We start from the raw sequence: 57671 nt of genomic DNA on the forward strand, positions 1-57671 counted from the left end.
TAAGAGGAACACGCCGGGGTGTGACGCGCATACAAGAACGCCGCAATACACGCCAACCATCCCCCGGCCCAACGGACTTGACCGAACTTGACGTTTGACCCGCCAGAAGGCCCCCGCCGGGACGATCCGGCGGGGGCCCTTTCGATCATGGAAGACCGGTCTACTTGCCGGTCTCCTTCTCGTACGCCTTGATGACCTCGTCGGTCGGACCGTCCATCAGCAGCTCGCCCTTCTCCAGCCAGAGCACCCGGTCGCAGGTGTCCCTGATCGACTTGTTGCTGTGGCTGACCAGGAAGACCGTGCCCGCCTCCTTGCGCAGCTCGCGGATCCGCTGCTCGGAGCGGATCTGGAACTTGCGGTCGCCGGTGGCCAGCGCCTCGTCGATCATCAGGACGTCGTGGTCCTTGGCGGCGGCGATGGAGAACCGGAGCCTGGCGGCCATGCCGGAGGAGTAGGTCCGCATGGGGAGGGTGATGAAATCGCCCTTCTCGTTGATGCCGGAGAAGTCGACGATGCCCTGGTAGCGCTCCCGGATCTGCTCGCGGGTCATTCCCATGGCGAGACCGCCGAGGATGACATTGCGCTCACCGGTCAGATCGTTCATCAGAGCCGCGTTGACCCCCAGCAGCGACGGCTGGCCGTCGGTGTAGACCTTGCCGCTCTCGGCCGGCAGCAGACCGGCGATCGCACGCAGCAGGGTCGACTTGCCGGAACCGTTGGTGCCGATCAGCCCGATCGCCTCGCCGCGGTACGCGGTGAAGGTGACCCCCCGGACGGCATGGACCTTGCGAACGCCCCGCGACTCCCCCTTGTCGCGGCGGAGTATGCGGCTGAGCGCGGCGGTGGCGCTGCCCTTGCCGCCGCCACCGCCGTTGACGCGGTACACGATGTGCACGTCGTCGGCGATGACCGTGGGGATACGCCCCTGCGTGTTGTCCTCAGCCACGGCCGTAGCGCTCCTCAGCCTTCCAGAAGTAGACGAAGCCGACGACGCCCAGGACCACGGACCACACCAGCGCGACCAGCCAGACGTGCGCGGGCAGGTTCGACGAACCGTAGCCGTCGATCAGCGCGAACCTGACCAGGTCCATGTAGATCGCGGCCGGGTTGTACTGGAGTACGTCGGCGATCCAGGAGGGCTTGTCCTTGAGCATCACCGGGATCGAGAACATCACGCCCGAGGCGTACATCCAGGTGCGCATCACGAACGGCATCAGCTGGGCGAGGTCGGGGGTCTTGCTGCCCAGCCTCGCCATGATCAGCGCGAGCCCGGTGTTGAAGACGAACTGGAGCGCCAGCGCGGGCACGACCAGCAGCCAGCTCAGGGTCGGGTAGCTGCCGAAGGCCACCGCGACGACGACCAGCACGATCATCGAGAAGAGGAGCTGCTGGAGCTGCTGGAGGGAGAAGGAGACCGGCAGCGAGGCCCGGGGGAAGTGCAGGGCCCGGACGAGCCCCAGATTTCCGGAGATGGCACGGACACCGGCCATCACGGAGCTCTGGGTGAAGGTGAAGACGAAGACCCCGGTGACCAGGAAGGGCACGAAGACATCCTGGGGGATGTCCTTCTTGGTCCCCAGGATGAGGCCGAAGATCAAGTAGTAGACAAGGGCGTTCAGCAGGGGGGTCGCCACCTGCCAGAGCTGGCCCAGCTTCGCCTGGCTGTACTGGGCCGTGAGCTTCGCCTGGGAGAAGGCCAGGATGAAATGACGCCGGCCCCACAGCTGCCGGATGTAGTCGCGCAGCCCTGGCCGGGCACCGCTCACCGACAGACCGTACTTGGCGGCGAGATCCGCCGCGGACAGACCGTCGTCGGGCGACGGGGGGGCGCTCACAGCGATCGCACCCTCTTGGGTTGTGTCACTCACAAGTTGAAACTTTCGTGTTCAAGATGCGCAGCCGGTCGGGCGCGGGCGCGGACGGGCCCGGCCCCGGGGGGGCAAGAGGCAGGCGGCCTCTTGTCCGATGCTCTCAGAACCGAGCTTGTCAGATGACAGGCGGTCGGCCCAGCCGGGTCAGCCGCCATACCGTACGCCACTTCATCGGACGGCGCGGCCCGCACGGGGTCGCCCAGCCCTCCCGGAACCCGCCGAACCACGCTTTCAGCGCGCTCAGGGAAGGGCGCCGGACCAGGGTGAGCAGCACCCATACGCCCAGATAGAGCGGGACGACGACGGCCGGCAGATTGCGACGGGCCAGCCAGACCCGGTTGCGGGCCACCATGCGGTGGTAGACGGCGTGCCGGGACGGCGGCATGGCCGGGTGGTTCAGCACCATGTCGGCGCGGTAGTCGATCATCCAGCCGGCGTCGAGCGCCCGCCAGGCGAGATCGGTCTCCTCGTGGGCGTAGAAGAAACCGCCGGGCAGCGCGCCGACCTCCGCGAGAACCTTCGTGCGCACGGCGCTGGCACCGCCGAGGAAGGTCGTCACCCGGGAGGACCGCAGCGGGTCCGAGGCGCGCAGCCGCGGGACGTGGCGGCGCTGGGTGAGACCGGTCTCCGGGTCGGTGATCCGGAAACTGACGATCCCGAGCACGGGATCGGCCGCGAAGGCCCCGCGGATCAGCTCCGCGGTGTCGGTGTGGGGCAGCAGACCGTCGTCGTCCAGGAAGAGCAGGGCGTCCACGTCGGAGCCGGCGGCCCCGAACGCCTCGATCCCCACATTGCGGCCGCCGGGGATACCGAGGTTCTCGGGCAGCTCGACCGTCCGTACGCCGTCGGGGACGGCGCCCACGGGGGCGCCGTTCCCGACCACGACGATCTCGACCGGGTCGCCGTTCTGGCGGAGGACGGAGTCGATCAGCGCACGCAGTTCGCCGGGGCGGTCACCCATCGTGATGATCACCGCGCCGAGCCGCATGTCGCTCACCTCAGCCTGCTGGACGCCAGGATGGAGACCAGGTGCAGCACGGTCTGGACGACGGCGATCCCGGCCAGGACCGCGATCCCGAGGCGGCTGAAGAACAGATCGCCCCTGACCGAGTCCAGGATCGCCAGGAGAAGGATCAGCAGGGACGCCTCGATCCCGAGGATGAGCCGGTGGAACTTCAGCGCCCCGGCGGCCCTGCGGGCCAGCGCCATACCGGACGAGCGCGGCTCGGAGGCCGCCTCCTTGACCGGAGCCAGCCCCTGCTGGTGACGGGCGACGCCGACCAGGTCGGTCTCGGCCTTCACCATGATGGCGCCGAGGGCGGCGAGCGTACCGAGGAAGGCCCACAGCCAGTCGATCCGTCCGGTGCCCCACAGGTCGGCGGCGCGCAGCCCGAAGCCGAGCAGAACGGCGGCGTCGCACAGGTAGGCGGCGACCCGGTCCAGATACACCCCGGTCATCGAGTACTGCTTCTTCCAGCGGGCGATCTCACCGTCGACGCAGTCCAGCAGCAGATAGAGCTGGACCGCCAGCACGCCGAGCACCGCGCCCGTGATGCCCGGCACCAGGAGGGCGGGGGCGGCGAGGGCACCGGCGACGGTCATCACGTACGTCAGCTGGTTGGGCGTGACCCGCGTGTTCACCAGGTACCGGTCGACGCGCAGGGAGATCTCCCGCATGTACAGGCGCCCGGCCCAGTGCTCACCGCTGCGCCGGTCCTTGACACCCGCCGGGTGTACGACCGGGCGGAGTTCAGCTACTGATGGTCTTGGCATAGTCGGCGTACGCGTCCCTGATCTGGTCGGTGGACAGGTCGAGGTGTTCGAGGATGGTGAAGCGGCCCGGACGGGTCTGCGGCGCGTAGGCGACGGCCCGCACGAACTCCTCCACGGTGAAGCCGATCTCCTCGGGCAGCACGGGCAGCCCGTGCCGGTGCAGCACCTCGGTGAACAGATGTGACTCCTCGTGCGCGCCCCGCAGATGCATGGCGAAGGCGGCGCCGATGCCGACCTGTTCGCCGTGGAGCGCGGCGCGCTTGGGGTAGAGCAGGTCGAAGGCGTGGCTGATCTCGTGACAGGCGCCGGACGAGGGACGGGTGTCCCCGCTGATCGACATGGCGATACCGGTGAGTACCAGTGCCTCCGCCAGGACGGTCAGGAACTCGTCGTCGCCGGCCCCGCCGGGGTGGCGCAGCACGGCCTCACCCGCCGTACGGGCCATCGCGGCGGCCAGTCCGTCCACCGGCTCGCCGTTGGTACGGTGCGACAGCTCCCAGTCCGCGATGGCCGAGAGGTTCGAGACGGCGTCGCCGATGCCGGACCGGACGAAGCGGACCGGCGCGTCCCTGATCACGTCGAGGTCGATGACGACGGCGATGGGGGTGGGGACACCGTACGAGCCGCGGCCGTTGTCGTTGTCGAGCGTCGCGACCGGTGAACACAGGCCGTCGTGCGAGAGGTTGGTGGCGACGGCCACCATCGGCAGGCCCACCCGGGCCGCCGCGTACTTCGTCACATCGATGATCTTGCCGCCGCCGACGCCGACCACGGCGTCGTACCGCTTGCCCTTGATGCCGTCCGCGAGCCTGACCGCCGAGTCGATCGTGCCGTCCTCGACGGAGAACCAGTCCGCGCCCGGCAGGTCCGGTGCGAGCCGCTCGCGCAGCAGCTGTCCCGAGCCGCCGCTTATGGCCAGGGCGAGCCGGCCCGCGCTGGAGATCCGCTGGTCGGCCAGGAGGCCGGCGAGATCGTCCAGGGCGCCGGGCCTGATGTCCACGACGACCGGGGACGGAATGAGCCGGGTCAGTACTGGCACGCGATCTCACGGCCCTTCGCCAGGTCGTCGTGGTTGTCGATCTCGACCCAGGGGATGTCGCCGATGGGCGCCACGTCGAGGGTGAAGCCCCGGTTCACCAGCTCCTGGTAGCCGTCCTCGTAGTAGAGGTCGGGGTCGCGCTCGAAGGTGGTCCTGAGGGCGTCGGCGAGGTCCGCGGCGGCCTCGGGCTCGATCAGTGTGACCCCGATGTACTCGCCGGTGGCGGTGGCCGGGTCCATCAGCTTGGTGATCCGGCGCACGCCCTTGGCGCCGTCCGTGATGACCTTCATCTCCTCGTCGGCCAGCCGCTTGACCGTGTCGAGGGCGAGGATGATCCTGCGGTCCCCGCCGCGGGCCGCGAGGAGGGTCTTCTCGACGGAGACCGGGTGCACGGTGTCGCCGTTGGCGAGGATCACGCCCTGGGCCAGCACATCGCGCGCACACCAGAGGGAGTAGGCGTTGTTCCACTCCTCGGCCTTGTCGTTGTCGACGAGCGTGAGCTTCAGCCCGTACGTCCTCTCCAGGGCGGCCTTGCGCTCGTACACGGCCTCCTTGCGGTAGCCGACGACGATCGCGGCCTCGGTGAGGCCGACCTCGGCGAAGTTGCCGAGCGTCAGGTCGAGGACCGTGGTGGTCCCCTCCCCCGCCGGGTCCACCGGCACGAGGGCCTTCGGCAGCGTGTCGGTGTAGGGGCGCAGACGCCTTCCGGCACCGGCGGCGAGTACGAGGCCGATCATGCGGCTTCTCCTTCGTCATGTACGGCGGGGGCTCCGGAGGACATCCAGAACCGGATGGACTCCGTGAGCGCGACCAGCGCCACGGCGGCGGCGAGCACCGTCAGTTCCAGCGGGAAGTCGAACGCGCGCGTGGAGAAGGCGGCGGCCAGGGTGACCAGCAGGGTGCGGCCCTCGTGCCCGCCGAGTGCCCGCACGAGGCGGCGGGGCGGGGCGCCGGCGCCGCCGCGGATGCGGTACACCGTGTCGTAGTGATGGTAGGCGACCGCCGCCACCAGCCCGAAGGCCGCGGGCAGCGCGCCGGGCACATCGACGCGGGCGGCGAACACCAGGACGGTGGTGTACTCGGCCGCCCGGAAGACCGGTGGGATGAGCCAGTCGAGGGCGCCGCCCATCCGGCGCGCGACGGCGAGACCCGAGGTCAGGACGTACACGAGGGCACCGAGGATGAGCACCGGGCCGTCGGAGGGATCCTTCAGCGGCGCGAAGGCCGCCGTGGCCACGACCACGACGCCACCGGCCAGCGCGATCAGGAACGGCAGCACACCGGGCAGCGCGCGGGCCGGGCGCCGCAGCACCCGTGCGACGAGTCCGGCGAGCGGTCCCGAGTCGGCGAGGTCCGCGAGGGCCTGGGCGGCCCGGTCGGTACGGGTGGCCCTGCGGGTCACCGAGCGCAGGACACGGCCGGCCGTGGTGTAGCAGGCGGCGAAGGCGCAGCCGATGAGCAGCGCGTAGAAGACGATCCGCGGCGTGGTGACGGCCGTCAGGACGGCGATCATCGCCCAGCGCTCGCCGATGGGCAGCACGATCATCCGGCGCACCCAGACCGTCCAGCCGACGCTGTCGAGCCTGCTGGACAGGGCGGCGGTGGGGGTGCCCACGACGGCCTTGCCCCCGCTGCTCGCGGCCGTCGCGTCGACGTTCGCCTCGTTGAACGAGAAGTCGACGACATGGCGGCAGGTCTGGAGGACCATCGCGCCGAGGGCGAGCGCCCATACGTCGTCGCCGCCCCGCGCGGCACCGAGCGCCAGACCCGCGTAGTAGGCGTACTCCTTGGCGCGGTCGAACGTGGCGTCCAGCCAGGCGCCCATCGTGGAGTACTGGAGCGAGTAACGGGCGAGCTGCCCGTCGGTGCAGTCCAGGACGAAGGAGAAGATCAGCAGCACGCCGGCGGCGGCATAGCCGCCGCGGGTGCCGGTGGCCGCGCAGGCCGCCGCGATCAGCGCGGTGACCAGCGACGCGGTGGTGACCTGGTTGGGGGTCAGGCCGCGGCGGGCGCACCAGCGGGCGAGATAGCGGGAGTACGGGCTGATGCAGAACGTGGTGAAGAAGCCGTCGCGGGCCTTCACGGCGGAGCGCAACCGTACGGCCTCGTCGTCCACGGCGGCGACGGCGGCCTCGGCCCGCTCCCGGGCGGTGGCGTCGGCCGGTACGGCGGCGACGAGCGAGCCGAGTTCGGGGCGGGTGACGGTGGTGCCCTCGGCGTCGAGCGCGGTGGCGGCCCGGTCCGCGAGCGGTTCACACGGAGCCACGGCGGTGGCGGCCGTCCGCTGGGCTTCCGCCGTGCCGCCGAGCGGCTGGGGTCCGTCCTCGTCCCCGTCCAGGGACGTCAGGGCGCGCAGCAGCGCGGCACGGGCCCCGGGCTGGGCGGTGAGCGCGCCGGGCACGGCGGCGGCCGGGAAGCGGGGGTCGGTCAGGGCCAGCCGCAGGGCGTGGACATGGCCGACGAAACGGGAGTCGACCAGGGCGACGCGCTCGGTCGCGGGGGCGGCGGCCAGCAGGCCCCGGGCCTCTTCCGCGCCCGGCGCGGTACGTACGTCGAAACCCAGCGACCGGAGATCGCCTTCGAGCGACGATCCGGGTACCGGGGGACCGGTGAGGATGGCGGTCGACAGACGAACTCACTCCTTGGCGCTGACAGGGCTGGGTGCGCGGCGAACGCCCCGGGATCCGGGCTGCGGCACGTCGGCAGAGGCTATCGGATGAACGGAAGACCTAGTTCACCGACCGTTTACGCCCCGGACGCCATGATCTGGGCCGGGTACAGCCCGCGTGGAGATCATCATCGTCGATCGACGGCCCGCCCGACAAACCGCGGGTGCCGGGGGCGGGGCCATGACGTGAACACGACCTGAGCGAGGCGGTGCGGACCGGGCGCGGACGGGACTCCGGACTTACGCGGACGGGACTCCGGACTTGCTCGTCCAGGGCCGTCGGGTGCCCGCCGGGGAGGACGGGACAGCCCTTAGGGTGACGGCATGACGTGGCTGATCACAGGTGGAGCGGGTTATATCGGGGCGCACGTGGCGCGGTCCATGGCCGCGGCGGGTGAGCGGGTGGTCGTGCTCGACGATCTGTCGACCGGTGTCGCCGACCGGCTGCCCGCCCAGATCCCGCTCGTGCGGGGCTCCGTGCTGGACCGGGGGCTCCTCGACCGTACGCTCGCGGAGCACGCGGTCACCGGAGTCGTGCATCTGGCGGCGAAGAAGCAGGTCGGGGAGTCCGTCGAGCGGCCGCTGGCGTACTACCGGGAGAATCTGCACGGGCTCACGGTGCTGCTGGAGGCCGTGGTGGCGGCGCGGGTGCGGCGGTTCCTCTTCTCCTCCTCGGCGGCGGTGTACGGCGTGCCGGATGTGGAGTTGATCACGGAGCGGACGCCCGCCGTGCCGATCAATCCGTACGGTGAGACGAAACTCGCGGGTGAGTGGCTGGTACGGGCGACCGGGCGGGCGCACTCCCTCGCCACCGGCTGTCTGCGCTACTTCAATGTGGCGGGCGCCGCGCGGCCCGAGCTCGCGGACACCGGAGTGTTCAACATCATCCCGATGTTCTTCGACCGGATCAGCCGGGGCGAGGCGCCGCGGATCTTCGGCACGGACTATCCGACACCGGACGGCACCTGTATCCGGGACTACATCCATGTCGCGGATCTCGCCGAGGCGCATCTCGCGGCGGCCCGGTGGCTGGCCGGCCAGGAGGGCCCCCGGGATCTCACGGTGAACATCGGCCGCGGCGAGGGAGTCTCGGTCCGGGAACTGGCCGATCTGGTGGCGGAGGTCACCGGCGACCGTACGGAGCCGGTGACCGAGGCGCGCCGTCCCGGCGACGCGGCGCGGGCCGTCGCGGCGGTCGGGCTGATCGCCGAGGAACTGGACTGGACGGCGAGCCGCGGTGTGCGCGAGATGGTCGAGTCGGCCTGGCAGGGCTGGCGGCTGCACCATCCCGCGGCCTCGGTCGGGTGACCGTGCCGCGCTCTGACCTGCGGTCATTTCCGCAGGTCAGAGCATATGACAACGGTGTTCAGTGCCGTGTTGCCGGATACCCCCCACCCGTAGTTCACTGACCTCGTCGGGAGTTTGGCCGGACGACTGGGAGGCGTCTTCATGGGGGCAGGACATAACCACGGGCACACGCACGGAGGACCGCCGGCGGGCACCGCGACCGCCGCGTACCGGGGCCGGCTGCGGATCGCTCTGGCGATCACCGTGTCCGTGATGGTGGTGGAGATCATCGGTGGTATCGCCTCCGACTCCCTGGCCCTGTTCGCGGACGCGGCGCACATGGCGACGGACGCGGTGGGCCTGGGGATGGCCCTGCTGGCCATCCACTTCGCCGCCCGGCCCGCGGACGAGACCCGCACCTTCGGGTTCGCGCGGGCCGAGATCCTCGCCGCGCTGGCCAACTGTCTGCTGCTGCTCGGTGTCGGCGGCTTCCTGCTGTACGAGGCGATTGAGCGCTTCATCGTGCCGCCCGAGACCAAGGGCGGCCTCACGATCATCTTCGCCCTGGTGGGCATGGCCGCCAACATGGTCTCCCTCTCGCTGCTGACGCGGGGGCAGAAGGAGAGCCTCAATGTGCGCGGCGCGTATCTGGAGGTCCTCGCGGACACCCTGGGCTCGCTCGCGGTGCTGGTCTCGGCCGTCGTCATCCTGACCACGGGCTGGCAGACGGCCGACCCGATCGCGGGCCTGCTGATCGGTCTCATGATCGTTCCGCGCACGGTGAAGCTGCTGCGGGAGACGCTGAACGTCCTGCTGGAAGCGGCGCCCAAGAACGTGGACATGAATGAGGTACGCGCACATATGCTCGCCTTGCCAGGTGTGGCGGACGTACACGATCTCCATGTCTGGACGATCACTTCCGGGATGCCGGTGCTCTCCGCGCATGTGGTGGTGGACCAGGACGCGCTGGACGCGGTGGGCCACGAGAAGATGCTCCATGACCTGCAGGGATGCCTGGGACATCACTTCGACGTCGAGCACTGCACCTTCCAGCTGGAGCCCCGCGGCCACGCGGAGCACGAGGCGAAGCTCTGTCACTGACGCGAATCTCTGTCACCGACGCCCCGGGCGAACGGACATGCCCACGCCTCCGGAGTGTGGATACGAGGCTCTTGTGCGGCAGACTTGGGCCCCGAGGCCCGATGAGAAGGATGGTTATGCCGACCACACCAGTCACTGCGGCGAACAGCACGTCGAACGACGCACAAGAAACGATCATGCTGGAGCTGGTCGACGAGCACGGCAACACCATCGGCACCGCCGAGAAGCTCTCCGCCCATCAGCCACCGGGCAGACTGCACCGGGCGTTCTCGGTCTTCCTCTTCGACGAGCAGGGCCGACTGCTGATCCAGCGCCGCGCGCTCGGCAAGTACCACTCCCCCGGAGTCTGGTCGAACACCTGCTGCGGGCATCCGTACCCGGGCGAGGCGCCGTTCGCCGCCGCCGCCCGCCGTACCCATGAGGAGCTGGGCATCTCGCCCTCGCTGCTGGCCGAGGCGGGGACCGTGTGCTACAACCACCCCGACCCGGCTTCGGGGCTGGTGGAGCACGAGTACAACCATCTTTTCGTCGGGCTCGCGCAGTCCGCGCCGCGGCCGGACCCCGAGGAGGTCGGCGAGACGGTGTTCGTCACCCCGGCCGAGCTGACCGAGCGGCATGGCGAGACCGTGTTCTCCGCGTGGTTCATGACCGTCCTGGACGCGGCGCGTCCGGCCATCAGAGAGCTCACCGGGCCTGCCGCGGGCTGGTGACACCTCCCCGCGGCGGCTCCCCGGACGCGGCCGGCGACGGGAAGGGCAGCACCGCCCAGACGATCTTCCCGCCGCCGGCGGTGTGCTCCACCCCGCAGTTCCCGCCGGCCTCCCGCGAGGTCTCCTGTACGAGCAGCAGCCCGCGCCCGCCTGTGCGGGCGTGATCCGTCTCCAGGGCCGTGGGCCGGTACGGATGGTTGTCCTCGACCGACACCCGGATCCACGCCCCGCCGATGGCGACCTCGACGGCGATCTCCGGCGAGAGCAGGGCCGCGTGCTGTACGGCGTTGGTGACCAGCTCGGAGACGATGAGCAGCACCCCCTGGACGACCCCGTCCCTGATCGGTACGCGCTGACGTCTCAGCAGGTCACGTACGGCGTGTCTGGCCTGCGGTACGGAGATGTCGACGGCGGGTGCGGTGAACCGCCAGACCCCCTCGTACGACAGCGGCCGGGCCGGAACACTTCCGCGGCTCTCCATCGTGCGGCACCCACCCTTGCCTCGAACGGCGTCGTCCATCGGTACCGAGTCTTGGGACCGGGACCGTCCGTACCGGAGTACTGAACAGAAGTCAGCCGGAATTGGCGTGTCGCGACCGCATGGGAGCGACACAACGATGGAAACGATCGCCTCTGCTCATCTGCTGGCGATTCCGGAGCGGTTGCCGGTGCCGGGGAGAGCGGGGATAGCATCCGGCGCATGGAGCCCCAACTGCTGCACACCGTCGCCGACGGCATCGCGACCGTGGTGATCCACCATCCCGCCAAGCGCAACGCGATGACCGCGCGGATGTGGCGCGAGCTGCCACCGCTGCTCGGGATGCTGGCGGACGACCCCGCCGTACAGGTGCTGGTACTGACCGGTGAGGGCACGAGCTTCTGCGCGGGCGCCGACATCTCCTCGCTGCGTGAGCCCGGCCGGGATCCGAGCGCGCCGGCGGTGGCCGCGGAAGAAGCGCTGGCCGCCTTCCCCAAGCCGACGCTCGCGGCCGTACGCGGCTCCTGCGTGGGCGGCGGCTGTCAGCTGGCCGTGGCCTGTGATCTGCGGTTCGCCGAGGAGGGCGCGCGGTTCGGGATCACTCCGGCGCGGCTCGGGATCGTCTACTCGGAGTCGTCCACCCGTCGGCTGATCTCGCTGGTGGGCCCTGCCACGGCCAAATACCTGCTGTTTTCCGCCGAGTTGATCGAGGCGGACCGGGCGCTGCGTACCGGACTCGTTGACGAGGTGCTGCCGGAGGGCGAGTTGGGCAAGCGGGTGGCGCAGTTCGCACGAGTGCTGGTCTCGCGTTCGCGGCTGACCCAGACGGCGGCCAAGGAGTTCGCCTCGGGCCGCACGGACCGCGCGGCGTACTGGACGGCGCAGGCACACGGCAGCGGCGACACCGCGGAGGGGGTCGCCGCTTTCCTGGAACGCCGCGAGCCGCGCTTCAGCTGGGCTTACGAACCCGCCGGAGCGGGCGAACCCGTCACTGAAGGATGAAACGGCTCCCGTCCCGCATCTCCGCGACCAGATCGGCGGGCGCCTTGTCGGCCGAGCCCGCGTCGTAGGGCGGCTGCGGGTCGTACTCCGTCAGCAGCTGGACGGACTGGGCGAACCGGTCGCCCGCGAGCCGTCCCGCGAGGGTGAGGCCCATGTCGATCCCCGCGGAGACTCCGGCGGCCGTCATGTACTTGCCGTCGGTGACGACACGTTCGCCGGTGGGCTCGGCGCCGTACGCAGGCAGCGCCTCCATGGCCAGCCAGTGGGACGTGGCCCGGCGTCCCCGCAGCAGCCCGGCGGCGGCGAGCAGCAGGGAGCCGGTGCAGACGGAGGTGGTCCAGGTGGTGGCGGTGTCGGCCGCGCGCAGCCAGCCGAGGAGCGTCTCGTTCTCCATCTGCCTCTCCTGGCCGGGCCCACCGGGCACCACCAGGATGTCCGGCGCGGGGACCTCGGCGAGCGTCTTCCCGGCGACGAGCGAGAGGATGCCGGAGTCGTCGGCCACGGGCCCGGCCTTCTCGGCGACGAAGAACGTCTCGAAGCCGGGGGTGTGGCTGAGCATCTGATAGGGACCGACGGCGTCGAGTGCGGTGAAGCCTTCGAAGAGGACGATCGCGATCTTCATAACGGGCCTTTCGTTGGGGTCGCTGAGAAGCTGCTTCTCCGGGTGACCGGGGAGCTGGTCAATGGGTGGCGGCGGCCGCGGGCGCGAGGGCCGGGCCGGGACGGAAGCGGCGGCGGTACTCGGCCGGCGCCGTGCCGAGGACTCTGGTGAAGGCGCGGCGCATGGCCTCGGGCGTGCCGTAGCCGCATACGCGGGAGATCTCCTCGATGCCGTCGGCGCTGTCCTCCAGCAGCCTTCTGGCGTGTTCGACGCGTACACGCTCCACATAGCGGCCCGGGGTCATTCCGGTCTCCGCACGGAAGGCGCGCGCGAAGTGACGCGGCGAGAGGCTGGCCCGCGCCGCCAGTGTCTCGACCGAGAGATCGCCGCCGGGATGGTCGCTGATCCAGCTCTGCACGTCGCGCAGCGGCTCACGCTGGGCGGTCTGAGCGGCGAGCTGGACGCTGAACTGCGCCTGATTGCCGGGGCGGCGCAGGAAGACCACGAGATGGCGGGCCACCGTGAGCGCCGCCTCGCGGCCGAGGTCCTCCTCGACGAGGGCGAGCGCGAGATCGATCCCCGAGGTGACACCGGCGGACGTGGCGATCTTCCCGTCCCGTACGAAGATCGGGTCCGGGTCGACCTCGACGGCGGGGTAGTCCGTGGCGAGCAGACGGGCCGCGCTCCAGTGGGTGGTGGCGCGACGGCCGTCGAGCACTCCCGCCGCGGCGAGCAGCAGGGCCCCGGTGCAGATCGAGACCAGTCGGCCGGCGCGGGGCGCGCGCTCGCGCAGCCATGCGATCAGCAGCGGGTCGGGACCGCGGGTGCCGTTTCCGCCGGGCACGACGAGCGTGTGCGGGTCGGAGGCCTCGGTGAGCGCGAGGTCGGGGACGAGTGTCAGTCCGCTGGAGGTCCGTACGGGCGCGCCGTCCAGCGAGGCCGTACGGATCCGGTACGCGCCGCGGTCGCCGGTGGCGAGCCCGGCTCCGTTGAACACCTCCACGGGGCCGGTCACGTCAAGGCTCTGCACCTCGTCGAAGAGGACGACGAGTACGGATCGCTCGGTCATGTCTCTCATCCTTGGCCCGGTGCGTGGTGGCCGCAATGACGAATGCCCCTCTCTTCCTGCCATCAGGGCCCGCTCCCCGTCCGGCCACCACCTGTCCGGCCCCCATCTGTCGGACGTACCGACCAGTCGGTAACGTACGGGCATGACCTCTCTGCCCGAGCGTGCCGCGCGGCGCTGTCACGCCGTCGTCAATCCGTTCCACTCGGTCCTCTACTTCTCCCCCGAACTCGGCCGCGAGTTCGCGCGCGCCGGTCTGGACGACGCGCGTGCCGTCTACTTCGCGGCCCGTGCCGCTCCCCTGGGGCGGGTCGGCGCCGGGGCCGTCACCGCGGCCTTCTACAACTTCCGGCACGACCTCGTCGCCCGGCACATCCCGCACGCCTGGGACTCCGTCTCTCCCGAGGACGCGCTCGACGCGCGGCTGCGGGCGGTCGACTCGCTGCTGCGCCGGCTGCTGGGAGAGGAGGCCCTGGCCTCGAAGGAGCTGGCCGAGGCGGCGGAGCTGGCGCTGCGGGCCGCCGAGGCGTGCACGCGCCCCGCGCGCCCGCTGTACGCCGCGAACGCCGATCTGCCGGTGCCCGACGCGCCGCATCTGGCGTACTGGCACGCGGCCACGCTGCTGCGGGAGTACCGCGGTGACGGTCATCTGGCCGCTCTGCTGAGCGCCGGGCTCGACCCTCTGGAGGCACTCGCCAGCCATACCGCCAGCGGCCGGGGCATGTCGCCCAGGTGGGTCCTGGCCAGCCGGGGCTGGAGTCAGGAGGAGTGGGACGGGGCCGGGGAACGGCTTCGCGGGCGGGGGCTGCTGGACACGGACGGTGAGCTGACCGCGTCGGGTACGGAGCTGCGCAAGGCCCTGGAGGACGAGACCGACCGGCTGGACCGGGCACCGTACGAACATCTGGGGGCGGCGGGCGTGGCCCGCCTCACCGAGCTGGGCGGGGCTCTCGCGGGGGCGGCGCAGGCGGCCGGCGCGTTTCCCGCGGACCTCATCGGAAAGCGCTGAGGGCCGCGCCGCGGCGGGAACCGGCGGCCGGTGTTTACCCGCGCCCCGAACGGACACTCGCTTAGACAGGTGGTAGGCCGCGGTTCACCCCGTTCGAGGGTGCTCATGGCGCGTGCCCCGTACGCAGGCAGAGGCCCGTACGCCGTATGCGCGAAGCGCCCGACGCGGCCGACGACTCGACAGCCACCTGAAGGAGGCCCCCGTGTTCCGTGCCATCGCCGATGTCCTCCGGGCCATCGGCTCCACGATCGCTTCCGTGGTGACGCTTCCCTTCCGCGCGCTCGCCCGTCTCTTCGGCGGCGCCGCGCACGGATGAGGGTCTCCCGCCACGGGCCCGATCGGTTCCACGGCCCGGTCCCTCTTTATTTCGGGACCGGGCCGCGGGCTGCCGTACGGCCGACGAGAGCTGCCGTACGGCCCCCCGTACCGGCTCGTCACCGCCGGTCGTGCCCGCTGATGTCGGTGCCACCTGCCACAATGCAGACGGCGGACCACTGAACAGCGGAGCGTGATCGTGACGACGTCCATCGAAGGCAGGATCGCCGGGGAACTCGGCGTACGGGAGCGGCAGGTGAAGGCGGCCGTCGAGCTGCTCGACGGCGGGTCGACCGTGCCGTTCATCGCGCGCTATCGCAAAGAAGCGACCGAGATGCTCGACGACGCGCAGCTGCGCACGCTCGAGGAGCGGCTGCGTTATCTGCGCGAACTGGAAGAGCGGCGGGGGGCGATCCTGGAGTCCGTACGCGAGCAGGGCAAGCTCGACGACGCTCTGGAGGCGCGGATCCGGGCCGCCGACACCAAGGCGCGGCTGGAGGACATCTACCTGCCGTTCAAGCCCAAGCGGCGTACGAAGGCGCAGATCGCCCGGGAGGCCGGTCTGGAGCCGCTCGCCGAGGGGCTGTTGAGCGATCCCTCGGTGGAGCCGCTCGCCGCGGCCACCGCGTTCGTGGACGCGGACAAGGGGGTCGCCGACCCGGCGGCGGCGCTGGACGGCGCCCGCTCCATCCTCACGGAGCGGTTCTCCGAGGACGCCGATCTCATCGGTGAGCTGCGCGAGCGGATGTGGACCCGGGGCCGGCTCGTGGCGAAGGTACGGGACGGCAAGGAGGAGGCCGGCGCCAAGTTCGCCGACTACTTCGACTTCGCCGAGGGCTTCTCCCAGCTGCCCTCGCACCGCGTGCTCGCGATGCTCCGGGGCGAGAAGGAGGACGTCCTCGATCTCGTCCTGGAGCCCGAGGAGCCGTCGGAGCAGCCGGGCCCGAGCATGTACGAGAACATGGTCGCGCGCCGCTTCGGCGTCGCCGACCGCGGCCGTCCCGCCGACAAGTGGCTCGCCGACACGGTGCGCTGGGCGTGGCGTACCCGCATCCTGGTGCATCTCGGGATCGACCTCAGGCTCCGGCTGCGGACCGCCGCCGAGGACGAGGCGGTACGGGTGTTCGCCGCCAACCTCCGCGATCTGCTGCTGGCGGCCCCGGCCGGCACCCGCGCCACGCTCGGGCTCGACCCCGGGTTCCGTACGGGCGTGAAGGTGGCCGTGGTCGACGCGACCGGCAAGGTCGTCGCCATCGACACGATCTACCCCCATGTGCCCGCGAACAAGTGGGACGAGTCGCTCGCGAAGCTGGCCCGGCTGGCGAAGGAGCACTCCGTCGATCTGGTCGCCATCGGCAATGGCACGGCGTCCCGGGAGACCGACAAGCTCGCCGCTGAGCTCATCGCCAAGCACCCCGAGCTGAAGCTGACGAAGGTGATGGTCTCGGAGGCGGGCGCCTCGGTGTACTCCGCCTCCGCGTTCGCCTCGCAGGAGCTGCCCGATCTGGATGTGTCGATCCGTGGCGCGGTCTCCATCGCGCGCCGGCTCCAGGACCCGCTGGCCGAGCTGGTGAAGATCGACCCCAAGTCGATCGGTGTCGGCCAGTACCAGCACGACCTGTCCGAGGTGAAGCTGTCCCGCTCGCTGGACGCGGTCGTCGAGGACTGTGTGAACGGCGTCGGCGTCGACGTCAACACCGCTTCCGCACCGCTGCTCTCGCGCGTGTCGGGCATCGGGACGGGACTCGCCGAGAACATCGTGGCCCACCGCGACGCCAACGGGCCGTTCCGTTCGCGGCGCGCGCTCAAGGATGTGGCGCGGCTCGGTCCGAAGGCGTACGAGCAGTGCGCGGGCTTCCTCCGTATCCGCGGTGGCGACGACCCGCTGGACGCGTCGAGCGTGCACCCCGAGGCGTATCCGGTGGTGCGGTCGATGGTGAAGAAGACGGGCAGTGAGGTCGCCTCGCTGATCGGGAACGCGTCGGTGCTGCGCACGCTGCGGCCCGATGATTTCGTGAACGAGTCCTTCGGTCTGCCGACCGTCACCGACATCCTGCGCGAGCTGGAGAAGCCGGGGCGGGACCCGAGGCCGGCGTTCAAGACGGCCACGTTCAAGGACGGCGTCGAGAAGCTCGGCGATCTGGCGTCCGGGATGGTGCTGGAGGGGGTTGTGACGAACGTCGCCGCGTTCGGCGCGTTCGTCGACATCGGGGTGCACCAGGACGGTCTGGTCCATGTCTCCGCCATGTCCAGGAACTTCGTGAAGGACCCGCGGGAGGTGGTGAAGCCGGGCGATGTGGTCAAGGTGAAGGTGATGGACGTCGACATCCCCCGTAAGCGGATCTCCCTGACGCTGCGGCTGGACGACGAGGCGCAGCCGGCCAAGCAGGACCGGGACCGGGAGCGTTCCGCGGGCGGCGGCGGGCGGCCTCCGCAGCAGCGGCAGGGCGGGCGCGGTAACCGCGGTGGCGGTGGTGGCGGTGGTGGTGGTGGACGTCAGGCGTCGGCCCCGCCGCCGGCGAACAGCGCGATGGCGGACGCCCTGCGACGGGCGGGTCTGACGGATCCGAACGGCCGCGGCAAGCGACGCTGAGGCGCTCTGGGCGCGGCGGCGCGCGGGATCTCCGAGGGACAGGGCGGGGGATCTCCTGGAGAAGGAGCGGGGGCTCCGGGACGGACGGGAGCCCCTGCCTCCGCCCTCAGGTCCCCCGCACCGCCCTCAGATCTCGGTGACCTTGCCGTCCGCCACATCGAGACGGCGGGTCGTATGGACCGCGTTCAGCATCCTGCGGTCATGGGTGACCAGCAGCAGCGTCCCGTCATAGGAGTCGAGCGCCGACTCCAGCTGTTCGATGGCCGGCAGGTCGAGGTGGTTGGTCGGCTCGTCCAGGACCAGGAGATTGACGCCCCGGCCCTGGAGGAGCGCGAGCGCGGAGCGGGTGCGCTCACCCGGCGAGAGCGTGGTCGCGGGGCGCAGGAGATGGCCGGACTTGAGGCCGAACTTCGCGAGCAGCGTACGGATGTCGGCCGGTTCGGTGTCGGGGACCGCCGCGCGGAAGGCGTCCAGCAGGGTCTCGGGGCCGTGGAAGAGGGCGCGTGCCTGGTCCACCTCGCCGACGACGACGCCCGAGCCGAGGGTGGCGTGGCCCGCGTCCAGCGGAAGGCGGCCCAGCAGGGCGGCCAGCAGCGTGGACTTGCCGCTGCCGTTGGCTCCGGTGATGGCGACCCGGTCGGCCCGGTCGATCTGGAGTGTGACCGGCCCGAAGTGGAAGTCGCCGCGCGCCACTTCGGCCTCGCGGAGCGTCGCCACCACGGCCCCCGACCGGTCCGCGGCGGCGATCTCCATCCGCAGTTCCCACTCCTTGCGGGGCTCCTCGACCACATCGAGGCGTTCGATCAGCCGCTGCGTCTGGCGCGCCTTGGCCGCCTGCTGCTCGCTGGATTCGGTACGGAACTTCCGGCCGATCTTGTCGTTGTCGGTCGCCTTGCGCCGGGCGTTCCTGACGCCCTTCTCCATCCAGGAGCGCTGGGTGTGGGCCCGCGCCTCCAGGGCGGATTTCTTGTCCGCGTACTCCTCGAACTCCTCACGGGCATGGCGCCGTGCGGTCTCGCGCTCCTCCAGATACGCCTCGTAGCCACCGCCGAAGAGTGTGATCTTCTGCTGGGCGAGGTCGAGTTCGAGCACCTTGGTCACCGTCCGTACCAGGAACTCGCGGTCATGGCTGACGACGACCGTGCCGGCGCGCAGACCCGAGACGAAGCCCTCAAGACGGTCGAGGCCGTCGAGATCGAGGTCGTTGGTCGGCTCGTCGAGCAGGAAGACGTCGTACCGCGAGAGCAGCAGCGACGCCAGGCCCGCGCGGGCGGCCTGGCCGCCGGAGAGGGTGGTCATGGGCTGGTCGAGGCCGACGGTCAGGCCCAGTGAGGCGGCGACCTCCTCGGCCCGTTCGTCGAGGTCGGCGCCGCCGAGGGCGAGCCAGCGCTCCAGGCCGACCGCGTAGGCGTCATCGGCGCCGGGCGCGCCGTCGACCAGCGCCTGTGTCGCCTCGTCCAGGGCGGTCTGCGCCGCGGTGACGCCGGTACGGCGGCCCAGGAAGGCCCGTACGGTCTCTCCCGGGCGCCGCTCGGGTTCCTGGGGGAGGTGGCCGACGGCGGCGGTGGGCGGGGACAGCCTCAGCTGTCCTTCCTCGGGCGTGTCCATTCCGGCGAGCAGCCGGAGGAGGGTGGACTTCCCGGCGCCGTTGGCACCCACGAGTCCGATCACATCGCCGGGCGCGACGACCAGATCGAGCCCGGAGAAGAGCGAGCGGTCGCCGTGTCCCGCGGCGAGGTCTTTGGCTACGAGCGTGGCAGTCATCAGACCGGTGATTCTAGGCCCTGTCTTCAACGTAGCGCCGTCTGCCCGGAGGGCGGGCTCGGCGCCTGTCCGCAAAGCGCCGTCGCGCGTGCGTCGCGGATCGGGCGGGACTCGCGGACACCCTGACGGGGCGGATTCCGGTACGGTCCGGGCATGAGCGGCAGTGACACTGATGTGATCGTGGTGGGCGGCGGAGTCATAGGCCTGACGACGGCGGTGGTCCTCGCGGAGAGCGGCCACCGTGTCGGACTGTGGACCCGCGATCCGGTGGCGCGGACCACCTCGGCGGTGGCGGGAGCGCTGGTCTGGCCCTATCGCATCGAGCCCGCGCGCCAGGTCGGCGCCTGGCTGGAGGAGTCGCTGCGCCACTACGTACAGCTGGCACGGACCCCGGACAGGACCGGGGTGCGTATCGTCGCGGGGCTGATGGCGGACACCCCGCTTGCGGGACTGGGCAGTTGGGCCTCCAAGATGCCCGAGCTGCGCGAGGCCCGTGCGGACGAACTGCCCGGCGGTTTCGGCCAGGGGCTGCGGGCCGCGGTCCCGCTGATCGACATGCCGGTGTATCTGCGCTATCTGAAGGAGCGGCTGCGCAGGGCGGGAGGCACCGTCGAGCGGCGGTCGGTCACCGGCCTCGCCGAGCCGGCGGCCGAGTCGTCCGTCGTGATCGACTGCACCGGACTCGGCGCCCGGGAACTGGCGGGGGACGCGTCGTTGTATCCGGTGCGCGGTCAGGTGGTGATCGTGGAGAACCCGGGGATCGACGAGTGGTTCGTGGCGGCCGGCCCCGGCTCGTCCGCGATGACGTATCTGATGCCCCAGCCGTACGGGGTCCTGCTCGGCGGCACGGCGAGCGATCATTCCTGGGATCTGAGCCCCGACCCGGCCGAGGCCGAGGCGATCGTGGCGCGCTGCGCCCGGATCCGGCCCGAACTGGCCGGGGCGCGGGTGCTGGAGCACCGGGTGGGGCTGCGGCCCGCCCGTCCCCGGGTGCGGCTGGAGGCCGTGCGACTGCCCGGGGGCGGGCGGGTGGTGCACAACTACGGGCACGGCGGCGCGGGTGTCACCGTGGCCTGGGGCTGCGCGGCGGCCGCCGCCGGACTGGCGGTGGCCGCCGCGTAGAGCGGGCGGTCAGCAGGCGGCGGGCGTCGCGGCGGTCAGGTGGTACTCCGCCCGCTCGTCGAGGAGCAGCGGCACCAGATTCCGCTGCGACTGGCGGAGCGGTACGACCGCGCCCTTGCCGAGCGGTACGGACACGACGCCGTGCAGGGCGAGTTCGTCCTTGACGTCCGCGTACTGGGCCGCGTCGAGACGGTAGCCGCACGGCGGGTCCTGGAGGATCTTCTCGGGGGCCGCGGGTTCGTTGTCGGCGCCGCCGAGATAGACAGGACCGCGGTCCTTCAGTCCGGCCAGCCGGGCGGTGGCCGTGGCGGTCACGATCCGCGCCCTCCGCTCGTCGGTGAAGGTGAACAGGCCCTTCAGCGAGTCGAGTTGGCTGGTCACGCGGCGCCGGTTGTTGAGCGCCTCGTCGGCCTTCTCGGCGTCGGTGAGGGGATCGACCCGGCTCTCGATCAGCAGGCCGATCGCGTGCTTGACGCCGGAGGCGTTGCGCAGGATGCGTTCCTGGCCGTCGCCGGCGGTCTGCTTGATGGGGTCGCCGGTCGCCGGGTCGGTCCAGATGCCGTAGGTGCCGATGGAGTGGCCGGCCGCGCGCGCGGCGGGCCGTACGTACCGCTCCGAGAGTGCCTGCGACTCGTCGTGCACCCGCGCGTCGGTGTTGAGGTTGCGCGGCCAGAGGTCGAACAGATCCTCGTCGTAGTACGGCGGGGTGGCGCCGTACTCGTGCAGGTCGTAGATGATGTCCGGCTTCCGGTCGCGGATGACGGCGGCCATCGCGCGGCCCTCGGCCGTCTTCAGCGCGATGTGGTCGCGGTTGATGTCGACGCCGTCGGAGTTGCCGCGGGTGTCGGCTGCCCGGCCGTCCGGGTTGGCGGTCGGGATGACGAGCACGCTCGTACGGGCCAGGAAGCGCTGGGTGGCGCGGTCCTTGGCGTAGGCGAGGTCGCGGACCGTGGTCAGACACGCCTCGCGGCCCGACGGTTCGTCGCCGTGCTGGCTGCAGACGAGCAGCACGGTGGCGGGCGCGCGCCGGGCGCCCAGCTCGACGAGCTGGAGCGGCCGGCCCTGCTTGGTGGTGCCGATGGTCGTCAGAGCGGCGCGGTCGCTGCCGCGGTCGACGGCCGACAGGAACTGCTGCTCCTGCGCCTGGCTGGTCCAGTTCGCGCCGTCGCCGGTCTCGAATTCCGTACGCGGCGGGGTGCCGGCGCCGCGACCGGAGGAGGCCTGACCGGACGGGGCCTGGGCGGACGTTGCCTGACCGGAGGTGGCCTGGGCGGGGAGGGCCGCTATCGGCAGTACGAGGGCCGCGGCGGTCACCGCCAGGACGAGGGTGCGCAGGCGGGGTGTCTTACGGGGCGTCATCAGGTGCGGTCTCCCGGGATCGGAGGTGTCCGGCGCGGCTCGGCCACGCCGTCAGGACGGGACTCTCGGGGTGCGCTGTGCGGCGGGACGGTGCCGGTCGTGGCGCGGGTGAAGGCCTCGGCGCCGCCGACGAGCGGCAGCTTCGCGGACGTTCGGGCGAGATCGAGGGTGAGGGTCGGGGTGGTGGACGGCGGGTCGATCAGGCCCTGGTCCGTTCCGCCGATGATCAGGGCGAGCCGGTGGCCGGCGGGTACGACATGGTCGCTCGCGGCGAGTTGGACGGTGAGGGTGTACGGCTTGCCGGGGGTGAGCGGGCGGCCGTGGCCGGCCGAGGCGTAGGTGCCGAGATCGGCCCAGCCGCGGCTGAAGACGGTGTGGTCGACGTCCGCCGTCCTGGCCTCGGTCTCCCGGTAGCAGGAGCTGTCGGCGGTGGTGCTCGGGCCCCAGCAGGTGCGTTCGGTGAGGGTGGTGATGCCCTCGCCCGCGTGCCCGTAGTCACGGATGGTGTCGGGACCGAGGTCGACGAGGACCGCGGAGAGATGGGCGGTCGAGGTGGACGGGGTGGCGGTGACGGTCACCGTGGAGGAGCCGGAGAGCCGTAGATCGCGGCTGAGCGGCCGGGTGACGAAGCCGGACTTGGCGGTGGTGGACCGGTCGATGTCCGCGGCCCAGTCGGACTCGCTCAGGCGCGGATCGTCCGTGAAGGTCTCGGTCGTGCCGGGCCGGGCGGGGGTACGGCCGAGCGTGCCCACGCCGGGGACCTCGCCCGCGGCGGGGCGCACGGCGGTGGCGGCGGTGGCGCGCGGCGGCCACACCCTGTCGGTGGTCCAGCGGTCGGGGGCGCGCTCGATGTCCGCCATGGGCTCGCGGTCGACGCCGTTGTCGTAACCGAGCAGATAGTGGTCGAACCAGCGGTGCAGGGTGGCGACCCATTCGGTGCGGCGGAAGTCGAACGGGTCGACATGGCCGGTCTGGGAGAGCCAGATCTTGCGCTCCACGCCCGCGTCGGCGAGCGCGTCCCACCACTGGCCGAGGTGCTTGGTTCGGACGTTGAGGTCCTGCATGCCGTGTACGGCGAAGACGCTGGCCCTGACGTTGCCGGCGTTCCGTACGTAGTCGCGCTCGCTCCACAGCCGGGTCCAGTCGCCGGTGCGCGGCGCTTCGTCGATCAGCCGCTGCTGAACGGCCTGGCAGCGGTCGCGGGCCTCGGGGCTCTCCACGTAATCGGAGAGCCATTCGGGCCCCGAGTCGTAGAGGGGGGCGCCCTGGGCGAAGTAGTAGTCGTACCAGGAGCTGATCGCGGCGATCGGGACGATGGTCCTGAGCCCCTTGACGCCGGTGGCGGCGACGCCGTTGGCGATGGTGCCGTCGTAGCTCTTGCCGATCATGCCGGTGGCGCCGGTGGTCCAGGAGGCCCGTACGGGGTCGGTGCCGGTACGGCTGCCGTACGCGCGGGCGCGGCCGTTGAGCCAGTCGACGACGGCCTTGGCCGACAGGACGTCGGAGCGTCCGCCGACGTCGGCGCAGCCGTCGGAGCGGTTGGTGCCGGTCAGGTCGACGGCGACGAAGGCGTAGCCGCGCGGCACGAAGTAGTTGTCGTAGTGCAGCGGGAAGCCGGCGGGGTCGCCGTTCGCGTCATAGGTCTTCTTCTGGCTCTCGTTGCCGCGTCCGCAGCAGGAGTAGTACGGGGAGGCGTCCATGATCACGGGGATCTTCCGGCCCGACCGCGCGGCCTCGCGGGGCCGTACGACATCGACGGCGACCCGGTCGGTGCTGCCGTTCGCGTCGCCGTCGATCCCGGTGTCCACCCAGACGGACTCCCGGATGGCGTTCTCGTAGGAGTAGACGGGCTCGCTCCGGCGCGGGGGCGGCCCGGCCGTCGCCGCCGGCCGCGAGCTCTGCGCCTCCTGAGCCGCCGACGCGCCGTGCGCCGCTTGTGCTCCCTGGGCTCCCGTCGGCGTGAGCAATACCCCCAGCAGCGCCGCGGAGGCTGCCGCGACCAGCGTTCTGCATGACCAGCGGGCGCCCCGCGCACGGATCTCCATGGGGCGGAAGGTACCCCCGTCAACTCGCGCGCAAAAGAGGGCAGTCGTGGGAAGCGAGGGGCGGGCGGGGCCCGTACGGGATGTCCGCCGCATGGCAATCATGTGACATAACGGGCCATGAACATGACCATCCGGCGATGTGCTCAATAGGGTCAGGAGATCTTTGATCCCCAGGATTTGGAGCACCCGTGCACCGCAGATTCATCGTTCCGGGCGTCCTCGCGGCTTCGCTTCTGCTGGCGATCCCGGCATCCGCCGCGGACTTCTCCCCGGGCGCCCCGGGCATCGGCGACCCCTATTACCCGGCCAGCGGCAACGGCGGATACGACGTGTCGCACTACGACCTCAGGCTCACCTACCAGCCCGCCACCGATCTGCTCCAGGGCACGGCGACCCTCCTCGCCACGGCCCGGCAGGACCTCTCCCGCTTCCATCTCGACTTCGGGCTGGCGGTCGAGGAGGTCAGGGTGAACGGGCGGAAGGCGGCGTTCGCCGCCACCGGCGGCCAGGAGCTGGAGATCACCCCGGCCACGCCGCTGACGAAGGGTCAGCCTGCCTCGGTGGTGGTGCGGTACGCCGGCAAGCCGTCCGAGCTGAAGATCGACGGTTATACGGCCTGGCAGCGCACCCCGGACGGCGGGGTCGCGGCCCAGGAGCCGGAGTCGGCGGTGTGGTGGTACCCGTCCAATGACCATCCGCTCGACAAGGCGACATACGACATCTCGGTCTCGGTGCCCGACGGCACCCAGGCGATCAGCAACGGCGTTCTCCAGTCGCGGAGTTCGAAGCTCGGCTGGACCCGCTACAACTGGCGTTCCAACAAGCCGCAGGCCACGTATCTCACGACGCTGGCCGTCGGTGAGTTCGACATCACCACCGACAGGACCGCGGACGGGCTGCCGATCCTCAACGCGTACAGCAAGGACCTCGGGGACAACGCGGGGGCGGCGCGGGCGAGCGTGGAGCGGACCGGTGAGGTGGCGGAGTGGCTGACCGGTGTCTTCGGCCCCTACCCGTTCAACGCGCTCGGCGGTTACGTGCCCAATGTGACCAGCGGCTTCGCGCTGGAGACGCAGACGCGGCCCTTCTACAGCCCGAAGCAGTTCGCGAACGGCGCGAACGTCTCGGTGGTCGTCCATGAGCTGGCGCACCAGTGGTACGGCGACAGTGTCTCGGTCCGCGGCTGGAAGGACATCTGGATCAACGAGGGCTTCGCCCGCTACAGCCAGTGGCTGTGGTCGGAGAAGGAGGGCGAGGGCACCGCGCAGGAGCTGGCCGACTATCTGTACGCGCGGTACCCGGCCGACGACGCGTTCTGGACGGTGAAGCCGGGCGACCCGGGCCCGGACAACCAGTTCCACGGCGCGGTCTACGACCGTGGCGCGCTGGCTCTCCAGGCGCTGCGGAACAGGATCGGGGACGAGGACTTCTTCGCGGTCCTGAAGGGCTGGCCGGCCGAACACGCCTATGGAAACGCCTCCGTGAACGACTTCGTGACCTACGCGGAGCGGATCTCGGACACGCCGCTCGCCGGGCTCTTCGACACCTGGCTCTTCCAGCCGTCGAAGCCCGCCGGCGGGGCCGCCGCGCCACGGCGGGTCCCGTACGGTCCGACGCGGCGCCGGAGCGGCCCGCGTCCTGGCAGCGGATCGCCGCCACGAACACGATCCACGAGCGCTGACGGCGGCCCTCCCGCCCCGCCGCCGACCTGCCCCACCGCCGTGCCGTGCCGCCCTTCCCGGGTGGCACGGCACACTGCTTTCCCTGCTGGGGCGGGCATGGAAGCGCTCTCAGGAATTCTCCGGGAGCGGCTAGGCTGGAGGTTGTCCTGTCCGTTGTACGACGAGGAGCGCCCGTTTTGACCGAGCCGTTCCCTGGGGCCCGCCCCACTCTGGAAGCCGTCGCGGCGCTCGCCGGTGTCTCCCGGGCCACGGCCTCCCGGGTCGTCAACGGCGGGGCGGGGGTGCGACAGCCGCTGGTCGAGAAGGTGCGACGGGCGGTCGAGGAGCTGGGCTACGTACCGAACCACGCGGCACGCACGCTGGTCACCCGGCGTACCGGCGCTGTCGCCGTGATCATCGCCGAGCCGGAGATCCGGATCTTCTCCGACCCGTTCTTCTCCCAGCAGATCCGTGGTATCAGCAAGGAACTGACCGCGCACGACTACCAGTTGGTGCTGCTGCTGCTCGAAGGGCCCGGCGACTACGACCGGATCGCCCGCTATCTGGCGGGCGGCCATGTCGACGGCGCGCTCGCCTTCTCGCTGCACACCGACGATCCGATCCCGGAGATCACCCGGCGGGCCGGGATGCCGACGGTCTACGGCGGCCGGCCGGGCTGGACCAAGGCACCGGACCACCGGGCCGTGCCGTATGTGGACGCCGACAACCGCGGCGGGGCCCGGGAGGCCGTGCGGTATCTGCGGGACCTCGGGCGGCGGCGGATCGCGCATATCGCGGGGCCGCGCGACCAGACCTCGGCCACCGACCGGCTCGACGGCTACCGCGATGTGCTGCTGGACGAGGATCCCGCGCTGATCGCCGAGGGGGCGTTCACCGAGGAGAGCGGGGCGCGGGCGATGACCACACTGCTGGAGCGGTGTCCCGATCTGGACGCGGTGTTCGCCGCCAACGATCTGATGGCCTCGGGCGCGCTGCGGGTGCTGAAGGAGCGCGGGATCGCGGTGCCGGACGAGGTGGCGCTGGTGGGGTTCGACGACATGGACTCGGTCGCCGGGGTCACCGACCCGCCGCTGACCACCGTCCAGCAGGACATCGAGGGGCAGGGCCGGCTGATGGCGCGGCTGCTGCTGCGCGGGCTCGACCGTGAGCGCGAGGGCGAGGAGGCCCCGGCGTCGGTGATCACCCCGACCACGCTGGTACGGCGGGCCTCGGCCTAGGGCCTGTCTTCCAAGTAGCGCCGCCAGGCAGGCGGGACTTTGAAGACAGGCCCTGGCCGGGCCCGCCGTCCCGGGTCCGCCCGCAGGGTAGCGGGCGGTCCGACGACTACTTCGTCGCTGTCGAGCGGGCCGGTACGTCGAGCGTCGTACCGTCCGAGAAGGTGACGGTCCGCGCCGCCGACTCGAAGTTGTGCGCCGCGTAGGTGCGTACGCCGCCCTTGCTGAAGACGGCCGAGGACGGGACGGACCCGGTCACCGTCGCGTCGGGGGCGCCGAGCGCGTCGAGCGTGGCGATCCAGTGGTAGGTGTGCGCCTTGGACTCACCCGCCTCGGGGGTGTATCCCGCGTTGCCCGCGTCCCACTTGGCCTTGGCACCCGCCGGATCGGCGAGGGCCTCGAACTCCCAGAGAATGTCGCGCCATTCGACGGCCGGGCCGCCGTTCTCCCGTTCCAGCTCGGCGAGATTGCGCTGGATCGCGGCCTTCTCCCGGCCCAGATGCAGTGAACCGCCGGTCACGGGGAGGACGTTGATGCCGTGGATCTCCTCGGGGTTGGCGGTCCACCAGGTGGAGTACGCGGCGCCGCTGCCCCACACCATGCCGGCCGTGTCATGGCCGAAGGAGGACGGGAAGACCTCCTCGTCGGCGTCGAACCAGTACTGGGCGATCGCCTCGGACTCGGTGGCCAGCAAGTAGCTTCCCAGATCGCGCAGTTCGGCGTCGCCGGTCGCGGAGCCCCACAGGACGAGCGCGGCGCTGAGGTTGGTGGACTCCGACGACGACTCCTGGTTGTTGCCCGCCGCGAACCCCTGGTGCCCGGAGGCCCAGCTGTGGCCCGCGTACACGTCGAAGCCGCGCAGGAAGGGGAAGGCGGTGTCGGTGCGGCTGGGGTTGGCGGCGTCACGGACCAGCGTCTTCACCATGCCGCCCCAGGCGGAGTCGGCGGCCCACCCCTGGTCGTACTGGGCGACGATCGCCGCCGCGTACACGTAGTAGCTGTAGTGGAAGTGGTGGTCGTTGAGTTCCGTGTCACTGCCGTAGGACGCCGGGTAGCCGATCAGCGTCTTCCAGTCCTTGTCGTACGAGAACTCACTCGCGCCGCCCGCCGTGAACCACTCCTCCAGCCGGCTCTTGAGCAGTCCGAGGAGCTTGTCGCGGGTCGCGCTCTCACCGATCTGGTCGGCCATGGGCACGAGTTGGGCGAGCTTGCCCAGTGCCTTTCCGGTCCAGTACGTGTCGGTCGCGCCCGAGAACGGATCGCCCGCGCCCGCCACCTCGTCCAGATAGCCCTTGAGCCGCGTCTGGTCGACACCGCTCGACTTCGGCAGCGCGGGCAGCACCCCGGAGGACGCCTGGGAGGTGGTGAAGGAGGCGGACTCGCGGACCTTCATCGTGCCGCGCGGTGAGACATAGGTGTACGGGGTCAGCGCGTCGGTGGTGTTCAGCCACTGGTGCCGGTAGAGGGCCTGGAGGGTGCCGGTCTCGGTGCCCTCCTGGGGATCGGTGGTGAGGCTGTAGGTCGCCTTGACCGTGCCGCCCTCGGTGCTCCAGCTCACCTTCGAGCCGGTGACGAAGCTGTACGCGTACTTCTTGTACGTGGCGAGCGCGTCGGTGGACGGGAGGACCGCGAGCGAGAAGTAGTCGGCGCCGCCGAGCCCGGCCGTCACGGTGGATCCGGAGACGGCCCAGTCGCTGCCGGACGGGGCGAACAGGGCGTAGTGGTGGCCCGCGACGGTGATGCCGAGAACGTTGCCGTCGTCGGCGAAGACAGCGGGCGCGGCGGCGGTGGTGATCCGCGCGTCGCCGCCCGAGCCCTTGGCGTAGACGAAGGGCAGACCGTGGCCGATGGTGGTCCGCAGGGTGCGGGCACCGTCGGACCAGTACGGTGTCACGGTCCAGTCCGACCAGGCGTCGGCCTTGGTGTCCGGCGAGTTGAGCCCGGTCAGGCCGAGGGTGAGATCGGCCTTGTGGGCGTATTCGTACTGGCGGCCGTCGCCGACGATCGCCGGAGTGGTCGGATAGCCGACCTCCAGACCGCCCGCCGTCGCCTGATAGGTGAGGGGGTGGCCGTACATGGGGGTGGAGTACGGATTGTCGCCGTACCGCTGGAAGGCCAGCGAGGACCACCAGTCGTTGGTGGGCAGCGGCCGGGCGCGCGCGGCCTCGGTCACCTTCGGGGTGACGGGAGTACCGGTGTTGGTGGTGGGGCCGGATGTGCCGGCGGGCCTGCTGTCCGAGTAACTGCCGGAGCCGACAGGCACGTTGGCGGCCATCGCCGGGGACGCGGCGGGGCCCAGGCCGACGGCGGCCAGGGCGGTGGCCAGAATCAGCGCCGAGGCGGGTCTGGCGCGGGAGACGGACATGGACGGCACCTCGAAGACATGGGGGGCAAGGGCGTCCGAGAGCGCTCTCAGATGGCACGAAACGTAAAACTCCTGAAACAGAAGTGTCAATACGTCTGGCACGGAAGGCAGTTCAAGGCGAGCCTTGAACTGACCGGCAGCCGTTATGTGTTCGAGTCTTGACGAAGGGTGGCAGGCCGGGGCACGCTCCAGCCATCTCTTGAGAGCGCTCTCAACTGCCTCTCGCGGGTACTCCGTTGTATTCCGAAGCCAAGGGAGGCTTCCCATGCCCAACGCCCGAGCCGCCAGGAGGGCCGCAGTCCGTCTCGGTGCGGTCGTGCTCTCCGGGGCACTCCTCGCCGCGTGCGGATCCGGTTCCTCGGGGGGAACCTCCGACAGCGCGGGTGGCAAGGTCACGCTGACGGTCGACCTCTTCGGATCGTTCGGCTACAAGGAGGCGGGACTCTACGCGGAGTACCAGAAACTCCACCCGGACATCACGATCAAGCAGAGCGACACCGAGGACGAGGCCGACTACTGGAAGTCGCTCCAGACCCGGCTGGCCGGCGGGGGCGGGCTCGGCGACGTCCAGGGCGTCGAGGTGGGCCGGATCGCCTCGGTCACCCAGCAGCAGTCCGACAAATTCGAAGACTTGAAGCAGTACGGCGCGGACAAGCTGAAGGACCAGTTCGCCGAAGCCAAGTGGTCCGCCGCCACGACGGAGGACGGCCGGATCCTGGGGCTCGGCACGGACGTCGGGCCCGAGGCGATGTGCTACCGCACGGATCTGTTCAAGCAGGCGGGGCTGCCGACGGACCGTGACGAGCTGAGCCAGAAGTGGTCCACCTGGGACGGCTATCTCGCCCTCGGCGAGGAGTACAAGAAGAAGTCGCCCGCGAAGGGCGCCTGGATCGACAGCATCGGCAGCCTCTTCTCGATCATGATCGGCCAGGAGGAGGAGCGGTACTACGACGCCTCCGGAAAGCTGATCTACGAGAACAACCCTGCCGTGAAGACCGCCTGGGACACCTCGGTGGAGGCCGCGGAGTCCGGGCTGAGCGCCAAGCTCGACCAGTGGTCGCCGCAGTGGAACCAGGCGTTCGCGGCCGGCTCGTTCGCCACCATTCCGTGCCCCGCCTGGATGCTCAGCTACATCAAGGGCCAGGCAGGGGAGACCGGTTCGGGCAAGTGGGACATCGCCAAGCTGCCCGGCGGCGCGGGCAACTGGGGCGGCTCGTATCTCTCCGTCCCGCGTGCCGCCAAGCACAAGAAGGAGGCGTACGAGCTGATCGAGTGGCTGACCGCACCCGAACAGCAGGCCAAGCTCTTCCAGAAGCAGGGGCTCTTCCCGTCCGCCACGGGCGCCATCGACAAGGTCTCGGGCGCCAAGGACCCGTACTTCTCGGACGCGCCGATCGGCCAGATCTTCGGTGACGCGGCCAAGGCCTCCCCCGTGCAGGTCCTCGGGGTCCATGACGCCAATGTCAACCAGCAGATCACCAACGCGCTGAGCGAGGTGGAGCGCAAGGGCACCTCGTCCGACAAGGCGTGGTCCACCGCGAAGAAGGGCGTCGACAACGTCATCGGCTGACATCGACAACGTCATCGGCTGACATCGGCATCGCCGTCGGCTGATCACCGCATCAGCCGAAGCGGTCGCCGGAGGCAGGCACCGGGCGGATTCCACATCTCGTCCCCGCACGGCGCCTGCCCCCGGTCCCGGTCCCGTCCCTTCCCCCGGCGTGTCACGAACGTCCCGCCCGGCTCGCGACGCCCCGCGGACGGACGGCCCCATGCGCGCCACACGCCCCAGCCCACGCTTCCGAAGGCCGTTCCATGACCCTCACCGCCACCGCGAAGGCCGCGTCACCGCCGCCGTCCGGACCACCCGCCGCGCGGGCGTCCGCCGCGCGCCGCGCCTGGCGCACCTTCTCGCCGTACGCCTATATCGCCCCGTTCTTCACACTGTTCGCGGCCTTCGGGCTGTTCCCGCTGATCTACACCGCGTTCGTCTCGCTCTACCGGGTGGAGCTCCAGACGCCCGGCGACATGGAGTGGCGCGGGTTCGGCAACTACACCGCGCTCTTCACCGACGAGTTCTTCTGGACCTCGCTGCGCAACACCTTCACCATCGGGGTGCTGTCGACCGTCCCGCAGCTGGCGATGGCCCTCGGCCTGGCCCATCTGCTCAACTACAAGCTGCGCGGCCGGACGTTCATCCGCACGGCGATCCTGCTGCCGTACGCCACCTCGGTCGCCGCCGCGACGCTGGTCTTCGCCCAGCTCTTCGGCCGCGACTTCGGTCTGATCAACTACGTACTGGGGCTGGTCGGTTTCGACCCGGTGGACTGGCAGACCGGTACGGTCGCCTCGCAGATCGCCGTCTCGTCGATCGTCATCTGGCGCTGGACCGGCTACAACGCGCTGATCTATCTGGCCGGAATGCAATCCATCCCCAGCGAGCTGTACGAGGCCGCCGAGGTGGACGGGGCCTCGCGCTGGCGGCAGTTCATCCATGTCACGCTGCCGGGGCTGCGCCCCACGATCGTCTTCACCGCCGTCGTCTCGACGATCGGCGCGACCCAGCTGTTCGGTGAGCCGCTGCTCTTCGAGGGGTCGATCTCGGGCGGTATCTCACACCAGTACCAGACCCTCGGCCTCTATATGTACGAACAGGGCTGGGGCTTCTTCCATCTGGGCCGGGCCGCCGCGATCGCCTGGGTGATGTTCGTCCTGATCCTGCTGCTGGTCGGCGTCAACGCCCTGATCGCCCGCCGCCGTTCCCGTAAGGAGGCCGGCCGATGACCGCGCTCGCCGCACCGCCCACCCCGCCGCCGGGGACCGAGGACCGGCCACGGCGCTCCGTACGACGCGGCGGCCGGGCCGGGCGCACGATGCACGGGGGCAGGCTCTCGTACGCGATCCTGGCCGTCGCGCTGCTCATCTCGGTGTTCCCGTTCTACTGGACGATCGTCGCCGCCAGCCGCTCCAACGCCGAGCTGGCGAAGGTACCGCCGAGCCTGCTGCCGGGACCGAACCTCATCCGCAACTTCGAGGCGGTGCTGGCGGAGGCCGATATCGGCAAGGCCCTCCTCAACTCCTTCATCGTGTCCGGCTCGATCACCGTGGGCACGGTGCTGTGCTGCACCCTCGCGGGGTTCGCCTTCGCCAAACTGCGCTTCCGCGGCCGGGGCGCGCTGCTCGCCGTGACCGTGGGCACGATGATGATCCCGCCGCAGCTCGGCGTGATCCCGCTGTTCATGCTGATCGCCGAACTCCAGTGGGTGAACCAGCTCCAGGCCGTCATCCTGCCCGGACTCGTCTCCGCCTTCGGGGTGTTCTTCATGCGGCAGTATCTGGTGCAGTCGCTGCCCGACGAGCTGATCGAGGCCGCCCGGGTGGACGGCGCCTCCACGGCACGGATCTTCTGGTCGATCGTGGTGCCCATCGCCCGGCCCGGGATGGCCGTGCTCGGCATGCTGACCTTCATGGCCGCCTGGAACGACTTCTTCTGGCCGATCATCGCGCTCTCCTCACAGAATCCGACCGTGCAGGTGGCGCTGCGCCAGCTCGGCGGCGGCTATGTCCACGACCAGTCCGTGATCATGGCGGGCACTCTGCTCGGCACGCTGCCCGTGCTCCTGGTCTTCGGTCTGCTGGGCCGGCAGATCGTCGGCGGCATCATGCAGGGCGCCGTCAAGGGGTGATGCCCCGCCCCGTCGCGCGTCCCCCCACGGTCGGGCACCCCACCGCCCGTCGCGCACCCACCGCCCGTCGCACACCCGTCATCTGTCGCGCGCACCCGCCACCGCGCCCTACGAGTCCCCCGCCGCCTCCCCCCACTGTTCTGTCTCATCTCACGGGAGTTCCTTCCATATGACCGCTGTCGACGCACGCCCCGAGACCACCGCGGAGCTGCGCTTTCCCCGCGGCTTCCGCTGGGGGACGGCCACCGCCGCGTACCAGATCGAGGGGGCCGCCACCGAGGACGGCCGTACCCCGTCCATCTGGGACACCTTCAGCCGCGCTCCCGGCCGGGTCCGCAACGGCGACACCGGCGACATCGCCGCCGACCACTACCACCGGATGGACGAGGACGTCGCGCTGCTGAAGGAGCTGGGGGTCACGGACTACCGCTTCTCGGTGGCCTGGCCGCGCGTCCAGCCGACCGGCCGCGGCCCGGCCGTACAGCGCGGTCTGGACTTCTACCGGCGGCTGGTCGACGCGCTGCTGGCGGCGGGGATCCGGCCGGTCGCGACGCTCTACCACTGGGATCTGCCCCAGGAGCTGGAGGACGCGGGCGGCTGGCCGCAGCGCGACACGGCGCCGCGGTTCGCGGAGTACGCGAAGATCGTCGCCGAGGCGCTCGGTGACCGGGTGGCCACCTGGACCACCCTCAACGAGCCGTGGTGCGCGGCGTTCCTGGGGTACGCCTCCGGTGTCCACGCCCCGGGCCGTACGGATCCGGTCGCCGCGCTGCGCGCCGCCCACCACTTCAATCTCGCCCACGGTCTGGCCACCCGCGCGCTGCGCGACGCGCTGCCGAGGAAGTCCGAGATCTCGCTGACCCTCAATCTGCACGCCGCCCGGCCGCTGACGGACTCGGCGGCCGACCTCGACGCGGTGCGCAGGATCGATGCCGTCGGGAACCGGATCTTCCTCGATCCGGTGTTCCACGGGCGGCTGCCCGCGGACCTGGTCGAGGACACGGCCTCGCTGACGGACTGGTCGTTCGTCCGGGACGGCGATCTGGCGACCGCCTCCGCGCCCATCGACTCGCTGGGGATCAATTACTACTCCCCCACGGTCGTCGCGGCCGGCTCCTGCGACACCCCGTCACCGTGGCCGGGCGCGGAGAAGCATGTGCGGTTCGTACCCGCGCCGGGACCGCGTACGGCGATGGACTGGCCGGTCGACGCGGACGGACTGTACGAACTGCTGACGCGGCTGCGGGACGAACTGCCGGCCACCCCGCTGATGGTCACCGAGAACGGCGCGGCGTACGACGACTACGCGGATCCGTCCGGCGCGGTGCACGACCCCGAGCGGGTGGCCTATCTGCGCGCCCATCTCCACGCCGTCCACCGCGCGATCGCGGACGGCGCGAAGGTGCGCGGCTATTTCCTCTGGTCGCTGCTGGACAACTTCGAGTGGGCGTACGGCTACAGCAAGCGGTTCGGCATCGTCCATGTGGACTTCGCGACGCAGCGCCGCACGGTGAAGGACAGCGCGCGCTGGTACGCGGGCGTCATCGGCCGGGGCGGTCTGGACTGAGCCGCGGCCGTATGGTCCGGCCCTGACCGATACCGATGTCCGCCGGGGCTCCACCTCGGACCGCGAGGTGGCGCCCCGCGGTGCTGTCCGAGGTGGCCGTCGCTTTCACCAGGCCGCCGCTTTCACCAGGCCGCCGCTTCACCGTGGCGCCGCTTTCACGGTGCTGGTGGAATCTCCGTGCTGGTGGAATCTCCGTGCTGGTGGTTTCACCACGCCGGTGGTTTCACCACGCCGGTGGCACAGCAATACTGTTGCACCGAGTCGACCTGTCGATCTGTCGGCCCGGAGCAGCGGAAGGCGGGGCGCGGACATGGCCACTGGGAGCGAGGAGCCGACACTCACCGTCGACGAGCTGGCGGCCCGCGCCGGGGTCACCGTACGCACCGTCCGCTTCTACAGCACCCGCGGGCTGCTGCCGCCGCCGGTGATCGGGCCGCGCCGGGTCGGGCACTACGGCCGGGACCATCTGTCCCGGCTCGCCCTGATCGAGGAGCTTCAGCGGCTGGGCATGACGCTCGCCGCGATCGAACGCTATCTGGAGCGGCTGCCGCCCGGTCTGAGCGCGCAGGACCTGGCCATCCACCGGGCGCTGGTGGCCTCCTGGGCACCGGACTCCGCCGAGGACGCGACCCGGGCCGAGCTGGAGCGCCGGGCCGGTCGCGCGCTGTCGGAGGAGGACATCGACCGGCTCGCCGCGATGGGCGCCCTGGCGCGCGCCGACGGCCCGGACAGCTACCGGCTCGATCCCGGGCTGCTGCGGCTGGGCGTCGAGCTGCTGGACGTACCGATCCCGCAGGAGACGATCCTCGCGGCCCGTACGGTCCTGCTGGAGCACACGCGCGAGGCGGCGTACGAGCTGACGCGGCTGTTCCGGGACGAGGTGTGGACTCCGTACCGGGACCAGGGGTCCGACCCCGGGCATGTCGCGGCGATGAAGTCGCTCTCGGCCCATATGCAGCCGCTGGTGATGCAGGCGCTGGTGACGGCGTTCCAGCGGTCGCTGAAGGAGGAGCTGCGGGCCGCGTTCGAGGCGGAGTGACCACCCTCCGCCTCGAACGCGGCCTGCGCCCCCGGGCGTTCTCGCCGCTCAGGCCCGGTCGCCGATCAGCCGCGGTCGCCGCTCAGACCGGGCCGCCGCTCAGGCCCGGTCACCGAACGTCTCGCCCCGCTCCGCCTTCTCGACCAGCAGCGCGGGCGGCTCGAACCGGCTGCCGTACCGCTCCGCCAGCTCCCGGGCGCGCGCCACGAAGCCGGGCAGGCCGCCCTCGTACCCGTTGATGTACTGGAGCACTCCGCCCGTCCAGGCCGGGAAGCCGATGCCCATGATCGAGCCGATATTGGCGTCCGCGACCGAGGTCAGGACGTTCTCCTCCAGACAGCGCACGGAGTCCAGCGCCTCGGAGAAGAGCATCCGTTCCGTCATGTCGCGGAACGGGACCTCCGTACGGGCCTCGCCCTCCGGTGTGCCGAAGTGCTCGCGCAGGCCGGGCCAGAGGCGGGTCCGCCTGCCGTCCTCGCCGTACTCGTAGAAGCCCGCGCCCCCGCTCCGTCCCGGCCGGCCGAACTCGTCCACCATCCGGTCGACGACCGCGTCCGCCGGGTGCGCGGTCCAGGTGCCTCCGGCCTCCTCGACCGCGCGCCTCGCCTCGTTCCGGATCTTCCTGGGCAGGGTGAGCGTCAGCTCGTCCATCAGCGAGAGGACCTTGGCGGGGTAGCCCGCCTGCGCGGCGGCCTGTTCGACCGAGGCGGGCTCGACGCCCTCGCCGACCAGCGCCACCCCCTCGTTGATGAACTGCCCGATCACCCGCGAGGTGAAGAAGCCGCGCGAGTCATTGACCACGATCGGGGTCTTCCTGATCGCGCGTACCAGATCGAACGCGCGGGCCAGTGCCTCGTCCCTGGTCCGCTCCCCCTTGATGATCTCCACGAGCGGCATCTTGTCGACCGGCGAGAAGAAGTGCAGCCCGATGAAGTCGGCGGGGCGGGAGACGCCCTCGGCGAGCACCGTGATGGGCAGGGTGGAGGTGTTGGAGCAGAGCAGTGCGTCGGGCTCGACGATGTCCTGGATCCCCTGGAACACCTTGCGCTTGAGCGCGGTGTCCTCGAAGACCGCCTCGATCACCACGTCGCATCCGGCGAGGCCCGCGGGGTCGGCGGTCGGCGTGATCCGGGCGAGCAGCGCGTCCCGCTCGGCCTCGGTCGTACGGCCCCGGGAGAGCGCTTTGGCGAGCAGTTTCCCGGAGTGCGCCTTCCCCTTGGCCGCGGCCTCCTCCGATACGTCCTTCAGCACGACGTCGAATCCGGCACGCGCGCAGGAGTACGCGATGCCCGCGCCCATCATCCCCGCGCCGAGGACCGCGACCTTGCGGATCTCGCGCGGTGCGATGCCCTGGGGGCGGCCCGCGCCCGAGTTGACGGCCTGGAGGTCGAAGAAGAACGCCTGGATCATGTTCTTGGCGGTCTGGCCGGTGACCAGTTCGGCGAAGTAGCGCGCCTCGATGGTCTGCGCGGTCTCGAAGTCGACCTGGGAACCCTCGACGGCCGCCGCGAGGATATTGCGGGGCGCCGGGTACGGGGCGCCCGCCGTCTGCTTCTTCAGGTTGGCGGGGAACGCGGGCAAGTTGGCGGCGAAGCGGGGGCTGGAGGGCGTACCCCCGGGGATCTTGTAGCCCTTGACGTCCCACGGCTGGGACGACTCGGGGTGGGCGTCGATGAAGGCGCGGGCGCGCGCGAGCATGTCGTCCGCGTCGGCGGCGATCTCATGGACCAGCCCGTTCTCCAGGGCGCGCGCCGGGGAGTACTGGGTGCCCTGGAGCAGCACCTTGAGCAGCGCGTCCGCGACGCCCATCAGCCGTACGGTACGGGTGACCCCGCCGCCCGCGGGCAGCAGCCCGAGCGTCACCTCGGGCAGCCCGATCTTGGAGCCGGGCGTGTCCAGGGCGATCCGGTGGTGGCAGGCGAGGGCGATCTCGTAACCGCCGCCCAGGGCCGCGCCGTTGAGGGCGGCGACGACGGGCTTGCCGAGGGTCTCGATGCGGCGCAGGGCACGCTTGACGGCCATGCTGCTCTCGAAGACCCCCGCGGCGTCGGCCGGGCCGAGCTTGATCATGTCCTTGAGGTCGCCGCCCGCGAAGAAGGTCTTCTTCGCGGAGGTGACGATGATGCCGCGGATGCTGTCCTTCTCGGCCTCCACACGGTCGGCGATCGCCGCGATGGACTGCCGGAACGCCTGGTTCATGGTGTTGGCGGACTGGACGGGGTCGTCGAGGACGAGGGTGACGACACCGGTCCCGTCCTGCTCCCAGCGAATCGCCGGGGCGGCCGGGGTGGTGGACTCGCTCATGCTGCTGCTCCGTATCGGGAATCCGGGCGGGGGGTCCAGGAGGGCGGGGTCGGTCCAGAGGGCGGGGATCCAGGAGGGGCGAGATTCCAGGAGGGCGGGGATCCGGACCGTCTGACGGGGGTCCGGGAGTGCGGGGAGTGCGGGCCGTCAGAGACGTTCCACGACGGTGGCAACGCCCATGCCGCCGCCGACGCAGAGCGTGACGAGGCCGAACCGCTTGTCCTGGCGCTCCAGTTCGTCGACGAGCGTGCCGAGGATCATCGCGCCGGTGGCCCCCAGCGGATGGCCGAGCGCGATGGCGCCGCCGTTGACATTGACCTTGTCGAGCGAGAGGCCCATCTCACCGGCGAAGCGCAGCACGACCGCCGCGAAGGCTTCGTTGATCTCGACGAGGTCGATGTCGTCGATGGTCAGTCCGGCCTTGGCGAGTGCCTTGCGGCTGGCGGGGGCGGGGCCGGTGAGCATGATCGTCGGCTCGGAGCCGGAGACTGCCGCGGAGACGATCCGGGCGCGGGGCGTGAGTCCGTAGCGCTCGCCGGTCTCCCGGGAGCCGATGGCGACCAGGGCCGCGCCGTCCACGATGCCGGACGAGTTGCCCGCGTGGTGGACATGGTCGATCTTCTCGACCCAGTGGTACTTCTGGAGGACGACGGCGTCGAAGCCGCCCCGGTCGCCGATCCCCGCGAAGGAGGGCTTCAGCGCGGCGAGCGAGTCGGCGGTGGTGCCGGGGCGCATGTGCTCGTCGTGGTCGAGGACGGTGAGCCCGTTGCGGTCGAGGACCGGCACGACCGACCGGTCGAAGCGGCCCTCCTTCCACGCGGTGGCCGCCCGTTCCTGGGACAGCGCGGCGAACTCGTCCACATCGCGTCTGCTGAAGCCGCCGAGGGTGGCGATCAGGTCGGCGCCGATGCCCTGCGGGGCGAAGCCCGTCGCGAAGCTGGTCATCGGGTCCATGGCCCAGGCGCCGCCGTCGGAGCCCATCGGCACGCGCGACATCGACTCGACGCCGCCCGCGAGGATCAGATCCTCCCAGCCGGAGCGGATCTTGGCGGCGGCCAGGTTGACGGCCTCCAGGCCGGAGGCGCAGAAGCGGTTCTCCTGTACGCCCGCGACGGAGTCGGGCAGTCCCGCGGCGATGGCCGCGATCCGGGCGATGTCCGAGCCCTGGTCGCCGAGCGGGCTCACCACACCGAGCACGATGTCATCGATCGCCGCCGGGTCGAGCCCGGGGAGGCGGCGGCGCAGCTCATGGATCAGTCCGACGACGAGATCGATCGGCTTGGTGCCGTGCAGGGCTCCATTGGCCTTGCCGCGGCCGCGCGGGGTGCGGATCGCGTCGTAGACGAACGCTTCGGTACTCACGGCGACTGCCTTTCAGGATGAGGAGGAGGGACGAGGGGAACGGAAGGGGGGACGAGGGGAACGGAACGATGCGGAGCCGCGGAGATGCTGGAGTGACGTTTCACGTACCGGCGCTTCACCTCAGCTGTCCTCCTTGTCCCCCGCGGCGCGTTCGGGCAGATCCCAGTCGCGCGCCACCTCCGCGGTGTCGGCGCCGGGCCGCGCGGGCGGGCGGCGCACCGACCCGGGGGTGACGGAGAACCGCGGCGCGGGGGCGGGCTGGGTGAGTCCCGCGTGGTCGGTGAAGGTGCCGCGGGCCGCCAGATGGGGGTGGGCCGGGGCCTCGCGCAGGGAGAGCACCGGCGCGACACAGGCGTCCGAGCCCTCGAAGACCGCCGTCCACTCCTGGCGCGTCTTCGTTCTGAACCGGGCCGCGACCGCCTCGCGCAGCTCGTCCCAGCGCCCGAAGTCCTTGCGCGGCGGCAGCTCTTCGGCGATGCCGAGCAGCTCCACGAACTCGTTGTAGAACCGCTGTTCCAGGGCGCCGACCGCCATGTACTCGCCGTCGGCGGTCTCGTACGAACCGTAGAACGGGCTGCCCCCGTCGAGCAGATTGGCGCCCCGCCGGTCCTGCCAGCCGCCCGCGCCCATCATGGCGTGGATCATGGTGGTGAGATGGGCGGTGCCGTCCACGATCGCCGCGTCCACCACCTGTCCGGCGCCGTCGGGCGTACGCGCGTGCTGGAGCGCCGCGAGGACCCCGATGACCAGATAGAGCGCGCCGCCCGCGTAGTCGCCGAGCAGATTCGCCGGGAGCGCGGGGGGCTCCCCCGCCGTGCCGATCATGGAGAGGGCGCCGGTGACGGCGATATAGCCGATGTCGTGCCCGGCGCGCTCGGCGAGCGGGCCGTCCTGGCCCCAGCCGGTCATCCGCCCGTACACCAGCCGCGGATTGCGGTCCAGGCACTCCCGCGGGCCGACGCCGAGGCGCTCGGCGACACCCGGCCGGTATCCCTCGATGAGGATGTCGGCGCGCTCGGCCAGATCGAGGACGCGGGCCGCGCCGTCCTCGGTCTTGAGGTCGATCAGTACGGACCGCTTGTTGCGGTTGGTCAGGTCGTGGGCCGGATCGATGCCGAGGCCCGCGCCGCCGGGACGGTCGACCCGTACGACATCGGCGCCGAGGTCGGCGAGGGTCATCGCGGCGAACGGACCGGGGCCGATACCGGCCAGCTCGACCACGCGTACGCCGGTCAGCGGACCTTTTCCTGCGGCTGTCATCTGACTCCCGGCCCTATGTGACACAACTGATGTAACAGCAGTGATGCTAAGAACGTGCTCCACTCCGCACAACCCTCCGGGCAGAGCAAGCGCTTAGTCCACTGTCGAGCCTATGCCGACCCGGACCGGTTCGCGATGAGCGTTCCCGCCCACACCCGTGAGATCTCACGCCACAGGGCAATCCCAGAGGGCAATCATCGCCAGAAGGGTCGCCGGGATCACCGGGAGGGGCACTGGATCGCGGGGAGGGGCACTAATCTCGGCCACCGGCAATGGAGCGGGGCGAACGGCGGAGGAGCCAATGGCCAGGAGGAACGGGACGGAGCGCCCGTACGACATCGTGCTGTTCGGAGCGACGGGCTTCGTGGGGACGCTGACCGCGGAGTATCTCGCGGCCCACGCGCCCGAGAACTGCCGCTGGGCCATCGCCGGCCGCGATCTCACCCGGCTGGAGCGGCTGCGGGAACGGCTCACCGCGCTCAATCCGGGGTGCGCCGTGCTCCCCGTACTGCGGGCAGACTCGGCGGACCCCGACTCGCTGCGGGCCCTCGCCGAGTCCGCCCGGGTCGTCGCCTCGACCGTCGGACCGTATCTCTGGTACGGCGAGGGGCTCGTCGCGGCGTGCGCGGAAGCGGGGACGGACTACGCCGATCTGTGCGGCGAGGCCGAGTTCCTGGACCGGATGTATCTGCATTACGACGTCCGTGCCCGGGAGACCGGGGCGCGGCTCGTACACGCCTGCGGCTTCGACGCGGTCCCGAGCGACCTGGGCGCGTACCTCACCGTCCAGCGGCTGCCGGAGGACGTACCACTGCGCGTGGACGCGTTCGTACGCTCCAACGCCCTCTTCTCCGGCGGAACGCTCGCCTCCGCGATGACCGCCATGAGCCGCGGCCGACAGCTGCTGCACGCCGCGCGCGAGCGGCGGCTGTACGAGCCGAGGCAGGTCGACCGCCGCGTGCGCGGATCGCTCGGCGCACCGCACTTCAGCCGGGAGACCGGGTACTGGGCGCTGCCGCTGCCGACGCTCGACGCACAGGTGGTGGCGCGCTCGGCGGCGGCGCTGCCGCGCTACGGCCCCGATTTCCGCTACCGGTACTTCGCCGGGGTGAGGACTCTGCCGGTGGCGCTGGGCGGCAGCGCGGCGGCGGGAGTGGGCGTCGCCCTGGCCCAACTGCCCCCGGTCCGCGACTGGCTGACGCGCCGCTTCGCGTCGGGCACCGGCCCTGACCTCGAACGCAGGCGGGCGAGCGACTTCTCGCTGCGCCTGGTGGGCACGGGCGGCGGGCACCGGGTCTTCACCGAGGTCTCGGGCGGCGACCCCGGCTATGACGAGTCGGCGAAGATGCTGGCCGAGTCGGCGCTCTCGCTCGCGCTGGACGAACTGCCCGACACCGCGGGCCAGGTGACCACGGCGGTGGCGATGGGCGACGCGCTGCTGGGGCGGCTGCGGGCGGCGGGGCTGGGGTTCAGGATCGTGGACGCGCGCACGCTGGACGAGTAGGTCCGGCCGGCCGGGTAACGGCCGAGTACCGGCGGGGCGCCCGGCTCTCCCCGTCAGTCGGTCGCCGCGCGCAGCGCGCCGCGGCAGAGCGCGTCGGCCCGCCGGGTGGACTCGGGAAGACGGTAGTCGGGTGCCAGCCGCAGCGTGTGCGCGCAGGCGTTGTCGAGGCCGACGCGGTGGCCGACCGAGACGAACACCGGCTTGACGCCCTCCTGCGTGCGCAGCGCCCGCCCGACCTCCTCGCCGTCGTCGGCCAGCAGCGGCGAGGAGTCACCGCGCCGGCCGCCCGGCTGCTCGTACGAGAACGTGAACGGGTTCTTGGCCACGCCGATCACGGGGAGGCCGGTGAGCACCCCGAGATGCGCGGCGAGCCCGAAGCGCCGCGGGTGGGCCAGGCCGTAGCCGTCGCAGACGACGAGACCGGGGTCCGAGGTGAGCGCTTCGAGGGCGGCCAGGACGGTGGGGATCTCCCGGAAGGCGAGCAGTCCGGGCACGTAGGGGAAGGCGACCGTGCCGACGGCGGTGGCCTCCTCGACGACGGCGAGGGTGGCGGCATCGAGCACGACGGCCGCGGCGGCGACGACATCGCGCTCGTCGTCGTACGCCACGTCCACCCCGGTCACCAGCCCGGTACCGGGCGGCGGCCCCGGCTCGTCCCGTACGACCAGGTCGCGCAGCTCGTCCTGGATGGCACGGGCCTCGGTCTCGTCCCCGGGTGTTCTGATCATCTTCATGGTGATCACACCCTAGCCAGCCGGGCTCCCGAATAGATCTAGAAGTCCAGCCGGGCGACGCGGCCCCGTTCGCCCGCGGCCCAGCAGCCGATGTCCGGGGTGCAGTCGACGGTGTCGTACGAACCGGTGTCGACGGTGCGCCAGTTACGCCCGCCGTCCGTCGTCAGGTCCGTCCCGGTCGGGCCGACGGCGAGGGCGGCCGAGCGGCTGTGCGGCAGCCAGGCCACGCCCGAACGGTAGGCGGACGGCGGGGTGTTCGCCTGGCGCCAGCTCCGTCCGCCGTCGCCGCTGACGGCCGCGGCCCGCGGGGACGGCTGGTCGGCGCGGTAGTCGCCACCGACGGCCAGACCGTGCCGACGGTCGCGGAAGGCGAGCCCGAAGACACCGCGCGCCGGATCGCCCCCGGGAAGCGTCGCGTCGGTCACGGTCCAGTGCACACCGCGGTCGGCGGAGTGCAGGACCCGCGCCGTGGCGCCGCCGCCGGTGGCCAGCCAGACGTCCCTCGGACCCGAACTGACCAGGCACTGGCCGCTGGCGGCGAAGCCCGCCTCGCCGGGCAGCGCGGCCGGCATGCCGTCGCTGGGCAGCACCCGCCATGTCGAGCCGCCGTCGCCGGTGGACAGGATGCGGTACTTGCCGTCGACCGGATCGCTCATCGCGAGGCCATGACGGCTGTCGAAGAAGGTCACGCAGTCGTAGAACGCCCTGGGGTCGGTGTTGCGGAAGGACTCCGTCCAGTGCGCTCCGCCGTCCTCCGTGCGGTAGATCCTGGACGCCTCGCCCTCGCCGATGGCCAGGGCGACGGCCCGCCGCCCGTCGAACGCCTCGATATCGCGGAACTCCAGCTCGCCCGCCCCGGCCGGGGAGACATCGCGCCAGCTACGGCCTCCGTCGGCGGTGCGCAGCACCGTACCCCCGGAGCCGGCGACCCAGGCGGCGCGGCGGCTCACGGTGGCGAGCCCGCGGAAGCGCGCGTCGCTGCCGGTGTCCGTGAGGTGCCAGCCGGGGGTTCCGCCGGCACCATCCGCCGCACCGTCCGCGGCCTGTGCCGGTACGGCCAGAGCTGCCGCCAGCGCCGCCCCGCTCACCCCGACCGCGAGCCCCGCCCACCACATGCGTCGCATCTTCCCCATGGATCTCATGGCGCTGGAAGCTAGCCCACCGGGGAGACCCCGTCCAGAGTGCGCCGGACACGTATATCCCCGGGTGTCCCCGGGCCGGAATCACATCGCGGTAGGGACCGATCACCGCACGGTGACACAGCTCACTCCCGTTTTGGAGCACGTATCGAGGCGCTCCACCGTCTTTCCCTTAGAAGGAGACCTCATCCAGGTCCGGTGAAGGGGAGCAGATCATGACGCTCGTCATTGAACAGGCCGTACAGGCCCGGCTGGTCGCGTCCGCCCCCCGGCTGGAGACCGTACCCGCGACCCTGCGCTACGACAGGGCGGACCCCTTCGCCGTGCGGATGGCGTTCCCGCCCCTGGCGACACTGGAGGGCACCGAGGTGACCTGGGAGTTCTCCCGTGAGCTGCTGACGACGGGGATGACCGAGCCCGTCGGGTTCGGGGATGTACGGGTGCGGCCCTTCGGGTACGGGCGTACGGTGCTGGAGTTCCACGCTCCCGAGGGCACCGCGATGGTCCATCTCCGTACCTCCGAGCTGCGGCGCTTCCTGGAGCGCTCGCAGGATCTCGTGCCGACGGGGCACGAGCACCTCTATCTGGATCTGGACCACGACCTGACCGAGCTGCTGCGCGACGCCTGCTGAGCCCGGCCCGCTCCCGCGTACTCGTAGCCGTACCGACCAGCCGTACCGACGAGCCGTATCAACCATCCGTATCGACCAGCCGCACCCCCACGGCCCCCAGCGCCGCCCACGGCCGTAATCGCGTTGACGACGCTCCGAGCCGCTCCTTACCGTGGTCCCGGTCCTGTTGTCGCCGATTGGAGTAGGACGTTGCTCGTCTGAGGTCCTGAGACACCGCTGCCGCACAGCATCCGCCGGTTCTTCCGGCCGTTGTGCGTCTCGTGTGTGACCTCGGCCGCCCGAGCCGTCCTCCCCGACCGGGATCCTCCGTCCCGCGGTGTCTCCATCCGTTGCCCCGCACACCTTGGCTTCCTCGCAGCGACCGGAGATCCCTATGTCCGCCTCCCCCGCCTCCCCCGCCTTCATCACCTGCACCGCCCTGTCCTTCGCCTGGCCCGACGGGACCGGTGTGTTCGACGGTTTCCAACTGGCCGTGGGCCCCGGCAGAACGGGCCTGATCGGCCTCAACGGATCAGGTAAATCAACGCTGTTGAGGCTGATCGCGGGCGATCTCACCCCGGCGGAGGGCACGGTCAAGGTCGCCGGCGAGATCGGCTGTCTGCCGCAGACCGTGGTGCTCGACACCGCGCTGCGGGTGGACGAGGCCCTCGGGATCGCCGCGGCCCGTACCGCGCTGCACGCCATCGAGGCGGGCGACGCGCGCGAGGAGCACTTCACCGCCGTGGGCGACGACTGGGACGTGGAGGAGCGGGCCCACGCCACCCTCGCCCAGCTCGGCCTCGGGCATCTCGGTCTCAACAGGACCATCGGCGAGATGTCCGGCGGTGAATGCGTGCTGCTCCGGCTGGCCGCGCTGCTGCTGGCGGCGCCCGCGGTGCTGCTGCTCGACGAGCCGACCAACAACCTCGATCTGCACGCGCGACGGCGGCTGTACGACGCGGTCGACACCTGGTCCGGTGTGATGGTCGTGGTCAGCCATGACCGCGAGCTGCTGGAGCGCGTCGACCAGATCGCCGATCTGCGGGACGGCGAGGTGCGGTGGTACGGCGGCAACTACACGGCGTACGAGGACGCCCTCGCCCAGGAACAGGAGGCGGCCGAACGCATGGTGCGGGTCGCGGAGGCCGACGTACAGCGGCAGAAACGCGAACTCGCCGAAGCTCAGCAGAAGTTGGCCAAGCGCGTGCGGTACGGCCAGAAGATGTACGACAACAAGCGGGAACCCCGGGCCGTCATGAGGATGCGCAAACGCACCGCCCAGGAGTCCGCGGGCAAGCACCGCGTCATGCACACCGAGCGGCTGGCCGAGGCGAGGCAGCGGCTGGACGAAGCGGCGGACGCGGTACGGGACGACGACGAGATCCGTATCGAACTGCCGCACACCACGGTCCATCCCGGCCGCGGTGTGCTCACCCTGCGCGACCTGCGACTGCGGTACGGGGCCGCGGTCAGGGGAGAGTTCGAGATCCGCGGCCCCGAACGGATCGCGCTCGTCGGCCGGAACGGCTCGGGCAAGACCACACTGCTGCGTACGGTCGCCGGGGGGCTGGAGCCGGTCTCCGGTGAGGCGCTGGCGCATGTTCCGCTGCGTTTCCTGCCCCAGCGGCTGGATGTGCTCGATGACGCGCTGAGTGTGGTGGAGAATGTGGCGCGGTTCGCGCCCGGGGCGACGAACAACATGGTCAGGGCGCGGCTGGCCCGCTTCCTGTTCCGGGGCGCGCGCGCCGACCAGCCGGCCGGGACCCTCTCGGGCGGGGAACGTTTCCGCGCCTCGCTCGCCGCGCTGCTCCTCGCGGAGCCGGCGCCGCGGCTGCTGATGCTGGACGAGCCGACGAACAACCTGGACATGGCTGGCGTACGTCGGCTCACGGCCGCTCTGGAGCCGTACGAGGGCGCGCTGATCGTGGCGAGCCATGATGTGCCGTTCCTGGAGTCGCTCGGCATCACCCGCTGGCTGCTGCTCGACGGGGAACTGCGCGACACCACGGCCGAGGAGGTACGGGCGGCGTCGCTGCCGAAGCCGTAAGGACCGACAGGCGGACGCCGACACCGACCGCCGACGCCGACGCCGACGCCGACGCCGACCGGGAAACTCGACAGAAGATGTCGGGATTCCCGGTTAGCGTCGGGGCATGTCTCAGAACATCACCATCACGGGTGCCCGTGAGAACAACCTCCGCGACGTGTCCCTCACCATCCCGAAGGGCAAGATCACCGTCTTCACCGGGGTATCCGGATCGGGTAAGTCCTCCATCGTCTTCGACACCGTCGCGGTGGAGTCGCAGCGCCAACTGAACGAGACCTTCAGCTCGTTCATCAGAAGTTTCCTGCCGAAGTACGAGCGCCCGCACGTCGACGGGATCGATGATCTCTCGGTCGCGGTCGTCGTCGACCAGAAGCCGATCGGCGGCAACGTCCGCTCCACGGTCGGCACGATGACGGACATCTACTCGGTGATCCGGGTGCTGTTCTCGCGCCATGGCGTCCCGAGCGCGGGGGCGGCCACCGCGTACTCCTTCAACGACCCGTCGGGGATGTGCACGGTCTGTGACGGGGTGGGCCGGGTCGTGGCGCTCGACATCGACCGCGCGATCGACTGGTCCAAGTCGCTCGACGAGGGCGCGCTGCTGCTGCCGGGGCTCTCGGTGAACAGCTGGGAGTGGAGTCTGTACGCCGAGTCGGGCCGCTTCGACCGGACGAAGCCGCTCGCCGACTACACCGAAGAGGAGCGCGAACTGCTGCTGCACGGCGGCGACTTCAAGGTCCGGATCGAAGTGAAGTCGGGCGCGGTCGATATGCGGTTCGAGGGAATCGTCACCCGCTTCACCCGGCTCTTCCTCAAGCGTGACACCGCGAATCTCTCCGAGAAGCGCAAGGAGGCGGCGGCCCGCTTCACGGTGGAGCGGCTGTGCGAGGCGTGCGGCGGTGCGCGTCTCAACGAGGCCGCGCTCGCCTCCCGGATCGACGGGCTGGGCATCGCCGATCACACCCGGATGGAAGTCGCCGATCTGGTGGAGGTGCTGGGCCGGATAGACGACCCCGTGGCGACCCCGATCGCGGCCGCCGCCCGTGAGCGGCTGGAGCGGCTGGTCGGGATCGGGCTCGGCTATCTCAGTCTGGACCGCGAGACGACCACGCTGTCCGGCGGTGAGGGCCAGCGGCTCAAGATGGTGCGCCATCTGGGGAGTTCACTGACCGGCCTCACCTTCATCTTCGACGAGCCGAGTGTGGGACTGCATCCACGCGATGTCGGCCGGCTGAACGATCTGCTGGTACGGCTGCGCGACAAGGGCAATACGGTGCTGGTGGTGGAGCACGACCCGGATGTGATGGCGATCGCGGACCATATCGTCGACATGGGTCCGAAGGCCGGGACGGACGGCGGCCACGTCGTCTTCGAGGGTCCGGCGGACCGGCTCCGGGAGGCCGACACGCTCACCGGCCGCTGTCTGCGCCGCCGTACCCCCGTCAAGGAGTCGTTCCGCTCCCCCGCCGACTGGCTTCCGGTGACCGGCGCGGCGCTGCACAACCTCAAGAGCGTCGACGTACGGTTCCCGACCGGGGTGCTCACGGCGGTGACCGGGGTGGCGGGGTCCGGGAAATCGACCCTGATCTCCGAGGTGTTCACGACGGCCTATCCCGAGGCGATCGTCATCGACCAGGGCGCCATCACCGCCTCGTCCCGCTCCACCCCCGCCTCGTACCTCGGCGTCATGGACACGGTCCGCAGGATCTTCGCCAAGGAGAACCGGGTCGCGCCGGGGCTGTTCAGCTTCAACTCCTCGGGGGCGTGCGCGGAGTGCTCGGGACGCGGGCTGATCTACACCGATCTCGCCTTCATGGACCCGGTGACCACGACATGCCACGCGTGCGAGGGGCGGCGCTTCCACGACGAGGTGCTGCGGCACACGGTGCGGGGCCGTTCCATCGTCGACGTACTGGACATGACGGCCGCGGTGGCCATGGAGTTCTTCGAGGACAAGGCGCTGCTGCGGAAGCTGCGCACGCTCAATGACGTCGGACTGACCTATCTCACGCTCGGCCAGCCGCTCAGCTCGCTCTCCGGCGGCGAGCGCCAGCGCATCAAGCTGGCCACACAACTGCACCGCACGGGCAGTGTGTACGTACTCGACGAGCCGACCACCGGGCTGCACATGGCGGACGTGGACACGCTGGTGGCGCTGCTGGACCGGCTGGTCGACGCCGGGAACTCGGTGATCTGCGTCGAACACAACATGGATGTCGTCAAACGTGCGGACTGGGTGATCGATCTCGGTCCCGACGGCGGCAAGCACGGCGGAGAGGTCGTCTTCGAGGGCACTCCGCGGCAGCTGCTCGATCACCCCAAATCCTTCACGGCCGAGTATCTGCGCCGGGAGCTGGAGCGGGCCGCCCTTCCGGCCTGAGCGGGGAGATCCCGGGCCCGGCGGGCGCGGCGTGAGCCACTACCGGTCGACATCAGCGAGTACGAGAATCTCGGAGGGAGCGTGAGCGTGACCTGTCTCTCCGTGCACCGTCGTGATCTGTCTCTCCGTACGCCTTCTCGACCTGCCTGACCTGCACGCATGACCGGGCGTAGGGACGTTCGACGCGGCCGGGCTTGGCCTTCGGCTTACTGCGGCCTTAACCTACGGTGTCGTAACCTACGAACCCGTAGGTAAACCTCCCGTCCCCCCTGGAGTACCCGTGTCGATCACCTCTCCCCACCTCGGCAGTTCGGACGCGTGGACCGACGCCCGGCTGCTGTACGCGCTGGAAGAGGTGGTGGAGAAGGAGCTCAACCGCCATCTCAAGGTCGCCAAGGACTGGATGCCGCACGAGTATGTGCCGTGGTCCGACGGCCGCAACTTCCCGGGCATCTTCGAGAACGGCGAAGCCTGGGACCCCGAGCAGTCCAAGGTCACCGACATAGGAAAGATCGCGCTCGTGGTCAACCTGCTGACCGAGGACAACCTCCCCAGCTACCACCACGAGATCGCCAGCCTCTTCGGCCGTGACGGAGCCTGGGGCACCTGGGTGCACCGCTGGACCGCGGAAGAGGGCCGGCACGGCATCGTGATGCGGGACTACCTGCTCACCTCCCGGGCCGTCGACCCGGACAAGCTGGAGCAGTTCCGGATGGCACACATGTCGGAGGGCTTCGAGTCCGACAACCGCCACTCCATGCTGCACTCCGTCGCCTATGTCGCCTTCCAGGAGCTGGCGACCCGGGTCTCGCACCGCAACACCGGACACCAGTCGGGCGACCCGGTCTGTGACCGCATGCTGGCGCGGATCGCCACCGACGAGAACCTGCACATGGTCTTCTACCGGAACCTGCTGGGCGCGGCCTTCGAGATCGCCCCGGATCTGACCATGTGCTCCGTCCGCGATGTCGTCGTGAACTTCCGGATGCCCGGACACGGCATGCCCGGCTTCGAGCGCGCCGCCGCGCAGATGGCCATAGGCGAGATCTACAACATGCGGATCCACCACGACGATGTGCTCCAGCCGGTGCTGCGCTTCCTGAAGGTCCTGGACATCGACGGGCTCGGCCCCGAGGGGCTCAAGGCGCAGGAGGAGCTCGGCATGTACATGGGCGGCCTGAACAGCGAGGCGAGCAAGTTCGACGAGAAGCTCGCCGCGCGCAAGGCACGGATGGCGGCGCGCGCCGCGGGCTGATCGGCCGGCCGGCCCCCGTACCGGCTTGCCTGTGTCGTCGCCGTCGCCGGGATGTCCGGCGGCGGCGACGATCCGCTCGCAAGCACCGAGAGGTGCTGGGACGCGGCGGCGGGACGCAGTGCGATGCGCTTGCGCTGAGTGGACGCGCACGCAGTCCACGTCCCTCGGTTCACGCCCCGCAGCTCACGAGTTCACGCCCCTCAGCTCACGCTTGCGGCTCGCGCGCTCCGTTCACATCGCTCGGTTCAGCCGGCCTGAAGGCCGGCCGAGTCGCGACGCAGGTTCTGTCGCTCCTTCTCCGAGAGACCGCCCCAGACGCCGAATCGCTCGTCATGGGCGAGTGCGTACTGGAGGCAGGCCACCCGTCCCTCACAGGCACCGCAGAGCCGCTTGGCCTCGCGGGTGGAGGAGCCGGGGGCGGGGAAGAAGAATTCGGGCCCGGTCTGGGCACACAACGCGCTCTCCTGCCAGGAGAGTTCGTGCTCGCTGCGGTCGGTCGTGTCGGTCGTGCTGGTGGTGATGTTGATCGGCATGCCGGACAGATTGCCCGGCCGCGATAAACAGGTGATTGACGAACGGTCAACGTGGCGGCCGACCGGCGCGGAACCGGGGGTCTCCCCGCGCCGCCGTCAGCCGGCCTGATCCACGCCCTGCATCAGCGCGAACCGTGTCCCGGAGGGATCGGCGAGCTTCGCGAACCGGCCGACGCCCTCGATATCGGTCGGCGCCACCCGGACCGTACCGCCCAGCTTCCGCGCGACCGTCACAGAAGCGTCGCAGTCCGTGACCGCAAAGTACAGGAGCCAGTGCGGCCCCGTGTCGGATTCCGCCGGGTCGGTGCCGACCGGCACGAAGCCGCCGAACATCGCCTCGGGACCCTGGCCCGCCGGGTTCACCATCCGATAGCTGCTGTTCCCGTCCGGCATCGGCATGCTCTTGGTCTCCCAGCCGAAGACCGAGTGGTAGAAGCGGTACGCGGCCTCCTCGTCCGGTGTGTACAGCTCGCCCCAGCAGAGGCTGCCCGGCTCACCGACCGCGTCCAGGCCCTTGTTCCTGGCCGGCTGCCAGACCGAGAAGCCCGCGCCCGACGGATCGGTGAAGACCGCCATCCTGCCGAGGTCCATCACGTCCATCGGCTCGAAGACGACGGAACCGCCGCTCCGCCGGACGGACTCGGCCGTGGCATCGGCGTCGGGCGTCTGAAAGTACAGGGACCAGGAAGGCGGCGCCTGACCGGGCTCCACGGGCATGGCACCGGCCGCTGTCCTGCCGTTCAGTTGGAACAGGCCGTAGCCGCCCGTATCCGGGCCGGCGGAAACGAAATCCCAGCCGAATATGCCCCGGTAGAAGGCGGTCGCGCCGTCGAGATCAGGGGTGCCGAGGTCGATCCACACCGGGGAACCAGTGACAAACGGTGTGCTCACCATGGCGTGCTCCTTCATGGGATCCCGTAGCTCTCCCCTCCGAGTCTGCTCCCGGCGCGGTGCCGTCGCATGTGCGGCCGACGCGCGTGGGAGCATATGAGCCGGTCGGATCCGGACAGAGCGGGTCGGTCCGGTGCCGGGAGCGGCGTCCGCCGGATGTCCGTGATCGGGTGCCCGGGGGCAGGTGTCCGGTGTCGGGGTATCCGGCATCGGGTGTCCGGGGGCAGGTACCCGGCGTCGGGGTATCCGGCATCGGGTGTCCGGGGGCAGGTGTCCGGCGTCGGGGTATCCGGTGTCAGGTCTCAGGTCTCGGGTGTCAGGTGTCAGGTGTCAGGTGTCAGGTGTCGAGTGGAGAGGCGTATGAGAGGTGCGGGGGCCGCGCCGGGACGCGCTCCGGTGGTCGCGGGACGAAGGGCCGGAGCCGTGCTCGACGCGGCGGTGTCGCTGCTCGACAGCGCGCAGCGGCTGCTCGACGACCACGACCGCGCCGTCACCGCCATACGGGACGCCCACCGTCCGCTCCAGCGGGAGCTGACGGGCGCGGAACTCGCCGCCATCCCGGTCTCCCGGCTGAAGGACGTCACCGCCGGCCGGTTACGGCTCGGCGCCCTCGAACAGGCCGGTTTCACGAACGTGGGCGAGGTGTACGAGGCGGGCCGGCACGCCCTGCGCCAACTGCCCGGTGTCGGCGGGCACACCGCCGACCAGGCGGTGGCCGCCGCCACCCGGATCGCCGAGGCGGTCGGGGAGACCGTCTCCGTACGTATCGATATGGACCGCCCCGAGCCACGCACCACCGCGCTGGTGACCGCTCTGCACCGGCTGGTCGAGGCGGGACCGGGGCTGCGGCGCGCGCGTGACTCCGCTGAGCGGCTCGCCACGGAGCTGCGCGCCCTGCTGCCGGAGGCCGAACCCGCCCGCGGCCGGCTGCGGATGGCGCTCGCGGGACGGGAGCGGCGGGCGCGGGCTCTCGGCGCGGCCGGCCGGATCCGGCAGCGGCTCGACGAGGCCGCGGAAGCGGACGTACCGCTGCTGCTCGCGCAGATGTCGGTGGACCTGCTGCGGGAGCCGGCCTCGGACGTCGAGTGCTGGGTGGACTTCGAGCTGCGCTCGGCCGAGTACTACAGCGTGCTCGCGGAGACCACGGGCAGCGCTCCCGATGCCGCCGCGGCCGAGGGGTTCATGCCGTCCGAGATCGCGGGGCGGGTACGGGCCCAGGAGTTGGACGACACCAGGCTGCGGGTGTCGCTGCGCGGCTACCAGTCGTTCGGGGCGCGCTTCGCGCTGAGCCAGCGCCGGGTGATCATCGGCGACGAGATGGGGCTCGGCAAGACGGTGCAGGCCATCGCCGCGCTCGCGCATCTCGCGGCGTGCGGCGGTACGCATTTCATGGTGGTGTGCCCCAGCAGTGTGCTGATCAACTGGACCCGGGAGATCCGCGCCCGGAGCACACTGCGGGCGGTCCCGGTGCACGGTCCGGAGCGGCGGGAGGCGTTCACCGAGTGGCGTGAGCGGGGCGGCGTCGCCGTCACCACCTTCGACTCCCTGCATACGCTGCCACTGGCCGGGGACGCGGAGCCGCGGGCCGGAGATGTGAGGCCGCTGCCCCAGGAGCCGCGGATGCTGGTCGTCGACGAGGCCCACTATGTGAAGAACCCGGACACGCGCAGATCACGCGCCCTCTCCGGCTGGACGGCGCGGGCCGAACACGTCCTGTTCATGACGGGTACGCCGATGGAGAACCGGGTCGCGGAGTTCCGCAGCCTGGTCCAGCGCCTCCGGCCCGAACTGGCGCCGGACGTCGAGGGGATCGACGCGGTCGCGGGCTCCGACGCCTTCCGGCGCGCGGTCGCCCCCGCCTATCTGCGCCGTAACCAGCGGGACGTCCTCGCCGAACTGCCCGCGCTGGTCCAGGTCGACGAGTGGGAGGAGCTGAGCGCCGGGGATCTGGCGGCCTACCGGGAGGCCGTGACCTCCGCCCACTTCATGCGGATGCGCCGGGCCGCGTACGCCCGCCCGGAGACCTCGGCGAAACTCGGGCGTCTGCGGGAGCTGGTGGCCGAGGCGGCCGGGAACGAACTGAAGGTCGTCGTCTTCTCGTACTTCCAGGAGGTGCTCGCCACGGTCCGAGAGGCCCTGGGGGACGGGGTGTTCGGCCCGCTCTCCGGCAGCGTTCCGGCGGCGCGCCGCCAGGTGATGGTCGACCGCTTCACCGCGGCCCCGGGCCACGCCGTGCTGCTGAGCCAGATCCAGGCGGGCGGGATCGGGCTCAATCTGCAGGCCGCGTCGGTGGTCATCCTCTGCGAACCGCAGGTCAAACCGACCCTGGAACACCAGGCGGTGGCCCGCGCCCACCGGATGGGCCAGGTCCGCCCGGTGCAGGTCCACCGACTGCTCGCGGTGGACAGCGTGGACCAGCGCCTGCTGGACATCCTCGCGGACAAGAGCCGCCTGTTCGACGCCTACGCACGACGCAGCGACCTGGCGGACGCCACACCCGACGCGATCGACGTCTCGGACCGCGACCTCGCGCGCAGGATCGTGGAGGAGGAGCAGCTGCGGCTGGCGGAAGGAGTGAACTGAACCCCCACAGCCCCGCTGGTGAACTCACCCCGGGCCGGCGCGGTGACACGGCGCGGGTCAGGACCGAGGGGTAGTCGGGGTGGGGCGGGGGGTGTGGTGTCGGGTAGGGGCCGCCCCTGATCTTTGAGTTTCGCGGTTGCGGGTTGGGCGTCAAGGGCGCTCCTTCGTCGCGTCGGCTGCGCCGATTCCGCTTCGCTCCACCCTTGACTCCCAACCCTCCACCGCAAGTGCAGCTTTGAGGGGGGCGGCCCGGGGGGAGGGGTCCCCGGGGCCGCCCCCTTGTTCCGGGGGCCGGTCGCCGACCGCAGGTCGGTGGGCCCTGCGGGGCCACGCGGCAGTGCCATGGGGCGGCCGGGCCCCGGCTCGGCGACTGACCCACGTGGAGGGCCGGGATTCATGCCCCGCTGATGACGGTGTGTGGGTGGTGGGATGGGTGTGACGGGAGAGGCGGTGAGTGGGCCTCTGATGGACCGTGATGTGTCGTGGGGCCAGGTCACGTGGACACAGGACGCATCACCGGTCCGAGGACCCTCCGAAAGGCTCACCAAACTTGGACATAGGGGGCGGGTTGCGGGTCCCGTCCGCCTCGGGCTACAGAAGCACCCGACAACGGGCCCTCACCAGCGGGGCATGAACCCCAACTGTCCACGCGCACCTGCTCGCTGAGCCGGTGCCGGGCCGCCCCACTCCACTCCCGCGCCTCCACCCACCGAGCAGTAGTCGGCAACGGATCATCCCCACCCACGGATCCCCTCCGGGGACCCCTCCCCCGGGGCCGGCCCCCCTCAAAGCTGCACTTGCGGTGGAGGGGCGGGTGTCAAGGGTGCAGCGAAGCGGAATCGGCGCAGCCGACGCGACGCAGGAGCGCCCTTGACGCCCGACCCGGAGCCGCGAGACTGAAGCCTCAGGGGCGGCCCCCACCCGACACCACACCCTCCGGGTGAGCCCGACTACCCCTCGGTCCTGACCGGCAGTTGCCCCCTCGGACCCCGCCCGCCCAGCCCAGCCCCGCCCCACACCCCGCACTCCCTAATGCCCCGAGTGCTCCGCCCCCTTCGCGTCGCCCGCCCCCATCGGGTGTTCCGGATGGTGCGGCTCGTACCCCGGGATCGTGCCGTCCGCTTTCGCCACCAGGAACAGGCCGGCCATTCCCATGTCCGAGTGGCTCTGGACATGGCAGTGGTACATCCAGGCGCCCGCGCCCACGTGTTCGCCCGCGATGATCTGGAAGCCGAAGGAGTCCGCCGGGCCCGTGATCTTGTTGTCGATCACCCGGCTGGAGTCGTCGGGGCCGGTGAGCAGGCCCGTCCTGTTGTCCGCCCAGCGGTGACCGTGGATATGGAACGTGTGGTAGAACTCGCCGTGCGTGATCATGATGATCTCGACACGATCCCCCACCGTGGCCTCGAAGTTGGGGCTCTCCGCACCGGGCTTGTTGTTGATCGTCATGTCGTTGAAGACGATCGTGAACTGCTTGTCCGGGAGGATGTCGCCCTTCCTGCGGACGATCACCGGCCCGTAGAGGCCCTTCCGGATGCCGCCCGTGCCGTGGTCCGTACCGACGACATGGTCGTGGTAGTGCCAGTACCCCGCGCTGCCCGGCCGGTAGGTGCCGTCCGCGCGCTTGCCGGGTGTATGGGTGCGCCAGGTGTACGTACGCGTACCACCGGGCTCCACATGGCTCTTGGACATCCTGGTGCCGTCGCTGGCGATGTCGTAGTCCACGCCGTGGACATGGAGACTGGCCGCCACGTCCGTGGTGTTCTCGAACTCGATGTGGAGAGTGTCCCCTTCCGTGATCTCGATCAGCGGTCCCGGGATGCTCGCCTTGCCCTTCTCCAGGCCGTAGCCCATCTGACCGTTCGGCAAGGTCTCGGCGTAGAGCTTGAGATGACGTACCTGACCGCCCGCCGGCGCGGTTCTGGGCGGAGTCACCGCCGCGGGGGCCGAGGTGGCCGCGGGGGCCGAGGCGACCGACAACGATGTCACGCCTGTCGCGGCGACCGCGCCTCCCGCCAGCAGGCGTCGATTGAAGCTCCGTCTGTCCATGGCCATACCGAACTCCCCAGTGCCGTACGGATATTTACGGGGCACATGAGGCCCCGGGGACGGCCACACGGTAGACCAGGGATCTTCGTTTATCCACACTCAGGACAAAGTTGGTGGGATTGCGGTCGTACCTATTGGCGAACTGACGAAAGAGGTCTAGCTTCAGGCGCTGTTGCTGTGACCAAAGAGGGGTGGGTGAACACATGCAGCGCGCACCACGTCACCGGTCGAGATCCAGGCGCGGAATGGCCGCGGCCCTGGTGGCCGGCACCATGGCGGCGTCTCTGCTCGGCGGTACCGCCGCCACGGCCAAGCCGTACCCGGAGCCGCCGTCGACAACGTTGTCCCTTCCGTCGCCGCCCGGCGGCGAGAACGTCAAGGTCCTGGTCTTCCACGCCTCGGCCACCGAGGAGTCGCCGGTCGTCAACGCCGGTATCGAGGCGATCGAGGCGATCGGTCTCTCCGGACCCGCGGCCGGACGCTTCAAGACCGAGGCCACGGACGACGGTTCGGTCTTCACGAACGCCAAGAGGCTCGGCAAGTTCAACGCGGTCGTCTTCCTCACGGGCGGCGGCGATGTGCTCGATCCCGAGCAGGAGGCGGGCCTCGAAGCCTATGTGGAGGCCGGTGGCGGCTTCCTCGGCATTCATGACGCGGCCCGTACGGAGCCGTATTCCGACTGGTTCACCGGGCTGATCGGAGCGCGTCCCGCGACCAGCCCCACCACCGTCCAGCGCGCGACGGTCGAGGTCGGCGACCGCGTCAACCCGGCCACCAAGAGTCTGCCGCTGGAGTGGAAGCGGCCGGACAAGTGGCTCAACTGGGCCACCAACCCGACCGGCAAGGTGCATACGGTCGCCCGCGTCAGGGAGGCCAGCTACAAGCCCGGCACGGGTGCCAACGGCACCGACCACCCGATCTCCTGGTGCCGTGACTACGACGGCGGCCGGTCCTTCTACACCGGCATGGGCGGCACGGCCGACTCGTACGCCGAAACCGACTTCCGCGCCCATCTGCGCGGCGCGCTCCAGTGGACCACCCGTATCTCCCCCGCCGACTGCAAGGCGACGATCGACTCCAACTACAAGGCGGAGCGCGTCACTCAGCCGAACCAGGCGGGCCAGCAGGACCAGATCGGCGAGCCGCACGGCATGGTCGTGGCGCCCGACGGCCGCGTTCTGTACATCGGCCGCGGCGGTGGCGACAACAGCGCCCCCGTGGTGACCGACTGGGCCGACCCGAACATCGGCAAGGGTCTGGGCCAGATCCATGTCTATGACCCGAAGACGAAGAAGGTGACGCTCGCGGGCGCGCTGACGATCTTCGGCAACAAGGGTGGCGGCGACGAGCTGATCAAGGTCGAGGAGGGGCTGCTCGGTATCGAGCTGGACCCCGCCTTCGAGACCAACGGCTTCGTGTATCTGCACTACACCCCGCACTCCCAGCTCAACCGCGACACCCGGATGGCGGAACGCCGCGTCTCCCGCTTCAAGCTGGACCCGGCGACCAACAAGCTGGACCTCGCCTCCGAGAAGGTCCTGCTGAAGTGGCCGGTGCAGGTGAACAGTTGCTGCCACGCCGGCGGCGGTATGGCCTGGGACTCGAAGGGCAACCTCTACATCGCGACCGGCGACAACAACTCGTCGGGATTCAGCGACGGTTA

The 57671-nt window shown here is 70.7% G+C and carries 43 protein-coding genes and 1 pseudogene (1 of these 44 cut by a window edge); 22 read left to right on the plus strand and 22 right to left on the minus strand.

The genetic code is table 11. The features are described 5' to 3' along the window. Positions 1-160: 160 nt before the first annotated feature. The 7 genes from CU044_RS32680 to CU044_RS32710 all read right to left on the minus strand — a co-directional run bounded on the left by CU044_RS32680 (position 161) and on the right by CU044_RS32710 (position 7312). Entirely contained in the window at positions 161-946 is a 786-nt protein-coding gene (locus CU044_RS32680; protein WP_030355206.1) for an ABC transporter ATP-binding protein, read from the minus strand. Beyond that, the gene (locus CU044_RS32685; protein ID WP_129772356.1) at positions 939-1868 is read right to left on the minus strand and encodes an ABC transporter permease; all 930 of its coding nucleotides are present in this window, start codon (positions 1866-1868) and stop codon (positions 939-941) included. The genes CU044_RS32680 and CU044_RS32685 overlap by 8 nt, the downstream gene beginning before the upstream one ends. A 118-nt stretch (positions 1869-1986) precedes the next feature. Next, on the minus strand, positions 1987-2859 hold the full coding sequence (locus tag CU044_RS32690) for a glycosyltransferase (protein WP_129772496.1): 873 nt from the start codon (positions 2857-2859) through the stop codon (positions 1987-1989). Positions 2860-2864: 5 nt separating this feature from the next. Further along, positions 2865-3644 (minus strand): CDP-alcohol phosphatidyltransferase family protein, encoded by a 780-nt coding sequence (locus CU044_RS32695; RefSeq protein WP_129772357.1) that lies wholly within the window; start codon positions 3642-3644, stop codon positions 2865-2867. Further along, entirely contained in the window at positions 3622-4683 is a 1062-nt protein-coding gene (locus CU044_RS32700; RefSeq protein ID WP_129772358.1) for an iron-containing alcohol dehydrogenase family protein, read from the minus strand. Before CU044_RS32700 ends, CU044_RS32695 begins: the two co-directional genes overlap by 23 nt. After that, positions 4671-5420 (minus strand): phosphocholine cytidylyltransferase family protein, encoded by a 750-nt coding sequence (locus CU044_RS32705; RefSeq protein ID WP_129772359.1) that lies wholly within the window; start codon positions 5418-5420, stop codon positions 4671-4673. The genes CU044_RS32700 and CU044_RS32705 overlap by 13 nt, the downstream gene beginning before the upstream one ends. Further along, positions 5417-7312: a DUF5941 domain-containing protein gene (locus tag CU044_RS32710; protein WP_129772360.1), complete on the minus strand. Its 1896-nt coding sequence runs from the start codon at positions 7310-7312 to the stop codon at positions 5417-5419. Before CU044_RS32710 ends, CU044_RS32705 begins: the two co-directional genes overlap by 4 nt. 363 nt (positions 7313-7675) lie before the next feature. Here CU044_RS32710 and galE point away from each other — a divergent pair, with 363 nt between their 5' ends. The 3 genes from galE to idi all read left to right on the plus strand — a co-directional run bounded on the left by galE (position 7676) and on the right by idi (position 10449). Next, positions 7676-8659 (plus strand): UDP-glucose 4-epimerase GalE, encoded by a 984-nt coding sequence (gene galE / locus CU044_RS32715; protein ID WP_129772361.1) that lies wholly within the window; start codon positions 7676-7678, stop codon positions 8657-8659. 141 nt (positions 8660-8800) lie between these two features. Continuing rightward, positions 8801-9739 carry a cation diffusion facilitator family transporter gene (locus CU044_RS32720; RefSeq protein WP_129772362.1) on the plus strand — a complete coding sequence of 313 codons (939 nt, stop codon included), beginning with the start codon at positions 8801-8803 and terminating at the stop codon, positions 9737-9739. 116 nt (positions 9740-9855) lie between these two features. Continuing rightward, entirely contained in the window at positions 9856-10449 is a 594-nt protein-coding gene (gene idi, locus CU044_RS32725; RefSeq protein ID WP_129772363.1) for an isopentenyl-diphosphate Delta-isomerase, read from the plus strand. On the opposite strand, the gene CU044_RS32730 is transcribed toward idi, so the two are convergent. After that, positions 10424-10930 carry an ATP-binding protein gene (locus CU044_RS32730; protein WP_129772364.1) on the minus strand — a complete coding sequence of 169 codons (507 nt, stop codon included), beginning with the start codon at positions 10928-10930 and terminating at the stop codon, positions 10424-10426. The genes idi and CU044_RS32730 overlap by 26 nt on opposite strands. Before the next feature lie 219 nt (positions 10931-11149). Here CU044_RS32730 and CU044_RS32735 point away from each other — a divergent pair, with 219 nt between their 5' ends. After that, positions 11150-11929, plus strand: a complete 780-nt coding sequence (locus tag CU044_RS32735; RefSeq protein ID WP_129772365.1) for an enoyl-CoA hydratase/isomerase family protein — start codon at positions 11150-11152, stop codon at positions 11927-11929. Here the strand turns inward: CU044_RS32735 and CU044_RS32740 are convergent. Further along, on the minus strand, positions 11916-12551 hold the full coding sequence (locus CU044_RS32740; protein WP_129772366.1) for a DJ-1/PfpI family protein: 636 nt from the start codon (positions 12549-12551) through the stop codon (positions 11916-11918). The two genes, CU044_RS32735 and CU044_RS32740, sit on opposite strands and share 14 nt — an antisense overlap. Positions 12552-12609: 58 nt before the next feature. Continuing rightward, positions 12610-13599 carry a GlxA family transcriptional regulator gene (locus CU044_RS32745; protein WP_129772367.1) on the minus strand — a complete coding sequence of 330 codons (990 nt, stop codon included), beginning with the start codon at positions 13597-13599 and terminating at the stop codon, positions 12610-12612. 142 nt (positions 13600-13741) lie between these two features. Here CU044_RS32745 and CU044_RS32750 point away from each other — a divergent pair, with 142 nt between their 5' ends. The 3 genes from CU044_RS32750 to CU044_RS32755 all read left to right on the plus strand — a co-directional run bounded on the left by CU044_RS32750 (position 13742) and on the right by CU044_RS32755 (position 17513). Continuing rightward, positions 13742-14605, plus strand: coding sequence for a hypothetical protein (locus CU044_RS32750; RefSeq protein ID WP_129772368.1), 864 nt, complete (start codon positions 13742-13744; stop codon positions 14603-14605). A gap of 202 nt (positions 14606-14807) precedes the next feature. Continuing rightward, positions 14808-14921 carry an LPFR motif small protein gene (locus CU044_RS40125; protein ID WP_275670243.1) on the plus strand — a complete coding sequence of 38 codons (114 nt, stop codon included), beginning with the start codon at positions 14808-14810 and terminating at the stop codon, positions 14919-14921. A 198-nt stretch (positions 14922-15119) separates the two neighbouring features. Next, complete coding sequence (locus tag CU044_RS32755) at positions 15120-17513, plus strand: Tex family protein (protein ID WP_129772369.1); 2394 nt, start codon at positions 15120-15122, stop codon at positions 17511-17513. A 126-nt stretch (positions 17514-17639) separates the two neighbouring features. Here the strand turns inward: CU044_RS32755 and CU044_RS32760 are convergent, their stop codons facing one another. Next, entirely contained in the window at positions 17640-19277 is a 1638-nt protein-coding gene (locus CU044_RS32760) for an ABC-F family ATP-binding cassette domain-containing protein (RefSeq protein WP_129772370.1), read from the minus strand. Positions 19278-19430: 153 nt separating this feature from the next. On the opposite strand from CU044_RS32760, the gene CU044_RS32765 reads away from it, so the two are divergent. After that, entirely contained in the window at positions 19431-20399 is a 969-nt protein-coding gene (locus tag CU044_RS32765) for an FAD-dependent oxidoreductase (protein ID WP_129772371.1), read from the plus strand. 9 nt (positions 20400-20408) lie between these two features. On the opposite strand, the gene CU044_RS32770 is transcribed toward CU044_RS32765, so the two are convergent. Both CU044_RS32770 and CU044_RS32775 read right to left on the minus strand, forming a co-directional pair. Beyond that, positions 20409-21758 carry a M14 family metallopeptidase gene (locus CU044_RS32770; protein ID WP_129772372.1) on the minus strand — a complete coding sequence of 450 codons (1350 nt, stop codon included), beginning with the start codon at positions 21756-21758 and terminating at the stop codon, positions 20409-20411. Continuing rightward, positions 21758-23803 (minus strand): Xaa-Pro dipeptidyl-peptidase, encoded by a 2046-nt coding sequence (locus CU044_RS32775; protein WP_129772373.1) that lies wholly within the window; start codon positions 23801-23803, stop codon positions 21758-21760. The genes CU044_RS32770 and CU044_RS32775 overlap by 1 nt, the downstream gene beginning before the upstream one ends. A 188-nt stretch (positions 23804-23991) precedes the next feature. Between CU044_RS32775 and CU044_RS32780 the strand changes: the two are divergent. Further along, positions 23992-25484, plus strand: a pseudogene (locus CU044_RS32780) (M1 family metallopeptidase). Between the two features lie 177 nt (positions 25485-25661). Beyond that, positions 25662-26702: a LacI family DNA-binding transcriptional regulator gene (locus CU044_RS32785; protein WP_129772374.1), complete on the plus strand. Its 1041-nt coding sequence runs from the start codon at positions 25662-25664 to the stop codon at positions 26700-26702. Between the two features lie 106 nt (positions 26703-26808). Here the strand turns inward: CU044_RS32785 and CU044_RS32790 are convergent, their stop codons facing one another. Next, a complete protein-coding gene (locus CU044_RS32790) occupies positions 26809-29064 on the minus strand; it encodes a glycosyl hydrolase (protein ID WP_240045984.1) in 2256 nt (751 codons plus the stop codon). Positions 29065-29329: 265 nt separating this feature from the next. Between CU044_RS32790 and CU044_RS32795 the strand changes: the two genes are divergently transcribed. From CU044_RS32795 to CU044_RS32815, 5 genes are all read left to right on the plus strand, one after another. Continuing rightward, positions 29330-30634, plus strand: a complete 1305-nt coding sequence (locus tag CU044_RS32795) for an extracellular solute-binding protein (RefSeq protein ID WP_129772375.1) — start codon at positions 29330-29332, stop codon at positions 30632-30634. A 245-nt stretch (positions 30635-30879) separates the two neighbouring features. Beyond that, positions 30880-31848, plus strand: a complete 969-nt coding sequence (locus CU044_RS32800) for a sugar ABC transporter permease (protein WP_129772376.1) — start codon at positions 30880-30882, stop codon at positions 31846-31848. After that, positions 31845-32750, plus strand: a complete 906-nt coding sequence (locus CU044_RS32805) for a carbohydrate ABC transporter permease (RefSeq protein WP_129772377.1) — start codon at positions 31845-31847, stop codon at positions 32748-32750. The genes CU044_RS32800 and CU044_RS32805 overlap by 4 nt, the downstream gene beginning before the upstream one ends. Positions 32751-32919: 169 nt before the next feature. Then, positions 32920-34317, plus strand: a complete 1398-nt coding sequence (locus CU044_RS32810; RefSeq protein WP_129772378.1) for a GH1 family beta-glucosidase — start codon at positions 32920-32922, stop codon at positions 34315-34317. A 310-nt stretch (positions 34318-34627) separates the two neighbouring features. Continuing rightward, positions 34628-35356 carry a MerR family transcriptional regulator gene (locus tag CU044_RS32815; RefSeq protein WP_129772379.1) on the plus strand — a complete coding sequence of 243 codons (729 nt, stop codon included), beginning with the start codon at positions 34628-34630 and terminating at the stop codon, positions 35354-35356. Between the two features lie 99 nt (positions 35357-35455). Here the strand turns inward: CU044_RS32815 and CU044_RS32820 are convergent, their stop codons facing one another. From CU044_RS32820 to CU044_RS32830, 3 genes are all read right to left on the minus strand, one after another. Next, complete coding sequence (locus CU044_RS32820) at positions 35456-37660, minus strand: 3-hydroxyacyl-CoA dehydrogenase NAD-binding domain-containing protein (RefSeq protein WP_129772380.1); 2205 nt, start codon at positions 37658-37660, stop codon at positions 35456-35458. Between the two features lie 147 nt (positions 37661-37807). Continuing rightward, positions 37808-39022, minus strand: coding sequence for an acetyl-CoA C-acetyltransferase (locus tag CU044_RS32825; RefSeq protein ID WP_129772381.1), 1215 nt, complete (start codon positions 39020-39022; stop codon positions 37808-37810). A gap of 120 nt (positions 39023-39142) precedes the next feature. After that, complete coding sequence (locus CU044_RS32830) at positions 39143-40282, minus strand: CaiB/BaiF CoA-transferase family protein (protein ID WP_129772382.1); 1140 nt, start codon at positions 40280-40282, stop codon at positions 39143-39145. A 301-nt stretch (positions 40283-40583) separates the two neighbouring features. Between CU044_RS32830 and CU044_RS32835 the strand changes: the two genes are divergently transcribed. After that, positions 40584-41786, plus strand: coding sequence for a saccharopine dehydrogenase NADP-binding domain-containing protein (locus CU044_RS32835; protein WP_129772383.1), 1203 nt, complete (start codon positions 40584-40586; stop codon positions 41784-41786). A 53-nt stretch (positions 41787-41839) separates the two neighbouring features. Here the strand turns inward: CU044_RS32835 and CU044_RS32840 are convergent, their stop codons facing one another. Beyond that, entirely contained in the window at positions 41840-42520 is a 681-nt protein-coding gene (locus CU044_RS32840; RefSeq protein WP_129772384.1) for an endonuclease V, read from the minus strand. Between the two features lie 38 nt (positions 42521-42558). After that, a complete protein-coding gene (locus CU044_RS32845; RefSeq protein WP_129772385.1) occupies positions 42559-43662 on the minus strand; it encodes an oxidoreductase in 1104 nt (367 codons plus the stop codon). A gap of 212 nt (positions 43663-43874) precedes the next feature. Here CU044_RS32845 and CU044_RS32850 point away from each other — a divergent pair, with 212 nt between their 5' ends. The 4 genes from CU044_RS32850 (at position 43875) to CU044_RS32865 (ending at position 49952) form a co-directional block, all read left to right on the plus strand. Continuing rightward, positions 43875-44291, plus strand: coding sequence for an SsgA family sporulation/cell division regulator (locus CU044_RS32850; protein ID WP_129772386.1), 417 nt, complete (start codon positions 43875-43877; stop codon positions 44289-44291). A gap of 373 nt (positions 44292-44664) precedes the next feature. After that, positions 44665-46317 carry an ATP-binding cassette domain-containing protein gene (locus CU044_RS32855; RefSeq protein ID WP_193564130.1) on the plus strand — a complete coding sequence of 551 codons (1653 nt, stop codon included), beginning with the start codon at positions 44665-44667 and terminating at the stop codon, positions 46315-46317. Between the two features lie 106 nt (positions 46318-46423). Then, positions 46424-48697, plus strand: a complete 2274-nt coding sequence (locus CU044_RS32860; RefSeq protein WP_129772387.1) for an excinuclease ABC subunit UvrA — start codon at positions 46424-46426, stop codon at positions 48695-48697. A gap of 280 nt (positions 48698-48977) precedes the next feature. Then, entirely contained in the window at positions 48978-49952 is a 975-nt protein-coding gene (locus CU044_RS32865; protein WP_129772388.1) for an acyl-ACP desaturase, read from the plus strand. Positions 49953-50197: 245 nt separating this feature from the next. Here the strand turns inward: CU044_RS32865 and CU044_RS32870 are convergent, their stop codons facing one another. Both CU044_RS32870 and CU044_RS32875 read right to left on the minus strand, forming a co-directional pair. Beyond that, a complete protein-coding gene (locus CU044_RS32870; protein ID WP_129772389.1) occupies positions 50198-50485 on the minus strand; it encodes a WhiB family transcriptional regulator in 288 nt (95 codons plus the stop codon). A gap of 96 nt (positions 50486-50581) precedes the next feature. Then, on the minus strand, positions 50582-51379 hold the full coding sequence (locus tag CU044_RS32875; RefSeq protein ID WP_129772390.1) for a VOC family protein: 798 nt from the start codon (positions 51377-51379) through the stop codon (positions 50582-50584). Between the two features lie 357 nt (positions 51380-51736). On the opposite strand from CU044_RS32875, the gene CU044_RS32885 reads away from it, so the two are divergent. Next, positions 51737-53959 (plus strand): DEAD/DEAH box helicase, encoded by a 2223-nt coding sequence (locus CU044_RS32885; RefSeq protein WP_129772392.1) that lies wholly within the window; start codon positions 51737-51739, stop codon positions 53957-53959. Positions 53960-54988: 1029 nt separating this feature from the next. Here CU044_RS32885 and CU044_RS32890 read toward each other — a convergent pair. Continuing rightward, entirely contained in the window at positions 54989-56008 is a 1020-nt protein-coding gene (locus CU044_RS32890; protein ID WP_129772498.1) for a multicopper oxidase domain-containing protein, read from the minus strand. A gap of 203 nt (positions 56009-56211) precedes the next feature. Here CU044_RS32890 and CU044_RS32895 point away from each other — a divergent pair, with 203 nt between their 5' ends. Then, positions 56212-57671, plus strand: partial view of a ThuA domain-containing protein gene (locus CU044_RS32895; RefSeq protein WP_129772393.1) — the 5' portion only. Its footprint extends 1021 nt past the window's final position; 1460 of the gene's 2481 nt are visible here — the first part of the coding sequence; it begins with the start codon at positions 56212-56214; the stop codon falls past the right edge of the window.

It is taken from the genome of Streptomyces sp. L-9-10 (genome assembly GCF_004151105.1).
GTDB lineage: Bacteria > Actinomycetota > Actinomycetes > Streptomycetales > Streptomycetaceae > Streptomyces.

What these genes read in the sequence shown, in the direction of transcription:
- galE (WP_129772361.1), top strand. Translation starts at nt 7,676, where the DNA reads ATGACGTGGCTGATCACAGGTGGAGCGGGTTATATCGGGGCGCACGTG.
- CU044_RS32820 (WP_129772380.1), bottom strand. Translation starts at nt 37,660, where the DNA reads ATGAGCGAGTCCACCACCCCGGCCGCCCCGGCGATTCGCTGGGAGCAG.
- CU044_RS32765 (WP_129772371.1), top strand. Translation starts at nt 19,431, where the DNA reads ATGAGCGGCAGTGACACTGATGTGATCGTGGTGGGCGGCGGAGTCATA.
- CU044_RS32810 (WP_129772378.1), top strand. Translation starts at nt 32,920, where the DNA reads ATGACCGCTGTCGACGCACGCCCCGAGACCACCGCGGAGCTGCGCTTT.
- CU044_RS32815 (WP_129772379.1), top strand. Translation starts at nt 34,628, where the DNA reads ATGGCCACTGGGAGCGAGGAGCCGACACTCACCGTCGACGAGCTGGCG.
- CU044_RS32860 (WP_129772387.1), top strand. Translation starts at nt 46,424, where the DNA reads ATGTCTCAGAACATCACCATCACGGGTGCCCGTGAGAACAACCTCCGC.
- CU044_RS32855 (WP_193564130.1), top strand. Translation starts at nt 44,665, where the DNA reads ATGTCCGCCTCCCCCGCCTCCCCCGCCTTCATCACCTGCACCGCCCTG.
- CU044_RS32805 (WP_129772377.1), top strand. Translation starts at nt 31,845, where the DNA reads ATGACCGCGCTCGCCGCACCGCCCACCCCGCCGCCGGGGACCGAGGAC.
- CU044_RS32735 (WP_129772365.1), top strand. Translation starts at nt 11,150, where the DNA reads ATGGAGCCCCAACTGCTGCACACCGTCGCCGACGGCATCGCGACCGTG.
- CU044_RS32775 (WP_129772373.1), bottom strand. Translation starts at nt 23,803, where the DNA reads ATGGAGATCCGTGCGCGGGGCGCCCGCTGGTCATGCAGAACGCTGGTC.
- CU044_RS32745 (WP_129772367.1), bottom strand. Translation starts at nt 13,599, where the DNA reads ATGACCGAGCGATCCGTACTCGTCGTCCTCTTCGACGAGGTGCAGAGC.
- CU044_RS32870 (WP_129772389.1), bottom strand. Translation starts at nt 50,485, where the DNA reads ATGCCGATCAACATCACCACCAGCACGACCGACACGACCGACCGCAGC.
- CU044_RS32875 (WP_129772390.1), bottom strand. Translation starts at nt 51,379, where the DNA reads ATGGTGAGCACACCGTTTGTCACTGGTTCCCCGGTGTGGATCGACCTC.
- CU044_RS32845 (WP_129772385.1), bottom strand. Translation starts at nt 43,662, where the DNA reads ATGAGATCCATGGGGAAGATGCGACGCATGTGGTGGGCGGGGCTCGCG.
- CU044_RS32730 (WP_129772364.1), bottom strand. Translation starts at nt 10,930, where the DNA reads ATGGAGAGCCGCGGAAGTGTTCCGGCCCGGCCGCTGTCGTACGAGGGG.
- CU044_RS32720 (WP_129772362.1), top strand. Translation starts at nt 8,801, where the DNA reads ATGGGGGCAGGACATAACCACGGGCACACGCACGGAGGACCGCCGGCG.
- CU044_RS32795 (WP_129772375.1), top strand. Translation starts at nt 29,330, where the DNA reads ATGCCCAACGCCCGAGCCGCCAGGAGGGCCGCAGTCCGTCTCGGTGCG.
- CU044_RS32790 (WP_240045984.1), bottom strand. Translation starts at nt 29,064, where the DNA reads ATGTCCGTCTCCCGCGCCAGACCCGCCTCGGCGCTGATTCTGGCCACC.
- CU044_RS32830 (WP_129772382.1), bottom strand. Translation starts at nt 40,282, where the DNA reads ATGACAGCCGCAGGAAAAGGTCCGCTGACCGGCGTACGCGTGGTCGAG.
- CU044_RS32695 (WP_129772357.1), bottom strand. Translation starts at nt 3,644, where the DNA reads ATGCCAAGACCATCAGTAGCTGAACTCCGCCCGGTCGTACACCCGGCG.
- CU044_RS32750 (WP_129772368.1), top strand. Translation starts at nt 13,742, where the DNA reads ATGACCTCTCTGCCCGAGCGTGCCGCGCGGCGCTGTCACGCCGTCGTC.
- CU044_RS32690 (WP_129772496.1), bottom strand. Translation starts at nt 2,859, where the DNA reads ATGCGGCTCGGCGCGGTGATCATCACGATGGGTGACCGCCCCGGCGAA.
- CU044_RS32740 (WP_129772366.1), bottom strand. Translation starts at nt 12,551, where the DNA reads ATGAAGATCGCGATCGTCCTCTTCGAAGGCTTCACCGCACTCGACGCC.
- CU044_RS32850 (WP_129772386.1), top strand. Translation starts at nt 43,875, where the DNA reads ATGACGCTCGTCATTGAACAGGCCGTACAGGCCCGGCTGGTCGCGTCC.
- CU044_RS32890 (WP_129772498.1), bottom strand. Translation starts at nt 56,008, where the DNA reads ATGGACAGACGGAGCTTCAATCGACGCCTGCTGGCGGGAGGCGCGGTC.
- CU044_RS32840 (WP_129772384.1), bottom strand. Translation starts at nt 42,520, where the DNA reads ATGAAGATGATCAGAACACCCGGGGACGAGACCGAGGCCCGTGCCATC.
- CU044_RS32760 (WP_129772370.1), bottom strand. Translation starts at nt 19,277, where the DNA reads ATGACTGCCACGCTCGTAGCCAAAGACCTCGCCGCGGGACACGGCGAC.
- CU044_RS32770 (WP_129772372.1), bottom strand. Translation starts at nt 21,758, where the DNA reads ATGACGCCCCGTAAGACACCCCGCCTGCGCACCCTCGTCCTGGCGGTG.
- idi (WP_129772363.1), top strand. Translation starts at nt 9,856, where the DNA reads ATGCCGACCACACCAGTCACTGCGGCGAACAGCACGTCGAACGACGCA.
- CU044_RS32835 (WP_129772383.1), top strand. Translation starts at nt 40,584, where the DNA reads ATGGCCAGGAGGAACGGGACGGAGCGCCCGTACGACATCGTGCTGTTC.
- CU044_RS32705 (WP_129772359.1), bottom strand. Translation starts at nt 5,420, where the DNA reads ATGATCGGCCTCGTACTCGCCGCCGGTGCCGGAAGGCGTCTGCGCCCC.
- CU044_RS32885 (WP_129772392.1), top strand. Translation starts at nt 51,737, where the DNA reads ATGAGAGGTGCGGGGGCCGCGCCGGGACGCGCTCCGGTGGTCGCGGGA.
- CU044_RS32800 (WP_129772376.1), top strand. Translation starts at nt 30,880, where the DNA reads ATGACCCTCACCGCCACCGCGAAGGCCGCGTCACCGCCGCCGTCCGGA.